The organism is Pseudomonas sp., assembly GCF_049645325.1.
Taxonomy (GTDB): Bacteria; Pseudomonadota; Gammaproteobacteria; order Pseudomonadales; family Pseudomonadaceae; genus Aquipseudomonas.
The window spans coordinates 1-42,296 of the sequence record NZ_JBARTQ010000021.1; the positions used below are offsets into that span (position 1 = coordinate 1).

Annotated in this window: 36 protein-coding genes, 1 tRNA gene and 1 pseudogene; 10 read left to right on the forward strand and 28 right to left on the reverse strand. The window is 61.1% G+C overall.

Annotation, left to right across the window (positions count from 1 at the left end; genetic code table 11):
* The coding region (locus tag WBB95_RS00565) for an amino acid adenylation domain-containing protein (RefSeq protein WP_424485821.1) at positions 1–9,478 on the reverse strand (9,478 nt) is incomplete at its 3' end.
* 209 nt (positions 9,479–9,687) lie between these two features.
* Here WBB95_RS00565 and WBB95_RS00570 point away from each other — a divergent pair.
* Both WBB95_RS00570 and WBB95_RS00575 read left to right on the forward strand, forming a co-directional pair.
* Positions 9,688–9,938: pseudogene (locus WBB95_RS00570) on the forward strand (type II toxin-antitoxin system HicA family toxin).
* On the forward strand, positions 9,935–10,300 hold the full coding sequence (locus WBB95_RS00575; RefSeq protein WP_424485822.1) for a type II toxin-antitoxin system HicB family antitoxin: 366 nt from the start codon (positions 9,935–9,937) through the stop codon (positions 10,298–10,300). Before WBB95_RS00570 ends, WBB95_RS00575 begins: the two are co-directional and overlap by 4 nt.
* Here the strand turns inward: WBB95_RS00575 and WBB95_RS00580 are convergent, their stop codons facing one another.
* On the reverse strand, positions 10,301–11,473 hold the full coding sequence (locus WBB95_RS00580; RefSeq protein WP_424485823.1) for an MFS transporter: 1,173 nt from the start codon (positions 11,471–11,473) through the stop codon (positions 10,301–10,303). It abuts the gene before it with no gap.
* Positions 11,474–11,647: 174 nt separating this feature from the next.
* Here WBB95_RS00580 and WBB95_RS00585 point away from each other — a divergent pair, with 174 nt between their 5' ends.
* Together WBB95_RS00585 and WBB95_RS00590 are read left to right on the forward strand one after the other, a co-directional pair.
* Entirely contained in the window at positions 11,648–12,613 is a 966-nt protein-coding gene (locus WBB95_RS00585; protein WP_424485824.1) for a GlxA family transcriptional regulator, read from the forward strand.
* A gap of 65 nt (positions 12,614–12,678) precedes the next feature.
* The gene (locus tag WBB95_RS00590) at positions 12,679–13,140 is read left to right on the forward strand and encodes a DUF4440 domain-containing protein (protein ID WP_424485825.1); all 462 of its coding nucleotides are present in this window, start codon (positions 12,679–12,681) and stop codon (positions 13,138–13,140) included.
* Here WBB95_RS00590 and WBB95_RS00595 read toward each other — a convergent pair whose 3' ends face one another.
* From WBB95_RS00595 to fmdA, 6 genes are all read right to left on the reverse strand, one after another.
* Positions 13,141–14,496: an MATE family efflux transporter gene (locus WBB95_RS00595; RefSeq protein WP_424485826.1), complete on the reverse strand. Its 1,356-nt coding sequence runs from the start codon at positions 14,494–14,496 to the stop codon at positions 13,141–13,143.
* A gap of 19 nt (positions 14,497–14,515) precedes the next feature.
* Positions 14,516–15,094: a DUF2239 family protein gene (locus tag WBB95_RS00600; RefSeq protein ID WP_424485827.1), complete on the reverse strand. Its 579-nt coding sequence runs from the start codon at positions 15,092–15,094 to the stop codon at positions 14,516–14,518.
* A gap of 67 nt (positions 15,095–15,161) precedes the next feature.
* The gene (locus WBB95_RS00605; protein WP_424485828.1) at positions 15,162–16,118 is read right to left on the reverse strand and encodes an AAA family ATPase; all 957 of its coding nucleotides are present in this window, start codon (positions 16,116–16,118) and stop codon (positions 15,162–15,164) included.
* Between the two features lie 3 nt (positions 16,119–16,121).
* Positions 16,122–17,165: an aliphatic amidase gene (locus WBB95_RS00610; RefSeq protein ID WP_424485829.1), complete on the reverse strand. Its 1,044-nt coding sequence runs from the start codon at positions 17,163–17,165 to the stop codon at positions 16,122–16,124.
* A 15-nt stretch (positions 17,166–17,180) separates the two neighbouring features.
* Entirely contained in the window at positions 17,181–17,528 is a 348-nt protein-coding gene (locus WBB95_RS00615; protein ID WP_424485830.1) for an FmdB family zinc ribbon protein, read from the reverse strand.
* 2 nt (positions 17,529–17,530) lie between these two features.
* Positions 17,531–18,760: a formamidase gene (gene fmdA, locus WBB95_RS00620; RefSeq protein ID WP_424485831.1), complete on the reverse strand. Its 1,230-nt coding sequence runs from the start codon at positions 18,758–18,760 to the stop codon at positions 17,531–17,533.
* Positions 18,761–20,031: 1,271 nt separating this feature from the next.
* On the opposite strand from fmdA, the gene WBB95_RS00625 reads away from it, so the two are divergent.
* On the forward strand, positions 20,032–20,640 hold the full coding sequence (locus WBB95_RS00625) for a methyl-accepting chemotaxis protein (RefSeq protein WP_424485848.1): 609 nt from the start codon (positions 20,032–20,034) through the stop codon (positions 20,638–20,640).
* A gap of 179 nt (positions 20,641–20,819) precedes the next feature.
* Here WBB95_RS00625 and WBB95_RS00630 read toward each other — a convergent pair whose 3' ends face one another.
* The 7 genes from WBB95_RS00630 to WBB95_RS00660 form a co-directional block, all read right to left on the reverse strand.
* Positions 20,820–21,239, reverse strand: coding sequence for a cupin domain-containing protein (locus tag WBB95_RS00630; RefSeq protein WP_424485832.1), 420 nt, complete (start codon positions 21,237–21,239; stop codon positions 20,820–20,822).
* Positions 21,240–21,787: 548 nt separating this feature from the next.
* The gene (gene nadA, locus WBB95_RS00635; protein ID WP_424485833.1) at positions 21,788–22,846 is read right to left on the reverse strand and encodes a quinolinate synthase NadA; all 1,059 of its coding nucleotides are present in this window, start codon (positions 22,844–22,846) and stop codon (positions 21,788–21,790) included.
* A 240-nt stretch (positions 22,847–23,086) separates the two neighbouring features.
* Entirely contained in the window at positions 23,087–24,661 is a 1,575-nt protein-coding gene (locus WBB95_RS00640; RefSeq protein ID WP_424485834.1) for a lactate dehydrogenase, read from the reverse strand.
* A 129-nt stretch (positions 24,662–24,790) separates the two neighbouring features.
* Positions 24,791–26,077, reverse strand: a complete 1,287-nt coding sequence (locus WBB95_RS00645) for an OmpP1/FadL family transporter (RefSeq protein WP_424485835.1) — start codon at positions 26,075–26,077, stop codon at positions 24,791–24,793.
* 138 nt (positions 26,078–26,215) lie between these two features.
* Complete coding sequence (locus tag WBB95_RS00650; RefSeq protein ID WP_424485836.1) at positions 26,216–26,698, reverse strand: RidA family protein; 483 nt, start codon at positions 26,696–26,698, stop codon at positions 26,216–26,218.
* Between the two features lie 136 nt (positions 26,699–26,834).
* A complete protein-coding gene (locus tag WBB95_RS00655) occupies positions 26,835–27,065 on the reverse strand; it encodes a hexameric tyrosine-coordinated heme protein (RefSeq protein WP_016973255.1) in 231 nt (76 codons plus the stop codon).
* A 35-nt stretch (positions 27,066–27,100) separates the two neighbouring features.
* Positions 27,101–28,090 (reverse strand): catalase family peroxidase, encoded by a 990-nt coding sequence (locus tag WBB95_RS00660; protein WP_424485837.1) that lies wholly within the window; start codon positions 28,088–28,090, stop codon positions 27,101–27,103.
* A gap of 150 nt (positions 28,091–28,240) precedes the next feature.
* Between WBB95_RS00660 and WBB95_RS00665 the strand changes: the two genes are divergently transcribed.
* The 5 genes from WBB95_RS00665 (at position 28,241) to pstB (ending at position 32,715) form a co-directional block, all read left to right on the forward strand.
* Positions 28,241–28,861, forward strand: coding sequence for a helix-turn-helix transcriptional regulator (locus tag WBB95_RS00665; protein ID WP_424485838.1), 621 nt, complete (start codon positions 28,241–28,243; stop codon positions 28,859–28,861).
* Between the two features lie 138 nt (positions 28,862–28,999).
* The gene (gene pstS, locus WBB95_RS00670) at positions 29,000–30,016 is read left to right on the forward strand and encodes a phosphate ABC transporter substrate-binding protein PstS (protein ID WP_424485839.1); all 1,017 of its coding nucleotides are present in this window, start codon (positions 29,000–29,002) and stop codon (positions 30,014–30,016) included.
* Between the two features lie 55 nt (positions 30,017–30,071).
* Positions 30,072–31,067: a phosphate ABC transporter permease subunit PstC gene (gene pstC, locus WBB95_RS00675; protein ID WP_424485840.1), complete on the forward strand. Its 996-nt coding sequence runs from the start codon at positions 30,072–30,074 to the stop codon at positions 31,065–31,067.
* Positions 31,064–31,936, forward strand: a complete 873-nt coding sequence (gene pstA / locus WBB95_RS00680) for a phosphate ABC transporter permease PstA (protein WP_424485841.1) — start codon at positions 31,064–31,066, stop codon at positions 31,934–31,936. Before pstC ends, pstA begins: the two co-directional genes overlap by 4 nt.
* The gene (gene pstB, locus WBB95_RS00685) at positions 31,936–32,715 is read left to right on the forward strand and encodes a phosphate ABC transporter ATP-binding protein PstB (RefSeq protein ID WP_424485842.1); all 780 of its coding nucleotides are present in this window, start codon (positions 31,936–31,938) and stop codon (positions 32,713–32,715) included. The genes pstA and pstB overlap by 1 nt, the downstream gene beginning before the upstream one ends.
* 121 nt (positions 32,716–32,836) lie before the next feature.
* Here pstB and WBB95_RS00690 read toward each other — a convergent pair.
* The 13 genes from WBB95_RS00690 to ruvC form a co-directional block, all read right to left on the reverse strand.
* Positions 32,837–32,912 (reverse strand) — tRNA-Lys (locus WBB95_RS00690).
* A gap of 63 nt (positions 32,913–32,975) precedes the next feature.
* Positions 32,976–33,653 (reverse strand): 7-cyano-7-deazaguanine synthase QueC, encoded by a 678-nt coding sequence (queC, locus tag WBB95_RS00695; RefSeq protein WP_424485843.1) that lies wholly within the window; start codon positions 33,651–33,653, stop codon positions 32,976–32,978.
* Position 33,654: 1 nt separating this feature from the next.
* Positions 33,655–34,302 (reverse strand): 7-carboxy-7-deazaguanine synthase QueE, encoded by a 648-nt coding sequence (queE, locus tag WBB95_RS00700; RefSeq protein WP_424485844.1) that lies wholly within the window; start codon positions 34,300–34,302, stop codon positions 33,655–33,657.
* A 165-nt stretch (positions 34,303–34,467) separates the two neighbouring features.
* On the reverse strand, positions 34,468–35,304 hold the full coding sequence (gene ybgF / locus WBB95_RS00705; RefSeq protein WP_424485845.1) for a tol-pal system protein YbgF: 837 nt from the start codon (positions 35,302–35,304) through the stop codon (positions 34,468–34,470).
* Positions 35,305–35,310: 6 nt separating this feature from the next.
* On the reverse strand, positions 35,311–35,811 hold the full coding sequence (gene pal, locus WBB95_RS00710) for a peptidoglycan-associated lipoprotein Pal (RefSeq protein ID WP_003209827.1): 501 nt from the start codon (positions 35,809–35,811) through the stop codon (positions 35,311–35,313).
* Positions 35,812–35,866: 55 nt separating this feature from the next.
* Positions 35,867–37,147 carry a Tol-Pal system beta propeller repeat protein TolB gene (gene tolB, locus WBB95_RS00715; protein ID WP_032865998.1) on the reverse strand — a complete coding sequence of 427 codons (1,281 nt, stop codon included), beginning with the start codon at positions 37,145–37,147 and terminating at the stop codon, positions 35,867–35,869.
* Between the two features lie 17 nt (positions 37,148–37,164).
* Positions 37,165–38,238 (reverse strand): cell envelope integrity protein TolA, encoded by a 1,074-nt coding sequence (gene tolA, locus WBB95_RS00720; RefSeq protein WP_424485846.1) that lies wholly within the window; start codon positions 38,236–38,238, stop codon positions 37,165–37,167.
* Entirely contained in the window at positions 38,238–38,690 is a 453-nt protein-coding gene (tolR, locus tag WBB95_RS00725) for a protein TolR (RefSeq protein WP_161630238.1), read from the reverse strand. The genes tolA and tolR overlap by 1 nt, the downstream gene beginning before the upstream one ends.
* A 23-nt stretch (positions 38,691–38,713) precedes the next feature.
* Positions 38,714–39,409 carry a protein TolQ gene (tolQ, locus tag WBB95_RS00730; RefSeq protein ID WP_003209819.1) on the reverse strand — a complete coding sequence of 232 codons (696 nt, stop codon included), beginning with the start codon at positions 39,407–39,409 and terminating at the stop codon, positions 38,714–38,716.
* A 1-nt stretch (position 39,410) separates the two neighbouring features.
* Positions 39,411–39,866 (reverse strand): tol-pal system-associated acyl-CoA thioesterase, encoded by a 456-nt coding sequence (gene ybgC, locus WBB95_RS00735; protein ID WP_424485847.1) that lies wholly within the window; start codon positions 39,864–39,866, stop codon positions 39,411–39,413.
* A gap of 138 nt (positions 39,867–40,004) precedes the next feature.
* Positions 40,005–41,063 (reverse strand): Holliday junction branch migration DNA helicase RuvB, encoded by a 1,059-nt coding sequence (gene ruvB, locus WBB95_RS00740; protein WP_064453925.1) that lies wholly within the window; start codon positions 41,061–41,063, stop codon positions 40,005–40,007.
* The gene (gene ruvA, locus WBB95_RS00745) at positions 41,064–41,675 is read right to left on the reverse strand and encodes a Holliday junction branch migration protein RuvA (RefSeq protein ID WP_110621444.1); all 612 of its coding nucleotides are present in this window, start codon (positions 41,673–41,675) and stop codon (positions 41,064–41,066) included.
* Between the two features lie 66 nt (positions 41,676–41,741).
* A complete protein-coding gene (ruvC, locus tag WBB95_RS00750) occupies positions 41,742–42,266 on the reverse strand; it encodes a crossover junction endodeoxyribonuclease RuvC (protein ID WP_024077147.1) in 525 nt (174 codons plus the stop codon).
* Positions 42,267–42,296 lie beyond the last annotated feature (30 nt).

The window sequence follows — 42,296 nt, forward strand, 5'->3', positions numbered from 1 at the left end:
ACGTTTGCAGGCCTTCTGGAACAGGTAATTGAGCCCGCAACGCCTGCTGAGTCAACAGCAAGCCAATGCCGCTGTCCTCAATCATGTACTGCAAGCGCTCCTGCGGATACTCCGGGTCAAACGGCACGTAAGCCCCGCCCGCCTTGAGGATTGCCAGCAAGCCCACGACCATTTCGATGGAACGTTCAACTGCAATGCCGACCAACACATCCGGGCCCACGCCGTGCGCAATCAGCTGATGGGCCAACCGGTTGGCGCGGGCATTCAACTCGGCATAGCTCAGCCGTGTTTCAACGAACGCTAACGCAAGTGCATCCGGAGTTTTCAGCACTTGCGCTTCGATCAACTGCTGAACTGAAGTGTCCAGCGGATAGGCTTCGGCGGTGGCATTCCAGCCTTGCACAATCAGTTGCTGCTCGGCCGGGCTCAACATCGCCAGCTCACCGAGCACGGTCTCGGCTTGCACAACGATGGCCTGCAACAAAGCCTGCCAGTGCCGCATCATGCGTTCGATCGTGTCGGCACCGAACAAATCTGTGGCATAGGTCAACGACGCCGCCAGACCACCTGCCACCTCACCCGTTTCCAGGGTCAGGTCGAACTGCGCCGTCCCGCTGTCCCACGCGACACCCTCGATGGCCAGTGCCGGCAGTTCAATTGTGCGAGTTTCGCGGCTCTGATGGTTGAACAGCACTTGGAACAACGGGCTGTGGCTAAGGCTGCGCTCGGGCTGCAGGGTATCGACCAGTTGTTCGAAAGGCAGGTCCTGGAATGTCTGGGCATCCACTACCGACTGATGAACCTGTTGCAGCAGGCGGCTGAATGACGGCGAGCCATCGAATTGCGCGCGCAGCACCTGGGTATTGACGAAGAAACCGACAAGGTTCTCGGTTTCAAGGCGATTACGGTTAGCCACCGGCACGCCGACACGGATGTCGTTCTGGCCGCTGTAGCGGTGCAACAGCATCTGGAAAGAGGCCAGCAACAGGGTAAAGAGCGTGACGTGTTCACGCTGCGCCATGTGCTGCAGTGCCTGGGCCAGCGTTTCGGGCAAGGCAAAGTCATAGCGCGCGCCGCGATAGCTCTGCTCGGCCGGGCGTGGGAAATCGAGAGGCAGCGCCAGTAACGGCTGCTCGCCTCCCAGCGTGTCGCGCCAGTACGCCAGTTGGCGCGCATTGTCGTCACTGGCACCCCATTGGCGTTGCCAGGCGGCGTAATCGGCGTAATGCAGGGGCAGCGCGGTCATCGGCGCTTGAATGCCCGCGCAGAATCCGCTGTAGAGCTGGACCAGTTCGTCGACCACAATCTGCATCGACCAGCCGTCAGAGATGATGTGATGCTGGGTGATGACCAACACGTGATGGTCCGGCTGGACGGCAAGCAGCTTGACGCGCATGAGCGGGCCGTTGATCAGGTCGAACGGACGGCGGATCTCCTCCTCAACGCGCTGTTCAATAACTGAGGCGTCGACGTGGTCCTTGAGCACCGGCAGCTCAAGGCCGGGATGAATCACCTGCCAGGCCCGGCCATCCGTTTCCACAAAGGTGGTGCGCAACGCTTCATGGCGCTGCACCAGCGCCTGGAACGCCTGCTCCAACGCCACGCTGTTCAGTTGCCCGCGCAAATGCAGCGCCGTGGGCACATGGTAGGCGGCGCTGTGAGGGTCCAACTGCCAAAGAAACCACTGGCGCTCCTGGGCGGACGACAACACCATCGGCTGACCCCGGGTGAGTGCCACCATCGGCACGCCATCCTGCGCCTGTAATCCCTCGCAGGCCTGGGCAAAGGCGCGCAAGGTCGGTTGTTCGAACAAAGCCCGCAACGGCACTTCGAGCTTCAGTGCATGACGCACCCGGGAAATGACCTGGGTCGCCAGCAACGAATGCCCGCCACACTCGAAGAAATGATCGTCCAGGCCGACCCGCTCAACCTGCAATACCGCCTGCCAGATAGCGGCCAACTGGTACTGCAACGGGTTCTGCGGGGCCTGGTAGACCGCTTGAGCCAGGCTCAGGTCAGGCTGTGGCAGCGCCCGCCGATCCAGCTTGCCGTTGTTGTTCAACGGCAAGGCCTGCAGCATTACCCAGTGCGCGGGCACCATGTAGTCCGGCAAGGACTGGCGCAACACCGCTGCCACGCTTTGCGGTTCCAGGGCATCCGACTGGGGCACGATATACGCCACCAACTGCGCACCGGTCGGCCCGTCCAGGGCAATCACGGCCGCCTCTCGCACCTGGGGCAAGGCTTGCAGGCAGGCTTCGATTTCACCCATCTCGATCCGGAACCCACGAATTTTGACTTGATGGTCGATACGCCCCACGTATTCCAGGGCGGCGTTTTCGTTGTAGCGGGCCAAGTCGCCGCTGCGGTAAAGCCGCGCGCCCGGCACGCCGGAAAACGGGTCCGGCAGGAAGCGTTCGGCGGTCAGCGCCGGACGCTCGAAATAACCTTGGGCCAGACCCGCCGACGCACCGATGCACAGCTCGCCGACGCCACACGTCGGCAGCAGTTCAAAGCCGCTGTCCAGCACATACAGCGCGCGCCCTGCGATGGCCCGCCCGATCGGCACGCCATACGCGTCATTGGCATCCGCCAGTTGGCAGTCGTGCACGCTGGAGACCACCGTAGCCTCGGTCGGGCCGTAGGTATTGAGCAGGCGGACGCTGCCCAAGCCGGCCGCGTGCCAGGCGCGTACGCCTTCCACGGCCATGGCTTCGCCGCCCACATGCACCTGGCGCAGGTTGCCCAGGGAACGGCCATCGACGGCGCATTCCTTGGCCAGCAAATACCAATAGGCGGCAGGCAAGTCGGCCAGGGTCACGCCGTGCTCGACGATCTCCCGCGCCAGCAACCCCGCGTCCCACAGCTCGTCACCGCGCATGATCAGCGCCGCGCCGACGCACAGTGGCGGGTAGCATTGCTCGACAAAGCCATCGAAGCTGAAGGTCGCAAATTGCAGCACGCGGTCAGCGGGCGTCAGCGCGCTGTAGCTTGCCGCGGTGTCGCAGAATTGATCGAGGGCGGCATGGTCGATGGCCACGCCTTTGGGCTGGCCGGTGGAGCCGGAGGTGTAGATCACATACGCCAGGTCGGCGGCGTCGGCGTGGTTGGGCGGATTGGTTGCCGGGTAGCCGGCGAGCTCTTCACCGAGCGCGCTGAACGCCACGCGTTGCAGCCCTGGCGGCAGTGGCAAGTCGGCCAGCAAGCCGGTTTCGCTAAGCAACAGGTTCAGGCGGCTGTCTGCGAGCATGTAGCCGAGGCGTTCAGCCGGGTATGCCGGGTCCAGCGGCACGTAGGCAGCGCCGCTTTTGAGCACTGCGAGCAGGCCGACGATCAACTGCGGGCCACGCCGGGAGGCCAGGCCCACACGTTGGCCCGGGCCCACGCCTAGCGCCAGCAGGCGATGAGCCAAGCGGTTGGCCCGCTGGTTGAGCTGGGCGTAGCTCAGCTGCGCGCCGCCCGCCTGCACCGCCAGCGCGTCAGGCGTGGCGTGCGCCTGGGCGGCAATGCGTTCATGCACGCGCACAGGCCGCGGGGCCGTGCGAGGCGACTGGCTGAGGGCGAGCAGGTTGTGTTGCGCACCGTCGTCCAGCAACTGCAGGTTGCCCAGTGGCGCCTGGGTATCCGCCACCAGTTGCACCAGCACGTGCTGCAGGTTGGCGCTCAGTTGCACGACCTGTTGCTCGCTGAAGCGGCCACGGTCGTAGCTGAACTCCAGGCGTAGGCTGGCACCCAATTCGATGCCCAGGGTCAGCGGGTAGTGAGTACGTTCGTGGTTGTGCAGCGTGCCGAAGGTCAAGCCGGCAGGCGCCCCCTGTTTCAGCGCTTCGGCCACCGGGAAGTTTTCGAACACCAGCAAGGTATCGAACAGCGCGGCGCCCTGCTGACCGGCCCAGCCCTGAATGTCGTAAAGCGGCACGTGTTCATGGTCGCGCAGGCTCAGGTTCAAGGCCTGCAACTCGACGAGCCAGGCGGCGGCCGACTGGGCTGGCGAGGCCGCGCTGACGATCGGCAAGGTGTTGATAAACAGGCCTAGTTGCTGCTCGATTCCCGGCAGTGGCGCCGAGCGCCCGGCGACGGTGGCGCCGAAGGCCACGCAATCCTGGCCAGTGTAGCGTTGCAGCAAGAGGCTCCAGGCGCCTTGCAGCACGGTGTTGAGCGTGACTTTGTGCTGACGGGCACAGTCGCCGAGGGCGCGGGTAAATTCGCGGTCCAGTGTGACGTGATGGTCTGCCATGCCACTGCCTTCAGTCGGCGCACGCAGCGCTTCAGCCAGCAAGGTGGGCGCTTGCAGCGGCGCCAAGGCGGCCTTCCAGAACGCCTCGCCCGAGGCCTGCTGTTGCAGCCACCCGAGGTAATCGCGGAACTGCCCCAGCGGCGCCGGCAGCACGTGGCCGGCGTAATGGGCGATGACTTCCCCCAGCAACTGCGCGTTGCTCCAGCCGTCCATCAGGATGTGATGACTGGTGAAGATCATGTGCCAGGTCGCGCCGGCACCGCGCACCAGCATCAGGCGAAACAGCGGCGCCGCATTCAACACGAAACCGCGCTCGCGCTCGGCGTTGGCCAAGGCGTCAAGGTCGGCGTGCGGGTCTTCAATCACCTGCAGTTGCAGGTCGACCTGGCGCTGGATCACCTGATGGGCGCTGTCCAGGCCCAGCCAGTGGAAACTGCTGCGCAAAATCTCATGCCGGTCCAGCGCCGCTTGCCAGGCGCGGCCGAAGGTCAGCAGGTCGAGGCCTTCAATGTCCAGGCGCAGCTGGTTGATGTACGCCTGAGCTTCGGGTTCATACAGGGAGTGGAACAACATGCCTTGCTGCATCGGCGACAGCGGGTAAAGGTCGGCGATGGCCGGCCCGGCGATGGGCAGCGCATCCAATTGCGGCTGCGTCAGGCGTGCCAGCGGGAAGTCCGACGGCGTCACCTGCCCGGCGGGCGTGTCGCAGCAGTGCTGGATCAACGCCTTGAGTTCGGCGCTGTATTCATCCGCCAGGCGCTGGATGGTCGACGCCTGGAACATCTCGCGACTGAACCCCCATTGCAGCGACAGCTCGCCGCCGTACACCTGCCCTTCCACCGTCAGCCAGTTGGCCAGCGGCGCTTCGGGGTCCTGGGCCTGGCCGCTGCCTTGGGTGGCCGGAACAAACAGCGCCGACTCATTGAACTGGCGATCGAACTGGCCCAGGTAGTTGAAGGTGATACGCGGCGCGGCGAGCCCTTCAAGGCACTCACGCACCTCGGGCGTCCCGAGGTAGCGCAGCAGGCCGTAGCCCAGGCCTTTGTCGGGCACGGCGCGCAGTTGCTCCTTGACCGACTTGATCGCCGTCGACAGTTCGCCGTCGGCGTGCAGGCGCACCGGGAACAGGCTGGTAAACCAGCCGACGGTGCGGGTCAGGTCGACGCCGTCGAACAGGTCTTCACGGCCATGGCCTTCCAGCTGAATCAGCGCCGCCGCCTGCCCGCTCCAACGGCTGACCACGCGCGCCAAGGCGGTCAGCAACAGGTCATTGACCTGGGTGCGATAGGCCGCCGGGGCGTCTTGCAGCAATTGGCGGGTGTGCTCGGCGTTGAGGCGGGTTTCGAGTGTGCTGCCCAAGCGGTTTTGCAGCCCGCCCGCGGGGTTGTCACTCGGCAGTTCGGCGTCAGCGGACTGCGCCTGCCAGTAAGGCAGTTGTCCGTTGAGGGTGTGCGCATGCGCTTGCAGCTGTTGCGCCCACTGTTGGTAGGCGCTGGTCTTGGCCGGCAACGGCGCTTGGCGATAAGCCTGTTGCAGGTCTTCGAGCAGGATGCGCCAGGAGACACCGTCGACCACCAGGTGATGCACCACCAGCAGCAAGCGCTGGGAGCCATCGGCCGTGGCGACAAGTACGGCGCGCAGCAACGGGCCTTGCGCCAGGTCGAGGCTGCGCTGGGCTTCGTCGCACAGCGCGGCCAGCTGAGTGTCGTCGTCGGCACTGGACTGCCACAGCACTGCGTCGGTGACCGGCGCGGCATGGGTTTGCTGCCAACTGTCGGCGTGCTGCACGAAACGCAGGAGCAACGCGTCGTGATGGTTGATCAGTTGCGCCAGCGCAGCCTCCAGGCGAGCAGGCTCCAGCGCCTCACGCGGGGTCAGCAGCAGCGATTGGTTCCAGTGCTGACGCGCCGGGATCGCCTGGGCGAAAAAGCCTTGCTGCACCGGCGTCAGGATCACCTCGCCGCTGACCGGGCCCTGGTCGATAACACTTGCCTGCTCAAAGGTCGCAACCAGTGCCAGGCTGCGGATGCTCTGGTACTGGAACAGGTCACGCGGGCTCAGGCGAATCCCAGCCTGACGGGCGCGGCTGACCACTTGGATGGAGATGATCGAATCACCCCCCAAGGCAAAAAAGTTGTCGTCCAGGCCGACCAGCTCAACGCCGAGTACATCGCTCCAGATCGCCGCCAAGGCTTTCTGCAGCGTATTTTCCGGCGCGACAAAACCCTGCTGCGGTGCAGCGTCCGGCAATGGCAGGGCCTTGCGGTCAAGTTTGCCGTTGGCAGTCACCGGCAGTTTTGCCAGGGTGATCAAGTGCGTCGGCACCATGTATTCCGGCAGGCTCTGAAGCAGCCAGGCCTTGAGGTCCGTTGGCGCTTCGCTGTCGAGTACCAGGTAGGCAACCAACTGTTTGCCGCCCTGCACCAGTACCACCGCCTCGCGCACCGCTGGGTGCTGCATCAGCCGTGTTTCGATTTCGCCCAGTTCAATGCGCAAGCCACGCAGCTTGACCTGATGGTCGAGACGGCCGAGGTATTCGATCACGCCGTCGGCACGCTGGCACACGCGGTCGCCAGTGCGGTAGAGGCGCTCGCCATCAACGAAAGGGCTCGGCACAAAACGTTCGGCTGTCAACGCCGGGCGCCGGTGATAACTGCGCGCCAGGCCGGTGCCGCCCAGGTACAGCTCGCCGCTGACGCCAGCCGGGACCGGGTTGAGCTGGGCGTCGAGCACGTAGGTAGCAAGGTTGGCGATCGGTCGGCCGATGGGCACGCTGTCGGCGCCTTCGTCGACACAGGTCCAGTGGGTCACATCGATCGCGGCTTCGGTCGGCCCGTAGAGGTTGTACAGTCCGGCGCTCGGCAACTTGGCGAACACCTGCAGCTGTGCATCCAGCGGCAAGGCTTCACCGCTGCACACGATGCGCTTGAGGCTGGTGCAGGCGCTCACGCCCGGCTCATGGATGAACGCCTGGAGCATCGACGGCACAAAGTGCAAGGTCGTGATGGCGTGGCGGCCGATGGTCTCGATCAGGCGCACCGGTTCACGGTGCTCACCTGGAGCGGCGACCACCAGGCGCGCGCCGGTCATCAATGGCCAGAAGAACTCCCACACCGACACGTCAAAGCTGAACGGGGTTTTCTGCAACACCGCATCGCCGGCATGCAGCCCGTACGCCTGCTGCATCCAGCACAAGCGGTTGACCAGCGCGCGATGGCTGTTGCCGGCGCCCTTGGGCTTGCCGGTGGAGCCGGAGGTGTAGATCACGTACGCCAGGTTGAGCGCCGCAACGGCAACGACGGGCGCCACGCTGCTGTAGGCGTCGAGCCAGCCCTGTGCGTGGTCCAGGGCGATTACCTGGATGCCTTCGGTGGGCAGTAACGCCTGCAGGCTGTGCTGGGTCAGCAGCAACTGGATGCCGCTGTCTTCGATCATGTAGGCCAGGCGGTCCTGCGGGTATTCAGGGTCCAACGGCACATACGCGCCACCGGCCTTGAGAATGGCCAGCAGGCCCACCACCATTTCGATGGAACGCTCGACACACACACCCACCAACACGTCCGGGCCAACGCCCTTTTCACGCAAGGCATGGGCCAACTGGTTGGCACGCGCGTCGAGCTCGGCGTAGGTCAAGGTGGTGGGCCCGAACACCAGCGCCGGGGCATGCGGCGTGCGCCGCACCTGGTCTTCGATCAACTGATGGACAGCGCATTCGGTCGGGTACGGTTCGGCGGTCTGGTTCCAGTTGCGCACCAGCCTGTGCTGCTCGTCGGCGTTCAACATCGGTAGTTCACCGATGCGCTGTTCGCCGTCGGCAACCATGGCGTGCAGCAGGCTGATCCAGTGGCGCGCCATGCGCTCGATAGACGGCGCATCGAACAAGTCATTGGCGTAGGTCAGCGCGGCATGCAAGGTGCCGGATTTTTCATAGGTGTCGAGGGTCAGGTCGAACTGGGTGGTGCGGCCTTGCCACTCCACCAGGGCCAACTCCAGCCCGGAGGCGGTGCTGACGGAGGCGATGTCCGCCACCACCGGCTGGTGGTTGTACATCACCTGGAACAGCGGCGTATGACTGAGGCTGCGCTCGACTTTCAGCGCCTCCACCAAACGCTCAAACGGCAGCTCCTGATGGGCCTGGGCGCCGAGGGCATGCTCTTTGATGCCTTGCAGCAACTCGGCGATGCGCGTTTGCCCCGTGAGCTCAGTACGCAGCACCTGGGTGTTGACGAAAAAACCGATCAGCCCCTCGACTTCACTGCGATTGCGGTTGGCGATGGGCACGCCGATGCGGATATCGCCCTGCCCGGTGTAGCGATGCAGCAACACGTTGAACGCGCCAAGCAGCAGCATGAACAGGGTGACATTGTGCTTTTTCGCGCAGCTGCGCAGTTGCGTGGCCAGTTCCGCGTCGATCGCGAAATTATGCCGAGTGCCCTGATAACTGGGCATGGCCGGGCGCGGGCGATCCGTGGGCAACTCCAGCACCGGGTGCTCATCGCCCAGGCGTGCCTGCCAGTATTCCAGCTGGCGCGCCTGCTCCCCGGCTTCCAGCCAGCGGCGCTGCCACAGGGCGTAGTCGCTGTATTGGATCGGCAGCGGCGGCAGTTGCGGCGTTTCGTTGCGGTCATGGGCGTCGTAGCAGCGGATGAACTCGTCGATCAACACGTTCATCGACCAGCCATCGGAAACGATGTGGTGCAGGGTCAGCAACAATACGTGCTGCTGCTCACCAAGCTTGAGCACCTGCACACGCAGCAACGGGCCGTGTTCAAGGTCGAAAGGCAGCAGCGATTGACGGGTCGCCGCATCATTGACGGCCTGCTCGCGCTCGGCGGGCGCCCATGCGCTCAAGTCCAGATGATCGATCGCCAGCGACGGCTCGACGGCGACCTGCACCAGGCGCTCATCGGCCTGACGCTGGAACACCGTGCGCAAGGTTTCATGGCGCGCCACCAAACTGGCGAAGGCCTGCTCCATCGCGCTGAAATTCAGCGCACCTGTGAGCCGCACCGCGCCCGGCAAGTTGTAGGCACCGCTGGCCGGGTCCAACTGCCAGAGAAACCACATGCGTTGCTGCGCGTAGGACAGCGCCTGGCGATCCTGCGCTTCCACCCCTGCCGGAATCGGAAACCGGGAAAAATCCACGCCTTCTTTCTGCAAGGCTTGCAGGAATAACTGGCGTTTTTCCAGGGGCAAACCGATAAACCGGCGAGCAAGTTTCAAGGAGTCTTCAGCATTCATTTGGGGGTGTCCGGAGCAATAGGCAGGAAGCACAAAGGCACGTCGTCCCTATAAAACGAACCGGGCAGGGAAAAATTAGCGCGGGAATGGGGGCATGGAGCGAGCTGTCATCAAGGGTTACATCAATCTCAGCAGCAGCACACGAACACCCGCTAGCATTGACGCACACCACTTTTTGCAACTACATTTAGTTACACGCAGGGAACGCCGTGTCCAAAAATGAAAAGCTGCTCGCCAAATTGCTCAATGAACGCATGGCATTCACTTGGCCTGATCTCGTAACGCTGCTGCACAGGCTTGGCTACACGCAGATTGAAGGGGCTGGAAGCCGCGTCAAATTCAACATCGGCGACCCAGTGCAATGATCACGTTGCACAAGCCTCACCCCGGCAACGAACTGAAACACTACATTCGGCGCCAGATCATCGAACAATTGAAATCAGGAGACCTGATTCAGTGAATAACCAATTGAAACACCAAGGCTACATCGGCTCGATCGAAGCCAGCCTCGAAGACAATTGCCTGTTCGGCAAAGTGTTGTTCATCAAGGCGCTGGTCAGCTATGAAGGAAAAACCGTGGCCGAGTTGGATGCGGCCTTCCGTGAAGCCGTGGACGATTATCTCGCGACGTGCCAAAGCCTGGGGCAAACGCCGGAGAAGCCTTGCAAAGGCTCATTCAATGTACGCGTCGGCCATGACCTGCATTTGGCGGCGGCCCTGGCAGCCACCCGCAAAAAAGTGACGCTCAATGATCTGACACGTCAGGCGCTGCATGAGTTTTTACAGCAGCACAGCGCCGACCCTTGCCCGGCAATCGGCTGATTACCCCAACCGTCTAAATCCCAGGACAGCTGACCCCAACACCACCGCTCCCGCCACCAACGCCACCCAGAACCCGCTGGTGGCGCCAAAATGGTCGATCATCCAGCCGGAACTGGCGGCGCCGATGGCCACGCCGATGCTCAGGCCGGTGATCAACCAGGTCATGCCTTCGGTCAAACGGCTGGGCGGCACGACTTGCTCGACCAGCGCCATGGACACAATCAGCGTGGGCGCGAAGAACAGGCCGGAGATAAAGATCGCCACGGCCAGCCCGGGGATGTTGGTCACCAGCAATAACGGCAAGGTGGTCAACGCCGTGGCCACGCCGCAGAACAGGAACTGTCGGGGCAGCGGCGCCTTGAGCTTGAGGGTGCCGAAGGCCAGCCCCGCGAGACACGAACCGATGGCGTACACCGACAGCACGATGCTCGCCGCCGCCGGCTGGCCCTGCTGCTGGGCGAAGGCGACGCTGACCACATCCACCACGCCGACGATCATGCCCATGGCCAACAGTAAAATCATCAGGATCAGCACCGACGGCGAGGCGATCAGCCAGCCGCCGTGATGCTCATGGTGCTCGTGCACAGGCGGCTCAGTCGCACGCTGCAGCACAAAGGTGGTAACGCCCACGGCCAGCAGCAACGCCGCGACCAAAGGCCCGGCTTCGGGAAACAGCACCACGCTCAGGCCGACGGAAATCGGCGGGCCGATAATGAAGCACACCTCATCGAGGACCGACTCCAGGGCAAACGCGGTCTGCAGCTTGGGTTGGCCGCGATACAACTCGGACCAGCGCGCGCGCACCATGGCCGACATATTCGGCATGCACCCGGCCAATGCCGCGAACACAAACAACAGCCAGTTCGGCGCCTGCAAGCGGGTGCACAGCAACAGCATCAATAACGCCCCGCCGCCGATCAACGCGGCAATTGGCAGCACTCTGCCCTGGCTATAACGGTCGACCAAACGTGAAACCTGCGGCGCGCAAAACGCCGTCGCCAGGGCAAACACCGCCGCCACCGCGCCCGCCAAGCCATAGCCGCCATGCACCTGCGAAAGCATGGTGATCAAGCCGATCCCGGTCATCGACACCGGCATGCGCGCCAGCATGCCCGCCAGCACAAAAGCGCGAGCGCCCGGGACCTGGAACAACTCGGCGTAAGGGTTTGCCATCCTGCTTAACCTCTTCATCAGTGCCTTGAAACTTGCTATCTCACAGTATCAGGGCAAGATACCCGTGGCCCAGTTCGACGGCGAAATGGACGCGCAATTGCAACGCATCACCGACAAGGCATGCAGAGCATACACACGTAAAACAGCTCGTCCGCCCTTTTTCCGGAGCCCATCATGCAGCGCATCGGTTTCATCACCTTTCCCGGTTTCGGCGTCATGAGCTTCGCCGCGCTGTCCGTCTTTGAGAGTGCCAACAACGACGTAGGCAAAGCCCATTACGATGTCAGGCTGCTCTCCGAAACTGGCGGACCGGTACGCAGCTCCCTGGGGGTAATCGTGCACACCGAACGCTTCGATGACACCCCGTTCGACACGGTGATCATCGGCGGCGGCAGTGATCGCGAATTTACCGCGCCGCTGCTGGCTTATCTGCGACACGCCGCCCTGCACAGCCGCCGCCTTGCGGCCACCTGCTCCGGCACCTTTTTTCTGGCACAGGCGGGGTTGCTCGATGGTGTGCGAGCGACCACCCACTGGTTTTTCGCCGCAGAATTGCGCGCGCGCTACCCTGAGGTCCGCCTGGAAGAAGAGCGATTGTTTGTGATCGACGGATCCATTTGGACCAGCGCCGGCATGACGGCAGGCATTGATCAAGCCTTGGCCATGGTCGAAGCCGACCTGGGGCCGGCAGTCGCCCGCTCCGTGTCGAAAAACTTTATTCTTCAGAGCCGCCGCGTGGCAGGCCAGCCACAACGTTCGGTGCTACTGGATATGGAACAGAAAACCGACCGGATTCAGGCGGCCATGGCCTATATGCGCAACAACCTGCATCGCGCCTTGCCCCTGAGTGAACTGGCAGACGTCGCGCACCTGAGCCTGCGCCAGTTCAGCCGGGCGTTTCACGCGCAAACCGGGCTTTCACCGGCCAAAGCCGTGGAAAAGCTACGCATCGAAGCAGCCGTGGCGCTGATCCAGGATGGACGTCACCCCCTCGACAACATTGCCCGCCAGACCGGGTTTGGCGACAGCGAGCGCATGCGTCGGGCGTTCATTCGCCAGTTTGGCGAGCCGCCACGGGTGATAAGACGTACGGCGAGAAACCCCGCCGATGCGAGCGCAATGTCCAGAAATGAGGGGTAAATGGCCTTTGCCGGCGCTTAGGCTGGCCTAAGCTTGATCTCAGCGACCATCCCTGAGGAACCCTTATGAAACGTTGTGCACTGGCCTTCTGCGCCCTGTTTTCGCTACTCCCCCTCACGCCCGTTTTCGCGACCCCTCAAGAGGATGAAACCCGCGCGTTTTTTACTCGGTTTGTCGAGGCCCAGAACGCCCATGACCTCGTCCAGATCAAAGCCATGCTCTGGGACTCACCGAAAATGCTTTGGTTTGCCCGCGGCGAAGCCAACTGGGGCCCCGACGGCGTCGTCAGCAAGCTCAAGGACTATTACAAAGGCACCTGGCAACTGAAACCCGATATGAGTCACTTCAGCGTGGTGATGGTGAACGACAAAGTCGCCCAACTGATGGTCCCGGTGGCCTTCACCCGCGGCCACCCTGGCGAAGCGCCACAGGTCGACACGTTCCTGATCAGCCAGACACTGTTGAAAGACAAAGACGGCTGGCATGTCGCAAGCATCCTGCCGGTCGCCGATACCCACTTTAAATAATCACACCAGCCGCTTGATCTGCTTGTGCCGCCAGACCAGCCGGTAATACGCCGTTTGCAACGCCAGCATCGCCAGGTAGGTCACGGGAAACGCCATCCACACCCCTTCCAGCCCGAAGTGCGCGTTAAACAAATACGCGAATGGCAACTCAACGCACAGCACACAGAAGATCGAAATGGCGACGGGCATCAGCACCACGCCGCTGGCGCGCATGATCCCGCCGATCACCGCCTGGAAACCGAACACCAGGATGCTCCACAGCATGATGTGCAGCAGGTGTTCGGCATTCACCCGCGCTGCGTCGTCGGTGATGAACAGGCCCAGCAGCCAGTGCGACAACAGGTAGCCCAGCACGATCAAGCCACCGGTGAGGCAGGTGTTGATCAACAACCCCGTGCGCAGGATCGGCCCGATGCGCTCCAAGCGTCCGGCGCCAATCGCCTGGGCACCGAGAATCGACGCCGTGATCGCAATCGACAACGCCGGGAACTGCACGTAATTGACGATTTGCGTCACCGCACCATAGGCGGCCGTGGCCTGGGAGCCGTGGCTGTTGACCAGGGCGAGGATGACCAATTCCGACAGCGACAGCACCACCATCTGTAAACCCGTGGGCAGGCCGATCCGCAGGACTTTGCCGAGAATCGCGCGGTCCAGGCGCAGGGCCGCGAGCAGTTCGCGGTCCGGCGCCATCACATGGTTTTTATGCCGCAGGCGCAGGATCAGAAACAGCATGGCCAAGGTATTCCCCACCAAACCTGCGTACACCGCGCTCTGGATGCCCATGGGCGGCAGGCCGATCCAGCCGCGAATCAGCGCCGGGGTCAGCAGCAGGCCGACCAGGGTTGAAACCATCAGTGCCAGCAATGGCGTAATCGTGTCGCTGACACCTCGCAGCAACTGGGTATAGAGGATAAACACCAGCAGCAGCGGCATGATCAACATCATCACCTGGGCGTAGCCGACCGCATCGTCCAACACATCCAGCGGCGTGCCAAGCGCGTGCAAGGCCGGGCGCGCGAACAGGCTGCCGAGCACTGCAGCGATCAACCCCACCAGCGCCCCGAGGGTCAAGGTGGCGCCGGTGATCACCTTGACCAGCGCCGTTTCCTGGGCGCCCCATGCCTGGCCGATCAGCACTGACGCGCCTGCCCCCAGACCGATCACCAAGGCAATAAAGAAAAATACGATGGGGAACATCCCCGAGACCGCCGCCAGCGCCTGGGTGCCGAGCATTTGCCCGACATAGATGCCGTTCAGCGTGCCGGAAAAACTTTGCAGGAAGTTGGACAGCACCATCGGTGCCAAAAAGATCAGGTAGATCTGCCACAACGGCCGTTGTTGGGTGACTTCCATGGTGGTTCGGGTCCCGGAATTATTGTTGGACGGGGAAAGCATTGCGCGACAGCCAGGCCAGGTACGTCTGCACGTCAACCGGCCACTGTGCAATCGCGCGGGAGAAGCCCACTGTTTCATCAGCAAACAGTGCCCGTGAAGCGTCTTCGAAACCTGGCAGGCCGCCGCCGATGGCACTCATGAAACGATAGCTGGCTTCTTTGGCCAGGCGCACCTGATCACGCGAGGCGTGTGCGCTGCGCGCCTCATCCACCAACCGGCGCAACGCCGCCGAGGCGCCGCCGCGCTGCTGGCCAAGCCATTCCCAATGGCGCGGCAACAGCGTGACTTCGCGGGCCACCACGCCCAACTTCGGACGGCCGACTGCGGGCGTTGCAGGCGGCTCGTCATCCGCTTCGACGGGGGCCGGCTGCTCGGGCGCATACCCCGCCGGCCAGGGATAGTCGACCTGGCTGCCGGTGTTATCGTCGAAAACCAGGAAACTGCCGGTTGCCAACGCCAGATTCGAAAGGGCGTCGGCAACCTCGGAATACGCGCCAGCCGCCACGCGTTGGTGACGGACGAAGGCGGTGCATGAAGGAGTTGTTTGCGTAGGCACGACTTATTACCCGGGTGTTATTTATTTTACCCGGATCATATTAGTCAACAAAGTGTGGTTTGCAAGGTTAGTGCGCAAAAACCTCCAGTTGCGCCTCGCGCACCGTTGCGCACATTCGCTGCACAGCGGGTTCGCGCAACACACATTCGGCAATGGCAGGTTCCAATTCCACCCGCAAGCGTCGGCCCAGCGCCCTCGCGCCAAACCGTGCGTCATGCTCGCGGCACAGCCACGCCCGCGCCTGTTCATCCAGCGTCAATGAGCGCTGCTGGGTGGCGAGGCGCTGATTGAGTTTGCCCAACTCCACGTCCAGCAGTGCAGCCAGCCAGTGGTCGTCGATCGGCTCGAACATGAGGATACGGTCGATGCGGTTGAGAAATTCCGGCTCGAAATGCCCGTGCAACGCCTCTTCCAACACCGCCGCCTCCGCCCTGGCGAACAGCCGCAGCACGCGGCGCCAGCCGTGCGCAAATCGCTGGCGGTGGCGCCGTGCCTGCTGCGCGCCGACATTGCTGGTCATGAAGATCAGGCTGTTGCGAAAGTCCAGCGTCCGCGTGCCACCGGCCAGGGTCAATTGGCCATTTTCGAGGATGCCCAACAAGCTGCGCACCACTTCCTGGCTGGCTTTTTCCAGCTCATCGAACAACACGATGCCCGGCCGGCTGTAGGTGCCCTGGATCAATTCACTGTTGAACAGGCTGATGCCCTCCTTGCTGCCCACATACCCCGGCGGCGCGCCGGTGAGCGCCGCAGCGTAATGTTCCCGAGCCAGGGTGTGCATGTCGATGCGGCAAAAACCATCGGCCCTGCCGTGCAGCGCCTGGGCCAGCAGGCGCACAATTTCAGTCTTGCCCACGCCGGTCGGCCCCATGAACAGGTTGACGCTCAGCGGCCGCTCCCGTTCGCCAATATCGGCCTTGACCACCTTGAGCAAACCTTCCACCTGAGCCAGCGCGGCGTCCTGCCCCACGATCCGGCTGCGCAGCAACGCCATTACCTGTGACGGTTCAAAGGTAAAACGCATGCCCTACTCCGCCGTCTTTTGTTTGCCACCGTGAGGCAACTGCCCCACCGGGCACTCGGCGACACCGACCGTGCTGCGGGTGATTTTCTCGACATTCTCCTGGGCCTTTTGCGCATCCAGCACCCAGGTGCGGTAGAACTCGAACGGGCAGTCAGCCACGCCCTTGTCGCCATCGCCCGAGGCATGCATGCCGGTGTAACCCCGGTGCAGCAACTTGAACAGGTGGTTCTGCGACTGGTCGTTGGCCCGCGCGTCGCGGATCTGCGACACCGACAGTTGCGCGTACTGAATGCCCATTTCCTCTTCGCCGCACTCGCCCAGCGTGCGCCCATCAAAACCAATGATCGCCGAGTGGCCGAAGTACGAATACACGCCGTCGAACCCGGCCGCATTCGCCACCGCCACGTAACAATTGTTCGCCCAGGCCATGCTCTTGGACATCTGCACCTGCTGCTCCTTGGCCGGGTACATATAGCCCTGGCAGCGCACGATCAGCTCGGCGCCCTTCATCGCACAGTCGCGCCAGATCTCCGGGTAGTTGCCGTCGTCGCAGATGATCAGGCTGATCTGCATGCCTTTGGGCCCCTCGCACACATAGGTACGATCCCCCGGGTACCAACCCTCGATGGGGCACCACGGAATGCATTTGCGATAACGCTGCACGATTTCGCCGAGGTTATTGATCAGCACCAGCGTGTTGTACGGCGCCTTGTGCGGGTGTTCTTCGTGGCGCTCGCCAGTCAGGGAAAACACGCCCCAGGTGTTCGCCTGGCGGCAGGCCGCCGAGAAAATCGCCGTCTCTTCACCAGGAATACTGGCGGCGGTGGCCATCATCTCATCGTGGTCGTACATGATGCCCATGGTGCTGTACTCGGGAAACACCACCAGGTCCATGCCCGGTAGGCCGTGCTTCATGCCGACGATAATCTCGGCAATCTTCTTCGCGTTCTCGATGACCTCGGCCTTGCTGTGCAGGCGCGGCATCTTGTAGTTCACCACCGCGACACCGACGGTGTCGGGGCTGCTGGAAATGTCGCCATGACGCATAACAACGCTCCTGGGCTAGTGACTGATCATCCACGGCCGAGGCCCGGTTTTGGTCTTGAGGCCCAGCGGGTTGGCTTTGCTCGGCAGCACTTTCTTGCTGGTGCCGCAGCAACTGCACCCCGCCGGGTGGCGTCGGCTTTCCTGATATTCACCGACGGTCTGCGGCGCATGGGCGCTGCGTTCGTTGCCGGCGATGGCTTTGCGCTGGTTGGCTGAAAGAATGCTCAGCGCCGGCGCCGACACCTGCAGTTGCCCGCCAGCCGAGGCGCAATACGGGCACTCGCTGGGGTCATGGCGCTGGGCAATCGGGCGCAACATCGTGAACGTGCCGCAGGTTTCACAGCTGTATTCATAGGTCGGCATGGCTACAGGTCCGGTGCGATAGGCAGGTCGATGCTGCCGTCGAGGAATTTGGTCGGCCCGTTGGCGTTGGGGTTGATGTCGAACTCGAAGATCTCGGTGGGCAGCCACAAGGTTGCGCAAGCGTTTGGAATATCCACCACGCCGCTGATGTGCCCCTGCACCGGCGCCGAACCGAGCAGCGCATAACCCTGGGCCGGCGAGTAGCCGAACTTGGTCAGGTAGTTGATCGCGTTCAGGCAGGCCTGGCGGTAGGCGACGTTGACGTCCAGGTAATGCTGCTGGCCCTGTTCGTCCACCGAGATGCCTTCGAAGATCAGGTAATTCTTGTAGTTCGGGGTGATCGGGCTGGGCTTGAACACCGGGTTCTTGATCCCGTACTTGGCCATGCCGCCTTTGATCAGCTCGACTTTCATGTGCACCCAGCCGGCCATCTCGATGGCGCCGCAAAAGGTGATTTCGCCGTCGCCCTGGCTGAAGTGCAAATCGCCCACCGACAGCCCGGCGCCGTTGACGTAGACCGGGAAGAATATCTTCGAGCCGCGGGACAAATCCTTGATGTCGCAGTTACCGCCGTGCTCACGCGGCGGCACCGTGCGCGCGCCAGTGGCAGCAGCGTCGTCACGGGCCTGGCCCTTGAGCTTGCCCATGTGCGCGGTGGCGGCCAGCGGCGCGTTGGCCAGCGGCGGCACACGTGTCGGGTTGGTGTCGATCAGTTCCTGTTCGCGGCGGTTCCAGTCGGCGAGCATCACCGGGTCGGGCAGGCAACCGATCAAACCGGGGTGGATCAACCCGGCGAAATTCACCCCTGGGATATGCCGCGAACTGGTGAACATCCCCTTGAAATCCCAGATGGCTTTTTGTGCGCTGGGGAAGTGGTCGGTCAGAAAGCCGCCGCCGTTCTGGCGTGAGAAGAAACCGTTGAAGCCCCATTGCGATTCGGCTTTGGCGCCGATGTCGAGCAAGTCCACTACCAGCAGGTCACCCGGCTCAGCGCCGTGTACGCCGACTGGGCCGGAGAGATAATGCACGGTGGACAGGTCCACATCGCGCACGTCGCTGGCGTCGTCGTTGTTCTTGATCGCGCCGGCGGTCCAGTCGTAGGTTTCCAGGATGAAATCGTCGCCCGGCTTTACCCAGCAGGCCATGGGAATATCCGGGTGCCAGCGGTTATGGATCTGCTCGTTTTCGGTGACGGGCTGGTTGAGGTCGACTTTGATCAGCGTTTCGGTCATGGGCTGGCTCCTGGACGGATGACGTGTTGCGTTCAATCCAGTCTCAGGCGCGCAGGGCAAACGGAAAATACGTTGGATGACGTATAAAACCCGAGAGTGCCGATTTATTCCATCAATTCGCTCAATGTCAGGTTCAGCGTTTACTGATTGGACGCAACGTCTGGGGGTGTTTAGATTCCGCGAGACAGATAGCTTTTAGCCATCACTCCCTAACCCTTTGAATATCGAGCCTTTCCATGAACAAACCCGTCTCGTTGGCGACGCGTATCGGCCTGGGCTTTGCGTCCACGCTGTCGTTGCTGGTGTTGATCACTGCCGTCGGTATTCAACGCGTGGGCTTTATCGACAGCACCCTCAAGGACGTGGGCGAAAAAGCCGCCGTGGCACAGCGCTACGCCATCAATTTCCGCGGCAGCGTGCACAACCGCGCCATCGCCATTCGCGACGCGGTGCTGGTCAAGGATGAGCCGGCGCTGAATCAGCACCTGGCCGAGATCGACCAGCTCAAGCGCGATTACCAGGACTCCGCGGTGATGCTCGACCGCCTGTTCGGCGCCTCCGCCAGCGCCGACGAAGCTCGCCTGCTTACCGACATCAAGGCCATCGAGGTGCAGGCCCTGGCTTCCTCCGAGCGCGTGGTCAACCTGCGCAGCGCCAATGACATCGCCGGTGCCCAGGCACTGCTGCTCGCACAGACCTCGGGCTACTACACCGAATGGCTCAAACGCGTGAACGCACTGATCGACTTCGAAGAAGCCCGGATCAAGCAGCGCCTGGACACGGTACAAGCCACCGCCAGCCAGTTCGCGTTGCTGATGATCGCCGCCAGCGGCGTTGCGATTGTATTGAGCGTATTGGTGTCGCTGCTGATCATCCGCAAGGTCAAGACCACCCTCGGTGCGGAGCCGGAAGACGTGGCCGAAGCGATTCGTCGCCTGGCCAACGGTGAGTTGAACCAGACGATTGAAACCCGCTACCCCGAGAGTGTGATGGGCATTCTCAAAAACGCCCTGTCACGCCTGGGCGATACCATCACCGAGGTGCGCGCAGCCTCCCAGGCGGTGCGCCAGTCCTCGGTCACCCTGTTGTCGGTGGCCGGCGATAACCGCCAGCAAATCACCCTGCAAACCAGCGAAGCCGAACATGTGGCTGCGGCGATCACACAAATGGCCGCTTCGGTCAGCGAGGTCTCGGGCTATGCCACCGCCGCGTCCAAAGCGACCATCCTGGCTGACGCCGAAGTGGGCAGCGGCCGCCGCCTGGTGGGCGAAATGACCGTGGCCATCGAAGAGTTGGCGACGATCCTCGACCAGGCCACCACCTGCGTCAACCAAGTGTCCAGCGACAGCGCAACCATCGAAACCGTGATTGAAGTGATCAACGCCATCGCCGCGCAAACCAACCTGCTGGCGTTGAACGCCGCGATTGAAGCGGCGCGCGCCGGTGAACATGGGCGTGGGTTTGCGGTGGTGGCCGATGAAGTGCGCTCACTCGCCACGCGCACCCAGGAATCCACCCAGGAAATACGCGACATGATCGGCAAGCTGCAAAGCGGCACCCAGGACGCAGCCGACATCATGCAGCGCAGCCGCAGCCTGGCCCAGATCACCGTGACACAGACCCGCGACTCCCAGGCAGCGCTGGGCAGGATCAGCCAGGAAGTGAGCGCGATCAATGCAATGAACGCGCAGATCGCCAGCGCGTCGGTGCAACAAAGCGCCGCCGCCGAAGAAGTCGCGCAGAACGTCACACGCATCCACAGCTCCACCGTGCAATCGGCCGCCGGCTCCGAAGTGACGGAAAGCTCCAACCGCGAACTGGCGGAGTTGGCAGACCGGTTGAGCACCCAGGTGGCATTCTTCAACGTCGCGCAGGGCTGAGGCTTTAGCGCTCGCCGTAACCCATGGCAGGCGGCATCTGGAACCCGCCAAGAACGTCGGCCAGGCACTCGGCGAACATTAGGGCAGTGCCCGTTGAGGCAGGGTTGAGCCTCTCCACAGCGGCGATATAGCCTTTCAGACGAGCAATTCAGTGGCACTGAGGTAACTGCTGTCGGTACTCACAGCTTTTTACCCACAGCATGCAGCGTATCGAGGTGAGGCATCAGCACCACGCTTTCCTGCTCATTGGGGTCGGACCGTGCTACCAGCACCGACACCGGTTCGGCGGTGTCGTTATAAGGCTGATGGGGCATCCCCGCCGGAATATAGAAAAAGTCGCCGGGGTGAATAATTTCGTGGTTTTCCAACTGCTGGCCGTACCACACGCTGGACACGCCCGTCAGTGCATAGATCGCCGTTTCGTGGCCTTCATGCATATGGGTCTTGGCCCGGGCGCAGGGCGCAATGGTGACAATTTGCAGGTTTATTCCGGTGGCCCCCACCGTCTCGGTGGAAATGCCCACGGTATTGTGCAGGCCTTGCTTGCCAATCACGACAACGCGGGGACGAAGCAGGCGGCAGGTCTTGTTGTCAGTCATCCGGGCAGGCTCGGTGTATGGTCAGGTATCTGTGTAAACACCTGGGACTACCCGGTTATTCCATGGGTTACTCGTGTGGGAGCTGGCTTGTCTGTCATGACATCAACTGGGTGTACCTGACAGACCGAGGTGCCTGCATCGCAGGCAAGCCACAGAAAAACAGATGTGCTTCTGCTTCTGCTTTTGCGCTGCTTGTGCCGTTGATCTGGCTTCTGCTTCAACCACTCAGGTCGGCTTTCAGGCCGCCGTGCTGTAGATCTTGATCTTGATCTTGATCTCAGGCGCCCCGTTAACCCCGATGGCCGCACGCAGGCTTGAATCCGTGGGTAACCCGGCAAGGATGCCGGGTTAGCCGCCCCGCGCCATGGATGGCGCGTGGCGGCGGCCCACGGATTCAAGCCGGAGTGCGGGCACACCGAGCCACAGCGAGGTGCCGAGTGGAGGGGCAAGAGCCCTTTTGGTTACTTTTGGGGCTCCTTTCCAAAAGTGACCCGCTGTAAGAGCGGAACCCATAGAAGCCCTCACCCCAACAACGGATATACCCCCAATCAGGCATTCCCAGCCAGCCTCAACCGCGCCGCCTGAGTAAAATCCAACATCCGCTTAAGCGGCCGCACAGCGTGAGGAACCACCGAAGGCTCCACAAAAATCTCATTACTGCCTTCACGCAAGCACTGCAGCGTACGCTCAAGCGTATTCATCGCCATCCACGGACAATGCGCGCAACTGCGACAAGCCGCGCCATTGCCGGCAGTAGGCGCCTCGACAAACACCTTGTCCGGGCACAGCTGCTGCATCTTGTAGAAGATGCCCCGGTCAGTCGCCACGATGAACGTCTTGTTCGGCAAACGCTGCGCCGCAGCAATCAGCTGGCTGGTAGACCCCACCGCATCAGCCAGTTCGATGACGGCCGTCGGCGACTCCGGGTGCACCAGGATCGCTGCGTCGGGGTACAGCGCCTTCATGTCCTCAAGCTGCTTGGATTTGAATTCCTCGTGGACGATGCAGGCACCGTCCCACAGCAACATGTCCGCACCGGTCTGGCGCTGGATGTAGGTGCCCAGGTGCTTGTCCGGGCCCCAGATAATGGTCTCGCCGTTGTCCATCAGGCTCTCGACGATTTCCAGCGCGCAGCTGGAGGTCACGACCCAGTCCGCACGGGCTTTGACCGCCGCCGAGGTATTGGCATACACCACCACGGTGCGTTCGGGATGCTGGTCGCAGAACGCCGAGAACTCATCCACCGGGCAGCCCAGGTCCAGGGAGCACGTGGCTTCCAGGGTGGGCATGAGGATGCGTTTTTCGGGGGTGAGGATTTTGGCGGTCTCGCCCATGAAACGCACACCGGCGACCAGTACGGTCTTGGCCGGGTGGGCAGCGCCGAAGCGGGCCATTTCCAGGGAATCGGAGACACAGCCGCCGGTTTCTTCGGCCAGGGCCTGAATCACCGGGTCACAGTAGAAGTGGGCAACCAGCACCGCGTCCTGAGCCTTGAGCTCGGCGGCGATGGCGGCGCGCAGGCTCGCCTCTTCGTCGGCGCTGAGGGCTTTGGGCTGCTTGGCGTCGAGGTGGGCTTGAACCAGAAGGCGTTCGGAAATTTGCGTCATGTTCGCAAGACCTGCAGGCGCAGTTGCGCGAAAGTCGAGTATACCACCGGCTCTGGAGCCCTTCGGGCGCCGCCGGACGAAGTGATTGTGTTCATCAAGCACGGGTTCAGGTGAAGCTGCGCAAGGCTACAGAATATCGAATCGATTCAAAAGCCTAATCTGGCATTGCGCCCCACGCAGGAAAGGCAAAAAAGCGGGAAGGCCCGTCACGGGGCCTTCCCGCTTTTACCGTGCCGAAAATCAGCGCATCAGCACGTCGGGGTCTTCCTGCAGCATGACCGAGTCATGCAGGTTGGCCAGCGCGTTCTTCAACGTTGACTGCTCCAGCGCATCCCTGGATTTTTTGCTTTCCTGGGCCGCGCGTTCAAGCAGCGCCAGATAGTCGCGCCTGGAGGCGCTCTCCTTCGGCACCACGGTGTCTTCGACCTGTTTGGCCATCACATACTTCTGCGTATGCGTGTTCTGGGAAGCCGTTTGCGTGACCGAGGCATTCGCCAGTTGACCGTCCTTATAGGCGATGCTCGCAATGCTGCTGGCCTTGTCCTGCACTTGCACATACAGGTAGTTCTGCGACTCAGCGTTGGTCCCCAGCGTCGGCGGCTTGCCACCGTCGAGGCTCTGGTGAACGTTCGCCGAGAGCACCGACTGCTGATGTTGAGTCACGCTACGGTCCGCCGTGCCACGACCGCTGACCTGAGTCTTCTGTGACACGCGGTAGGAAAAGCTATCGATTTCCGAAGGACGCATCGGGTTGGAACGGCCCGCAGCCTGGTTGATCGAGGCCTTGAAGTCAGCCAGGCCGGTGAGCAAGCCCTTGTCAGTCGGGTTGCGGGTCAAGGCGTCCGAGGTGGCGCCCTGTGGATAGTTGCTGTTCATGGCGCTGAACGCGTCCTTGAACATCGCCATCAGGTCCGCGTTGGCACTGCCCCGTTTCTCGACCCGGTCGAACTGGGCAAGGTAGGTTTTCAGGGCCTTGGCTTGCTGTTTGGCATCGCCGAGGATCGCTACGTTTTTCAGGTCCACGGCCAGGTCAATGTTGCCGGCCGGCCCGCTCATGCGGGTGGTGCGGCTCTGGCTGTCGCCGTGAAAGGCCAGCGTCAGGTCATCGCCATGCTGGGCTTTGACTTGGGCATTGAGGTCCACGGACGCCAGCACTTTGGTATCGAATTGGGTCAGTTTGCCCAGGTCGAGTTTGGGCGGCACCGCCATCAACCCGTCGACCGAAGCCTGGAAGGCGCTGCCCAATTGGCCGACCGCCTTGAGCTCATCGGCGGTCAAGTCGCCACCCTCGACCGTGGCCTGCACACCCAGGCCATCTTTCTGGCTGGACAGGCTGAAGGTGACGGTTTTGCCGCTGGCTGTCTTGATGCTCAGGCTGACCTGGTTATCCGCCTTGCTGTGCAGCGCGGCCTGATCCGTCTTGATCCCGGCGGCGTCCCCGGCACGGTCAGCCGTGGTAGTGAGCACCGACTGGGAAATGCCCGCGCCGCCGCCTTTAATGAACTGATCCACCAAGGTTGCCCCCAAATCGCTGTAGCGACTGGCGGTAGTAACCGAGTTGAAGCGGGTGTTCATCAATTGCGTGACGGCGTCCTGGCTGCTGCTTTCCCAGGTGCGTACGTTTTCCTGGCCGGGCAACACGCCGTTGCGCGTGTAGACATCGACGGCATCAGCCACCGGGTTGCCGAGGCTGACCACCGAAGACGGCCGGGCCGCAGAAACATCGAGAGGGTTCGCCAGCGTCGCCGCAGGTGCAGGCACGGCGGCGCGAAGGATGAGGGGATTGGGCGCGATAACAGGCGTTAGCGTATTCATGACAGTCCGTGTCTTAAAAGCCGAGTAGCTTTCAATCTAACCAAGACACGCCGGTAATGACAGGGTTGCGGCCAAATATGATGGCAAAGAGCCTGCCAAAAAACCGGCTCTTTGCCCGGTTACGCGGGGTTAGAAGCGGTAAGTCACCGAACCACCAAAACCATTCGCGCTGTTTTCATACTTGGCGTCGTAGTTGAGCGCCAACTGCGGGTTGTTGTCGCGAATCTTGATCGGCTCTTCCTTCAGGTAGGAATAGGCCACGTCAAAGGTCAGGTTATCCACGGGCGTCCAACCGGCGCCCAAACTGAAGACGGTGCGGTCGCCGGTGGGAATACGGACAGAACGGTCGGTGTTATTGGTCGGTGTCTGGTCCACTGAGAAACCGGTACGCAGCACCAGCTGTTTGTTGAGCTGGTACGACAGCCCGATGGCATGCGACCACGTGTCGTGCCAGTGTTGCTGCTCAGTGATGGAATCCAGGCCCGCCAGTTCAGCGGTAAGGTCAGACACGCCGCTGTTGTTCACCGTGATCTTCTTCAACTGGCTCCAGCGCGTGTAGGTGCTGCCTACGTAGAGCGTCAGGTCATCCGTCAGCTGGTGAGTGACAGAGAAGTCCACGGAGGACGGCGTGGTGACATTCAGCTTGGCGTCGTACTTCTGCGGCCCACCGTCCAGCAGGTCGGAGAGAACGCCCGACGCGTCGGTCTTGCCGGTCAGGTGATACACCACTTGCGAATGGTAGGTGACGCCGATACGTGTGCTGTCCAGGGCCTGCACCAGGATGCCGGCGTTGAAGCCCATGGCGGTGTCGTCGCCCTTGATTTTGACCGCTTCCGTGCCCAGCCCGAACGCCGGCACTTTGGAATCCAGCTCCCCGTTGATCTTGTTGAACGTCGGGCCAAAACCTACCGAAACCTTGTCGTTGAAGGCATAGCTGACCGTTGGCTGCACGGTGATGACCTGAACCTTGCTCTTGTTGCCAAAGCCATTGCCCTGGAAGCTGTGTTCATAGTCCGTCACCAGGCCGAACGGCGCGTAGATCCCCAGGCCAAAGGCCCAGTGCTCATCAATCGGAGTGACCAGGTAACCCATCGGCACGGCAATGCCGGGGACCATGTCGCCCTTGTTGGTGCCCGGGTTATCGACGCCGCCTTGGGAAGAACTGGCGTCCTTGATGTTGGTCTTGGCATCGAGGTAGGTCGCCCCGATGCTCACTTCATTCTGTTTGATACGGGACATGCCCGCCGGGTTGCCAAACACCGTGCTGGCGTCATCGGCCGAGGAGGAGCGACCGGCGTAGCCTGTACCCATAGAACTGATGCTTTGTTCGTTGAGTGCAAAACCACCGGCGAGCAGCTGTGTGGAGGCAAGCGAAATGGAGAGCGCCAAAGCGCCTTTAAGAGTTTTGTTATTCATTATTAGGACTCGAATTATTGGGCAGCGATGCGGAAACTACCAACGTTCGAGCGGGCCGATTATGAAGAGTTTTTCACTCACTGGATTGTCCGACAATCCCATGCATTTCAACGACTTTGCCGGATTATCCGTTACTCGTTATGACCTTTTGACCGCATCGTGACCGGCGGGTTTTAGTTCAAAAATACTGTCGATTTCAACGGGAATGCCCATCGGCAACGAGTACACGCCGAGCGCACTGCGAGCCGGTAGTTGGTCGGCACCAAACAGCGCCTGCAAGAGGTCACTGGCGCCGTTGGCGACGGCAGGGTGTTGGGTAAACGACTGTGTGGCGCGCACGTACACCGTCAGACGAATGCAGCGCTGGAGGTTGTCGAGGCCATAGGCGTGTTCGATGCACGCCAGAATCATCAACAGGGTCAAACGTGCGGCATGCTGGCCCTGTTCCACCGTCATATCGTCGCCGACAATGCCGACCATGGGCTGGCCGTTTTCAAACGGGCCCAGACCGGAAACGTGCAACTGGTTGCCCGCTACGCTGAGCGTTTTGTAGGAACCCAAAGGGCTGATCGGTTCAGGCAGGACAATGCCCAGTTGCTGCAAACGCTGAAGAACGCTCATCGGTTTTTTCCTGCTGAAGACAAAGTGGTGGCCAATTTCCCACAGCGCTTCGCTCCTTTGCACGCAGCTTATTTTTTATCCGGCCGGGAATAAACCGCGCCAGGGCAACCACTGTGCAGTGGTTGCCCTGCTTGCCTCAGGGGTTCCAGTATTTATTGGCTGCCGCGATCGTCGCAAACTCCGTCGCGACCACCTGGCCGATGCTGATCAGCATCGCCGCGTCATTGGCGTACACATCGCGCAAGCGACCGCGCACCGCTTCATCCGGTTGCGTGGCCTTGATCACCAGCCGCGCCATTTTGATCGCCAACTCGCGCCCCTCTTCCGGGGTCGCAGTGATCAGTGAATTGTTCGGTATCAGACTCATCAGGGCTTGCCTCTTATTATCGGTAAGGCGACGACTTATTGCCGACGGCCGAATGAAACAGGATAGGCGGCGGAACGCGCATTGATCATCGGGTCTTGCGGTTCGATGCCGGCCGGCAGGTTATTGGGCAGGAACATCAGGCTTTTTTGCGCGGCGACGTTGTCGGCCACGGCGCGCGTGATGTCGAGGATGCCCAGTTCCACCACCGGGCGGCTGGCCGGCCAGGCGATCGACGGATCGTCGAGTTTGTCACCCTGCGCGGCTTCCTGAACCACCAGTTTGAAACGCACGGCGCCTTGGGTGACGCGCTGCTGGATCTCGTCGCTCAGGTAATCAGGCTTGGTCTTGGCGGTTTGCGCCTCGCTCAGGAAGTGGCTGCCACTGACCGGCACAAACTGGTAGCGACCAAACGTGACCTTGCCCGCGGCGTCGGTGAACTTGAACGTATTCACCCCGTAGTAAGGCAGGGTGGCGAAGCTTTGCGGCGCAGGCTTGGGCGCGGTGAGGAAGGCTTTTGCCACGGGATGGGTGGCGAGGTAAGCGTCCAGCGGGGTGGGCTTGGCTGCGTCTGGGCCACTGGTGCCGAGGGCGGTCAGCAGGTCGCGAAAATCATCGGCGGTGGGCGACGGAAAACCATTGAACGAGTGGGCGACGATATCAGTGCTGCCACCGTCCGGCAGGGCAAAGCGAATCGCCAGGCCACGCGGGCTGGCCAAAGCGTGGTTGTCCGGAATGTCCGGAATCCCGGCGAAATTGGAAAAGCGCACGGTGACCGGCACCGTCGTGGCCTGCAAATGCGGCGCCTTGCTGATGGATGCGGCAGAGGGGCTTGGGGTGAAGCGCCCTTCCAGCACGATGCCCTTGGCGTGCACCGCACGCGCGCCGGCGTGCTGGCCGAACACGCCATTGAGGGCGTCGACCAGTTGGGTTGGGGTGGATTGCTGAGGCGCATCCTGCGCCACGGCGCTGCCCATCACCGTGAAGGCGAACGGCAGTGCAAGCAACAAACGTTGGGGTCTTTTCATGGGTGTGTCCTGTGGGTGGGTGATTTCGGCGAATTCTAATCACCTCAAAACAATAATGACAATATTATTTGTCATTATTGTTTTTTCTCCTCGCCCAAGGTTTTATGGCGTTATACTCAAGCCCCCAAAAAGCCAGTGAAACTGCCGCTCGTGAGTACCAAAAGTGACCTCCTGCACCTCCTCCAACGCGAGCCCCTGACCGTGGTGCAGCTCTGCGAACACTTGGCCGTCACGCGCAATGCGGTGATCGTGCAGCTCAAGCAGTTGGAGTCCGAAGGGTTGGTGCGCCGCAGCAAAATCCGCCCGCCCAATACCGTCGGCAAGCCGCCAGTGGTATTCGAGGCCGCGCCAGGCAGCGAGGACGTGACCTCCACCGCCTACCAGGTGTTGTTGACCCAACTGCTGGCCACCCTCAAGGATCGCTACGACGTCGACGAGCTGGGCGACGTGCTGGAGCAAACCGGACGCCAACTGGCCCAGCGCGCTGGCTTGGCCAACCCGACAACGTTCGACAGCGGCCTGCGCGCCGCCATGGCTGCCGCCGACGCCTTGGGCGCGAGCACCGAGGCCGTCCAGCAGGATGGAGGGGTGATGGTGCGCAATTTCACGTGCCCGGTAGGCAGCGTGGTGCGCGAGGAACAGTGCGTGTGCCGGGCCATGGCCGCGTTCTTTTCCGAAGCCACGGGCATGCCGGCAAGTGAGCAGTGTTTGCGCGAGGATCGGCTGATTTGCCAGTACTTCATTGAGCTGAGCGAGCGGCCTGCCGAGTAAGCCATGCCGCAGAAACATTTCTAAATGTTTCTTCATAAAGCCAAACCGTCATTAAACAGACATATCTCAGGAATTAAATCGTCACGTCTTAGACAGGTGGACCTATCCACTTACCCCTTCCCTTGAGGTGTTGTCGTGATGTTGCCGAGCAAAAAAAGTCTGTCTGTTTTGTTGAGCGCGCTGTGCCTGAGTGGCGTGGCTCACGCCACCGATGTCACCGGTGCCGGCTCCAGCTTCGTCTATCCGGTGCTGTCCAAGTGGTCGCAGGACTACAGCAAGAACTCCAGCAACCGCATCAACTATCAGTCGATTGGCTCCGGTGGCGGCATCGCCCAGATCAAGGCCGCCACTGTGGATTTCGGCGCCTCTGACGCCCCGCTGTCGGCCGATGAACTCAAAGCCGGCGGCCTGGGCCAGTTCCCCAGCGTGATTGGCGGCATCGTGCCAGTGATGAACGTCGAAGGCGTCGCCGCCGGCCAGCTGAAACTCGACGGCGACGTGCTGGCGAAGATCTTTCTCGGTGATATCAAAGCCTGGAACGACCCGGCCATCGCCGCCCTCAACCCAGGCTTGAACCTGCCGGTGGCGAACATCACCGTGGTCCACCGCTCTGACGGCTCGGGCACCTCATACAACTTCACCAACTACCTGGCCAAAGTCAGCGACAGCTGGAAAACAAAAATCGGTTTCGGCACCACGGTGCCTTGGCCGGTTGGCGTGGGTGGCAAGGGCAACGAAGGTGTTTCGGCCTACGTGAAGCAGATCAAGAATTCCATCGGCTTTGTCGAATACGCCTACGCCCTGCAGAACAAAATGACCTACACGCAGTTGAAGAACGCGTCGGGCAAGTTCGTCTCGCCTAACGCCAAGGCGTTCCAGGCTGCGGCTGACACCGCCGACTGGGCCAGCGCCAAGGACTTCAACCTGATCATGACCGACGCCCCAGGCGAAGGCGCATGGCCGATCACGGCCACCACCTGGATCATCATGTACAAGCAGCCCAAGAATGCCGAGCAAAGCCAAGCAGCGTTCAGCTTCTTCAAGTGGTCACTGGAAAAGGGCCAGCAACAGGCCGCGGCATTGGACTACGTCGCCCTGCCGGACTCCCTGGTGACGCGAATCGAAGGTTACTGGAAGTCTGACTTCACTAACTGATTCGCCCTACGACCGCCTTGCGCAGTGATTGCGCAAGGCGGTGAGCACATCTGATATGAACGACATTGTCCAACCTCTGGTTATGACGACTCACGCGGGTGACACACGAGGCGACAACCGCGCCGCCCGCGACCAACGCCACGATCTGTGGTTCAAGCGCTCGATGTTCGGGGCCGCCATGCTGGTGCTGCTGTTGTTGGCCAGCATCGCCGCCTCAACCCTGTGGGGCGGCGCACTCGCGTTCAAAACCTTTGGTTTCGGCTTCATCACCAGCACCGAGTGGGACGCCGTCAACAACCACTTCGGCGCCGTGGTGCCGATCTACGGCACATTGGTCACCTCGTTTCTGGCGCTGCTGATTGCAGTCCCGGTCAGTTTTGGCATCGCGATTTTTCTCACCGAAGTCGCACCGCCCTGGCTGAAAATGCCGGTCGCGTCGGCCATTGAATTGCTCGCCGGTATTCCCTCAATCATCTACGGCATGTGGGGCTTGTTCGTGTTCGGGCCGTTTATGGCCGAGTACTTGTCGCCCTACATCAACGATTACCTGGGCGCCCTGCCCTTTGTTGGCTCGCTGTTCCAGGGTCCGCCGCTGGGGATTGGCATGCTGACTGCTGGCATTGTGCTGGCGGTGATGATCATGCCGTTTATCACGTCGGTGATGCATGAGGTGTTTCGCAGCGTGCCGACGCAGTTAAAGGAATCCGCCTACGCCTTGGGCAGCACTACCTGGGAAGTAGTGTGGGACATCGTCTTGCCTTATACCCGTTCGGCGGTGGTCGGCGGCATCTTTCTCGGCTTGGGCCGTGCACTTGGCGAGACCATGGCGGTCACGTTCGTGCTGGGTAACGCCCAACAGTTTTCCGCCTCCCTGCTGATGCCGAGCAGTTCGATCGCCTCGGTCATTGCCAACGAGTTCAGCGAGGCCTACACCGACCTGCATCGTTCCGCACTGATCGCCCTGGGCTTCCTGCTGTTTATCGTGACGTTTGTGGTGCTGGCACTCGCGCGACTGCTGCTGATGCGTCTGTCCCGCAAGGAAGGTCTATGAACGCCAACGAACGTCTTTATCGCAAGCGCGCGCTGAAAAATGGCGTGGCGATGTTCCTCAGTTGTGGCGCCACGGCCTTTGGTTTGCTATGGCTGGCGTGGATTCTGCTGACGACCATCATCAACGGTTTCCAGGCCCTTAATCTGCGCTTGTTTACCCAGATGACCCCGCCGCCCGGCACTGAAGGCGGTCTGGCCAATGCGTTTTACGGCAGCGCACTGATGTCCGGTCTCGCCCTGCTGATCGGCACACCCATCGGGCTGATGGCCGGGATCTGGCTGGCAGAGTTCGCGCGGCATTCACGCTTGGGCACCACGGTGCGGTTTATCAACGACATCCTGCTGTCTGCGCCGTCGATTGTGCTGGGGTTGTTCGTTTACACCGCCGTCATCCTGCCGCTGAACCTGCTGACGAATCACCAGGTGGGGTTTTCCGCCTTCGCCGGCGCGCTGGCCTTGGCCTTGCTGGTGATTCCGGTGGTGGTGCGCACCACCGATGAAATGCTCCAGTTGCAACCCTCGACCATGCGCGAGGCCGCCCTGGCCCTCGGCGTGCCGCAATGGAAGCTGACGCTGCAGATTGTGCTGAGGGCGGCCAAGGCCGGCGTCGTCACCGGCATTCTGCTGGCCTTGGCCCGCATCACCGGGGAGACCGCACCGCTGCTGTTCACCGCCTTCGGCAACCAGTTCTGGAGCAGCAACCTGCTCAAGCCGATCGCCAGCGTGCCGGTGGTCATTTTCCAGTACGCCATGAGCCCGTTCGATGACTGGCACGCCCTCGCCTGGGCCGGTGCCTTGGTCCTGACACTGTTCGTGCTGGTACTCAGCCTGGCATCTCGCCTGATCCTTTTACGCAATAGGTCTCACTGATGGACGCCACTGGCATTGATCTCGAAAAAACCAAAATCCGTGTACGTGGGTTGGAGTTTTTCTACAACAACCAACGCTCCCTGAAGTCCATCGACATCGACATCCCGGAAAAACGCATCACCGCCATCATCGGCCCGTCGGGCTGCGGCAAGTCCACGCTGCTGCGCGTGTTCAACCGCATCTACTCGATGTACCCGAAGCAGGAAGCCCGTGGGGAAGTGCTGCTCAACGGTGAAAACATCCTTGCACCGGGCTACTCGATGAACCGCCTGCGCAGCCACGTGGGCATGGTGTTCCAGAAGCCCGTGCCGTTTCCGATGTCGATCTACGACAACATCGCCTACGCCGTGCGCCACCACGAAAAATTGTCGCGCCGGGAAATGAATGACCGCGTCGAACAGGCACTGCGCGGCGGTGCGTTGTGGGATGAGGTGAAAGACAAGCTCAACCAGAGCGCCCAGAGCCTCTCCGGCGGCCAGCAGCAGCGGTTGTGCATCGCACGCACCATCTCGCTGCGCCCGCAGGTGTTGCTGCTGGACGAGCCCACTTCGGCGCTGGACCCGATCTCCACCGGGCGCATCGAGCAATTGATCACTGAATTGAAGACCCAGTACACCGTGATCATCGTGACCCACAACATGCAGCAAGCCGCGCGGGTGTCGGACAACACCGCGTTTATGTTCATGGGGGAATTGATTGAGTATGGGAATACGGACGAGATCTTCACCAAGCCGAAGATGAAGCAAACCGAGGATTACATTACGGGGAGGTTTGGCTAAGCAACGCGAGCGCGGGCCGCCTCTGTGTTGGCGGCCTTTTACGGCCACCGAATGGCAGGCAAAAAAAAACCCGGAAATCCTCACTTGCGTGGGCCTTCCGGATTTTCTAAACCGCCAAAAATGGTGGGTCGTGTGGGATTCGAACCTACGACCAATTGGTTAAAAGCCAACTGCTCTACCAACTGAGCTAACGACCCGCTGTGTGGTGGCGCGTATAATACTGATTTCTAAGGATTATTCAACACCTTATTTGAAAATAATCAGAAATAACGCGTTGGGTCCGCAATCGCGGCCGTTTGGAAGCCTTCTGCGCGCAGTCTGCAGGCGTCACATTTCCCACACGCACGACCGGAATCGTCTGCCTGATAGCAGGAAACAGTCAGCGCGTAATCGACGCCAAGTCCTACACCAGCCTTCACGATGTCAGCCTTGCTCATGTTCTGCAGCGGCGCCTGGATACGGAAACCCTGCCCCTCTACGCCAGCCTTGGTTGCCAGGTTGGCCATGCGCTCGAATGCCTCGATGTACTCCGGGCGGCAATCCGGATAGCCGTTGTAGTCGAGTGCGTTGACGCCGATGAAGAGATCACGGGCGTTCAATACCTCGGCCCAGCCGAGCGCCAGCGACAGGAACACCGTGTTGCGCGCAGGTACATAGGTTACCGGAATGCCTTCACTCGGCGCCTCGGGCACTTCGATACTGCTGTCGGTCAGGGCCGACCCGCCGATGCCATTGAGGTTGAGGCCGATCACCTTGTGCTCGACAACACCCAGGTCACGCGCAACGCGGGCAGCGGCGTCCAGTTCGGCGCGGTGGCGCTGGCCGTAGTCGAAGCTCACCGTATAGCAGCGGTAGCCTTCGGCGCGAACCATCGCCACCAGCGTGGCGGAATCCAGGCCGCCGGACAACAGAATGACCGCACGCTTTTGCTCAGTCATCTCAGCGCCCCGGCTCGTCGTTCCACAGGTATTTATGCAGCTGCAATTGCAGGCGTACCGGCAGGTTGTCCGCCACTACCCAGTCGGCCAGGTCGCGGGCGTTGAGGTCGTGATGACTTGGAGAGAACAGCACTTCGCCTGCGCGGCGATCGAGGCCGTACTGGATCAGCTTGGAAGCCGCCCAGTCATAGTCGTCACGGGAGCAGATCACGAACTTGACCTGATCGTTGGGCGTCAGCAGGTCCATGTTGTCGTACAGGTTGCGATGCGCCTCTTTGGAGCCCGGGGTCTTGAGGTCGACCACGCGGCTGACGCGCGGGTCCACCGCCGAGATGTCCAGGGCGCCACTGGTTTCCAGCGAGACCTCGTAACCGGCGTCACACAGCTGCTTGAGCAGTGGGATGGCATTGGGTTGGGCCAGGGGCTCGCCGCCAGTGACACAGACGTAGCGCGGCTTGAAGCCGGCAACCTGCTCCAGGATGTCGTCGAGGGTGCGCACAGTGCCGCCACTGAAGGCGTAGGCGCTGTCACAGTATTGGCAACGCAACGGGCAACCGGTCAGCCGTACAAATACGGTGGGCAGGCCAGCGGTTCGCGTTTCACCCTGTAACGAGTAAAAAACTTCGGTGATGCGTAATGTGTCTTGCATAGTCGCCACGGGCGTAACAGCTAAACAGGCTGTCCGCCTCCGTCAGGCACTTCAAGAGATCTCGCCAACGCGTAGACCCCAAGAAGCGTGTTTCATAAAAGGGCGTGGATTCTAACGAAAAAACCCGCGCCAGGCGCGGGTTTCTTCTAAACGGGAACGCATCGCTTACAAGCGCTGCAGATCCCGCTGGGCCAACTGGGCAGCAGAAGTGCCCGGATACTGGGCCACCACTTGCTGCAGAATGCCTTTGACCTTGTCGGTATGACCCAGGCGGCGTTCTACGTCGGCGAGTTTGTACAGCGAATCAGGCACCTTGGCATGCTTTGGGTAAAGCTGGCTGACCTTGGCAAATGCCTGGCCGGCACCTTGCAGATCACCCTTGGCCAAGTTGACCTCGCCCAGCCAATACTGGGCATTGCCCGCGTACTGGCTGTTCGGGTACTTGCGCAGGAAAGCGGTAAAAGCCTGGCTGGCCTTATCGAAATCCTTGGCTTTGATCAGGTCGAAGGCTGCATCGTAATACAGTTTTTCCTTCGCCGGATCACCCGGTTCGCTGCTCGCGGCAGGGGCTTGGCTGGCAGCCGCGGCCCCTGCTGCGGCACCACCGGCGGCGGCACTGGGCGCGCCACCGGCAGAAGAATTATCAGGAGTGGCGGCAGGTGTAACGCCGGCTCCAATACGTCGATCAAGATCCTGGTAACGCTCCAGGCCTTCTTGCTTCAGCTGGTTCACTTGATTCTGCAGAACTTCAATCGTGCCTTGTTGCTGCGACAATTGATCCTGCATGCGTTGCAGCTGGTTGAACAGTTCGCCCTGTGCCGAGGGAGCGGACGTAGCCGCTCCCCCCGCATAGGCGCCGTTCGTGCCATAACCTGCTGGCGGATAGCTGCTCCCGCTATTGTTATAGCCGGAATTGCTATCTTCCACAGGAACCGCAGCCCACACCGCAAGCGGTGCGAGGCTGAGAGCCAATACAGTTAGAGCACGACGGCACGTTCGCATGACGAATTACTTACGCAGTTCGACGCGACGGTTTTGAGCCCAGGACTGCTCGTCGTGGCCAGTAGCAACTGGACGCTCTTTACCGTAGGAAACCAGTTCCAGTTGGCCCGGAGCAACACCTTGCAGTACCAGGTAGCGCTGAACGGCTTTCGCACGACGCTCGCCCAGTGCCATGTTGTACTCACGAGTACCACGTTCGTCGGTGTTACCTTCCAGAACAACGCGAGCGCCGTTAGCTTTCAGGTCCTTCGCGTGAACGTCCAGAGCGCGCATGGCTTCTGGTTTCAGGTCCGAACTGTCGTATTCGAAGTAGAAAGTGGTGATAGCGCGCAGAGCAGCTTCTTCGCTCAGGGAGCCGTCAACTGCACCAGTGTTAGCGCCGTAACCAGCGTTTGGATCAACAGCTGCGCCTTCACCGGCATTGTCGCCGCCTTTAGACGAGCAACCAACGGCTACGGACAAAGCCAGAGCCAGAGCAGCAAACTTACCAAACTTCAGCATTTCCATCGTGAAACTCCTAATGAACCCCAGTGTGTTAAGTACTTCTTTTTGTAGCGCCGCGTCAGTTCAGGTAAGGGGACCAGGACGGTTCTCTGACTTCGCCTTGAGCGGTAGGAAGCGGGAGCCTTACGCGTCCATTAATGGACACGAGCATCAAGACTCCCCGGCCCTGCTGGCGGGTGGCGTAGATTACCATGGTGCCGTTGGGCGCAACAGTGGCTGACTCATCAAGGTTGGTATCTGTGAGGATTTTTACCGTTCCACGCTGCAAATCCTGGGCCGCAACCCGGAAATTAGTGAAACCATCCTGACGGTGAATCATCACCAACGTCTTTTCATCGGCCGAAAGCTTAGGGTTGGCATTGTAGTTACCAATAAAGGTCACGCGTTCTGCGCCACCGCCACCTACGCTCGTTTTGTAAATTTGTGGCTTGCCACCGCGGTCGGAGGTGAAGTAGATGGTCGAACCATCTTTACCCCAGAACGGCTCGGTGTTGATGCCTGGGCCGCTGGTAACGCGACTGATCTGGCGCGAAGCCATGTTCATCACGTAGATATCCGGGTTGCCGTCCTTGGACAGCACGAATGCCAGGCGCGAACCGTCCGGAGACCAGGCCGGTGCACCGTTGAGGCCTTCAAAGTTGGTGATTTGCTCACGACGGCCGGTATCAATGTGCTGGACGAAGATACGTGGACGACGCTGTTCGAAGGAGACGTAGGCAATACGCTTGCCATCCGGCGCAAAGCGCGGCGACAGGATTGGCTCACGCGATTGCAGCAAGGTCACTGCCCGCGCACCGTCGTAGTCCGAACGCTGCAGGGTGTAACGCGTATTGTCCACCGAGAAACGCTCAGCCGTTACGTACAGCAGGCGTGTCGAGAACGCGCCCTTGATACCGGTGAGTTTTTCAAACGACTGGTCCGAGATGTAGTGGGCCATGTCGCGCAGTTGTTCGGCGGTGCCCGAAACGCTGCCGGTCAAGACCTGCTGCTCGGTGGCCACGTTGAACAACGTGTACTGGATCTGGAGGCGCCCCCCGGCCGGCGTGATGCTGCCGACCATCAGGTACTGGGCGCCTACGGCTTTCCAGTCACGGAAGATGACTTCGCTGGCCTGGGTAGGCTGGCTGATCATGTTGCCTTTGGGAATCGGTGCGTAGTAACCGGAGTTGCGCAGGTCGTCACTGACGATCTGGGCCATGTCGTCCGGCAGCACGCTGCCGCCCTGCCAGCCGAACGGTACTACGGCGATCGGGGTGGCCCGATCGCTACCGCTGGTGACCAGAATGTTCTTTTCATCCGCCGCCGCTATCCCTGCCATACAGCAAATAACGACAAGCATTCCTCGAAGAAGGTTTCTCACAAGGCTAAATCCTCAGGTGTGAATGTCATCTTGAATGAACGATAGGGAGCGAAGTCGCTTGGTTTCATTCCCTGCATCTCGGTCAACCGGCCAATGTTCTTGACCGCTGCTACCGCCGAACTGTCGAACGAACCATCACCACTGGACTTGGCCACGCCGACCGAAGTCACCGTACCGTCCGGCAACATGCCGATCTGCAGCACCACTGTCATGCCTTTGCGTGCCGAAGGTGGACGTGTCCAGCCTTCCGCTGCCCGCGCTCGAATCAGGTCGTCGAAACTGCCCGCAACTTCATCACCACGTTCATCGGCCAAGGCCTGCTGACGCTGAGGCGTGTCGGAAAGCAAATCTGCCAAGGCCTGGGCCTTTTTCTCTTCGGCGGATTTACGTGCTGCTTCCTGGGCCTTTTTCTTGCTGGCGTCGGCGGCAGCTTTCTTCTTCGCGTCGTCGGCGACTTTCTTCTTCGCCTCGTCTGCTTCGGATTTTTTCTTGGCGTCTTCGGCGGCTTTCTTCTTCGCGTCTTCGACAATCTTCTTCTTGGCGTCTTCAGCGGCCTTTTTCTTGGCCTCTTCTTCGGCCGCTTTTTTGGCTTCTTCTTCAGACTTCTTCTTGGCTATATCAGCCAATTGTTTCTCTTCGACCTTTTTAGCTTCGGCAGCTTTGTCGGCTTTCTTGGCTTCATCAGCCTTTTTCGCCTCGTCCGCTTTCTTCGCTTCGTCAGCCTTTTTCGATTCCTCGGCCTTTTGAGCCGCCTCTTCTTTCTTTTGTTCCGCAGCAGCCTTCACCGCTTCCTGCTCGACCTTCTTCTGTTCCATCTGTTCGACTTCAGTCTGGCGCGCAGCCGACTTCTGGGCCTCACCCGCAATCTTCTGATTGGTCTGGGTGGTGGCCTGACTTTTCGATTTCAGCTGATACAGGGTCGCCTGCACGATCGGCTTGGCTGGCGGCAGGTCCGGGGTCATGGCAAAGCTGACGAACAGCATGCCAAACACCAGGACGTGCAGGGCAATTGCCCAGACGCTAGGCCAGAAGAAGCTTTCCGAGGCGGACGGCTCTCGCTGTTGCTGCATCAGGGCGCCTCGGTAATCAAGCCAACGTTACCCACGCCGGCCTTCTGCAGCCCGCCCATGGCGCCCATGACGGAGCCATAGTCGACCACTTTGTCGCCGCGAATGAACACCTGAGTGTGCTTGCCGCCTTCATTGCCGGAGCGAATGATCTTGGTCACAGCATCGGTCATCTGCGGCAAGGTCATGGCCTTGTCCTGCTGTTTCTGGGTGTCGACTTCGCTGCCAAGGTTCCAATAATAGGTCTTGTCAGCCTTGATCGAAATGGTCAGGACCTGAGTGTTGTTGTCTTGCGGCAAGGCTTCGCTGGAAACCTTGGGCAGATCAACCTTCACGCCCTGATTGAGCATCGGCGCGGTCACCATGAAGATAACCAGCAGCACCAGCATCACGTCGATGTAAGGCACTACGTTCATCTCGGCGACCGGCTTGCGCTTTTTGCGAGCTCGAGCGATTAAAGCCATTGGGAATTACCTGCTTATTCTTCGCTGGTGTGCACTTTACGGTGCAGGATCGCCTGGAATTCGTCGGCGAAGGTGTAGTAACGGCTGATCAAGGTTTCGCCACGTGCGGCAAAACGGTTGTAGGCGATTACTGCGGGGATAGCAGCGAACAAGCCGATCGCGGTGGCGATCAGGGCTTCGGCGATACCCGGGGCCACGGTGGCCAGGGTCGCTTGCTGGGCCTGGGCCAGGCCGCGGAAGGAGTTCATGATCCCCCACACGGTACCGAACAGGCCGATGTACGGGCTCACGGAGCCGACGGTCGCGAGGAATGGCAGGCTCTGCTCCAGCTTCTCTTCTTCGCGGGAAATGGCGACGCGCATGGCACGGGCCACGCCTTCCATGACCGCTTCCGGGTCAACGCCCGGTTGCTGGCGCAGGCGCGAGAATTCCTTGAAACCGGCGCGGAAGATCTGCTCCACACCCGAATCCGGGTCCGGGTTGCTGCCGGCCTGACGGTACAGTTTGGACAGGTCGATACCCGACCAGAAGCGCTCTTCAAAGCTCTCCAGGGCACGTCGACCGGCACGCAGCAGGTTGCTGCGCTGAAAAATCATGACCCAAGAGGTAACCGATGCGGCTACCAGGACCAGCATCACCAGTTGAACCACAACACTGGCATTGCTGACCAGGCTCCACATGGAGGAATGGTCGACGACGGTAGGTTCCACGCTAAATCTCCTGCTTTGATTGTTTACCCGCGCCGCTTACGCCAGCAAAGGCCGCACGTAGAGCTTCGGGAATGGCCCGGGGTTTCAAACTATTGGTGCGCACACAGGCCACCAGGAACTGCCCCTCACAGAGCAGCGTTGCATCCGTTGCCCGCCTGACCTGCTGTTTAAAGCGCAGGCTGACACGGTTCAATTCGATTACTTGCGCGCTGACCAGCAGTTCATCGTCCAGCCGCGCCGGCGCGTAATACCGCGCCTCGCTGGAATGCACGACAAACAACAGGTCCTCCCCCGCAAGCTGGGACTGGGCAAAGCCCAGCTCCCGTAGCCGCTCGGTTCGAGCCCGCTCCATGAACTTGAGGTAGTTGACGTAATACACGATGCCGCCCGCATCAGTGTCCTCGTAATAAACGCGACAGCGATGTGCGAACGACTGATCCCCGTTTTGCGCGCGCATACTCTAGTGCTTACTCCTCAGGTTGCCAATCCGGCAGGGCAACTGTTTTTTCATTCTTTGAAACATTTCCACAACTGAATGACGACACCCGGCACTAGGACAGCACAATGCTCAGATAAATCGTCTGGCGTAACCTTTTTAATCGTCCACTGCATCGAGGAATTCGTCTACCACGGGCATCTCACCCAATCGTGACGGAATGTTTAACCCGAAGTGCAAATATGCATGCCGAGTCACCACCCGCCCTCTGGGCGTGCGCATGATGTAGCCCTGCTGGATCAGGTACGGCTCCAGCACATCCTCAATGGTATGGCGCTCCTCGCTGATCGCCGCGGCCAGGCTGTCCACGCCGACCGGGCCACCGTCGAACTTCTCGATCATGGTCAAGAGTAGACGCCGATCCTGGTGATCGAAACCGTGTTCATCCACATCCAGCAGGTTCAAGGCCAGGTCCGCCACCGCTTTGGTGATATGCCCCTTGGCGCGCACCTCGGCAAAGTCGCGCACACGGCGCAGCAAACGGTTGGCGATCCGTGGCGTGCCACGGGCCCGGCGGGCGATTTCAAACGCGCCTTCCGGGTCCAGGGGCAGGCCGAGAATGCTCGCCGAACGGCTGACGATGGTCGCAAGGTCTGCGGTGCTATAGAACTCTAGACGTTGAACAATGCCGAAACGGTCTCGCAACGGGTTGGTCAACATGCCCGCGCGGGTCGTGGCGCCCACCAGGGTGAAGGGCGGCAGGTCGAGCTTGATCGAGCGGGCCGCCGGGCCTTCGCCGATCATGATGTCGAGCTGAAAGTCTTCCATGGCCGGGTACAGCACTTCTTCGACGATCGGCGACAGCCGATGGATTTCGTCGATGAACAACACGTCGTGCGGTTCAAGGTTGGTCAGCAAGGCCGCCAAGTCACCCGGACGCTCCAGTACCGGGCCGGAGGTGGACTTGATCGACACGCCCATTTCATGGGCGATAATCATGGCCAGCGTGGTTTTACCCAGCCCCGGCGGACCGAAGATCAACGTGTGGTCGAGGGACTCACTGCGCCCGCGCGCGGCCTGGATGAACAATTCCATCTGCTCGCGCACGGTAGGCTGGCCGATGTAGTCGGCCAGGCTCAGGGGGCGGATCGCCCGGTCCTGGACTTCTTCACGGTCGCGCGGGCCGGTGGCCGCAATCAGACGGTCAGCTTCAATCACTTAAATCATTCCCTTCAGGGCTCGGCGGATCATGTCTTCGCTGCTCAGGTTCTTGTCCTTGATGGCTGATACGGCCTTGCTCGCTTCCTGTGGCTTGTAGCCCAAGGAAATCAGCGCGCTGACGGCGTCACTTTCGGCGCTGGCCACCTGTCCGGCCGGCATATCCGGCTGGTTCGGCACCAGGGCAAACATGCTCGGCACCACTTCCCAGGCCTTGAAGCGGTCTTTGAGTTCCACCAACAGGCGCTCGGCGGTTTTCTTGCCGACACCCGGCACCTTGGTCAACGCCGAGGTGTCCTGGGCTGAAACAGCACGCACCAGTTCATCCACTTCCAGGCTCGACATCAACGCCAGCGCAAGCTTGGGGCCCACGCCATTCAGGCGGATCAGCTCGCGGAAGAAGTCGCGGTCACGCTTGCCAATGAAACCATAGAGCAGTTGCGCGTCTTCGCGCACCACCAGATGGGTGTGCAGCGTTATCGGCTCACCGATCGACGGCAGGCGATACAGGGTGGTCATGGGCACTTCCAGCTCATAGCCCAACCCATTTACATCCAGTATCAGGTGCGGCGGCTGCTTCTCAGCCAGGGTGCCGCGCAAGCGTCCAATCACGGTTCGGTCCTTAAAACTTGGGGTCAGATCAACGCCTGACCGGAAATAACGATTGCGCTGATGCTATCAGAGACGCAGCCGCCCGCCACGACTGCGTGCGGTGCCCAGGCCATGCGGTAGCAGGCTGGAACGGGTATGCGCGTGGCAAATGGCGATGGCCAGGGCGTCAGAAGCGTCGATTTGCGGTTTGGAGGTGAGCTTGAGCATGTGCATGACCATCATCTGCACCTGCTCCTTGTTCGCCGCACCGGTGCCAACCACCGCCTGTTTGACTTGGGTGGCGGTGTATTCGGCGATTTCCATGCCCTCCTCCGCACCCGCCACGATGGCGGCGCCACGCGCCTGGCCAAGCTTCAGCGCGGAGTCGGCGTTTTTGGCCATGAACACCTTTTCGATGCCCATGGTGACCGGGCCGTAGGTCTGGATCACTTCACGCACGCCGCGATAGACGATCTGCAGGCGCTCGGCCAACTCGCCCGCGCCGGTCCGGATGCAGCCCGAGGCCACGTAAACGCAGCCGCGCGGGGTGTGTTGCACCACGCCAAAACCGGTGATGCGCGAACCGGGGTCGATACCTAGGATTAAAGTCATAACGCCTGCGAAGTGGGGAAAACACAATTT

Coding starts and splice junctions, on each gene's coding strand:
- WBB95_RS00595 (WP_424485826.1), bottom strand. CDS start 14,496: ATGGAAGTCACCCAACAACGGCCGTTGTGGCAGATCTACCTGATCTTT.
- ruvC (WP_024077147.1), bottom strand. CDS start 42,266: ATGACTTTAATCCTAGGTATCGACCCCGGTTCGCGCATCACCGGTTTT.
- pstC (WP_424485840.1), top strand. CDS start 30,072: ATGAACGACATTGTCCAACCTCTGGTTATGACGACTCACGCGGGTGAC.
- nadA (WP_424485833.1), bottom strand. CDS start 22,846: ATGACGCAAATTTCCGAACGCCTTCTGGTTCAAGCCCACCTCGACGCC.
- queE (WP_424485844.1), bottom strand. CDS start 34,302: ATGCAAGACACATTACGCATCACCGAAGTTTTTTACTCGTTACAGGGT.
- ybgF (WP_424485845.1), bottom strand. CDS start 35,304: ATGCGAACGTGCCGTCGTGCTCTAACTGTATTGGCTCTCAGCCTCGCA.
- ybgC (WP_424485847.1), bottom strand. CDS start 39,866: ATGCGCGCGCAAAACGGGGATCAGTCGTTCGCACATCGCTGTCGCGTT.
- WBB95_RS00610 (WP_424485829.1), bottom strand. CDS start 17,165: ATGCGTCATGGCGACATTTCCAGCAGCCCCGACACCGTCGGTGTCGCG.
- WBB95_RS00655 (WP_016973255.1), bottom strand. CDS start 27,065: ATGAGTCTGATACCGAACAATTCACTGATCACTGCGACCCCGGAAGAG.
- WBB95_RS00580 (WP_424485823.1), bottom strand. CDS start 11,473: ATGGCAAACCCTTACGCCGAGTTGTTCCAGGTCCCGGGCGCTCGCGCT.
- WBB95_RS00590 (WP_424485825.1), top strand. CDS start 12,679: ATGAAACGTTGTGCACTGGCCTTCTGCGCCCTGTTTTCGCTACTCCCC.
- WBB95_RS00660 (WP_424485837.1), bottom strand. CDS start 28,090: ATGAAAAGACCCCAACGTTTGTTGCTTGCACTGCCGTTCGCCTTCACG.
- WBB95_RS00630 (WP_424485832.1), bottom strand. CDS start 21,239: ATGACTGACAACAAGACCTGCCGCCTGCTTCGTCCCCGCGTTGTCGTG.
- WBB95_RS00585 (WP_424485824.1), top strand. CDS start 11,648: ATGCAGCGCATCGGTTTCATCACCTTTCCCGGTTTCGGCGTCATGAGC.
- WBB95_RS00625 (WP_424485848.1), top strand. CDS start 20,032: ATGACCGTGGCCATCGAAGAGTTGGCGACGATCCTCGACCAGGCCACC.
- WBB95_RS00640 (WP_424485834.1), bottom strand. CDS start 24,661: ATGAATACGCTAACGCCTGTTATCGCGCCCAATCCCCTCATCCTTCGC.
- pstA (WP_424485841.1), top strand. CDS start 31,064: ATGAACGCCAACGAACGTCTTTATCGCAAGCGCGCGCTGAAAAATGGC.
- pstS (WP_424485839.1), top strand. CDS start 29,000: ATGTTGCCGAGCAAAAAAAGTCTGTCTGTTTTGTTGAGCGCGCTGTGC.
- WBB95_RS00645 (WP_424485835.1), bottom strand. CDS start 26,077: ATGAATAACAAAACTCTTAAAGGCGCTTTGGCGCTCTCCATTTCGCTT.
- queC (WP_424485843.1), bottom strand. CDS start 33,653: ATGACTGAGCAAAAGCGTGCGGTCATTCTGTTGTCCGGCGGCCTGGAT.
- WBB95_RS00650 (WP_424485836.1), bottom strand. CDS start 26,698: ATGAGCGTTCTTCAGCGTTTGCAGCAACTGGGCATTGTCCTGCCTGAA.
- tolB (WP_032865998.1), bottom strand. CDS start 37,147: ATGCTTGTCGTTATTTGCTGTATGGCAGGGATAGCGGCGGCGGATGAA.
- tolA (WP_424485846.1), bottom strand. CDS start 38,238: ATGCAGCAACAGCGAGAGCCGTCCGCCTCGGAAAGCTTCTTCTGGCCT.
- fmdA (WP_424485831.1), bottom strand. CDS start 18,760: ATGACCGAAACGCTGATCAAAGTCGACCTCAACCAGCCCGTCACCGAA.
- pal (WP_003209827.1), bottom strand. CDS start 35,811: ATGGAAATGCTGAAGTTTGGTAAGTTTGCTGCTCTGGCTCTGGCTTTG.
- WBB95_RS00605 (WP_424485828.1), bottom strand. CDS start 16,118: ATGCGTTTTACCTTTGAACCGTCACAGGTAATGGCGTTGCTGCGCAGC.
- pstB (WP_424485842.1), top strand. CDS start 31,936: ATGGACGCCACTGGCATTGATCTCGAAAAAACCAAAATCCGTGTACGT.
- WBB95_RS00615 (WP_424485830.1), bottom strand. CDS start 17,528: ATGCCGACCTATGAATACAGCTGTGAAACCTGCGGCACGTTCACGATG.